Source organism: Micromonospora sp. NPDC048905 (genome assembly GCF_040649655.1).
Classification (GTDB): Bacteria; Actinomycetota; Actinomycetes; order Mycobacteriales; family Micromonosporaceae; genus Micromonospora.
Genome location: NZ_JBEZFV010000016.1, coordinates 1 through 57,671 on the forward strand (window position 1 = coordinate 1; position 57,671 = coordinate 57,671).

The 57,671-nt window shown below is 71.8% G+C and carries 50 protein-coding genes (1 of these 50 running past the window's edge); 26 read left to right on the forward strand and 24 right to left on the reverse strand.

All coding sequences use genetic code 11. The annotated features are described in order from the left end of the window. Positions 1 to 53: 53 nt before the first annotated feature. Positions 54 to 644: a TetR/AcrR family transcriptional regulator gene (locus tag AB0C01_RS29470; protein ID WP_357572691.1), complete on the reverse strand. Its 591-nt coding sequence runs from the start codon at positions 642 to 644 to the stop codon at positions 54 to 56. Positions 645 to 728: 84 nt separating this feature from the next. Between AB0C01_RS29470 and AB0C01_RS29475 the strand changes: the two genes are divergently transcribed. The 4 genes from AB0C01_RS29475 (at position 729) to AB0C01_RS29490 (ending at position 5,497) form a co-directional block, all read left to right on the forward strand. After that, on the forward strand, positions 729 to 1,175 hold the full coding sequence (locus tag AB0C01_RS29475; RefSeq protein WP_357241536.1) for a DoxX family membrane protein: 447 nt from the start codon (positions 729 to 731) through the stop codon (positions 1,173 to 1,175). Between the two features lie 25 nt (positions 1,176 to 1,200). Next, positions 1,201 to 1,683, forward strand: coding sequence for a MarR family winged helix-turn-helix transcriptional regulator (locus AB0C01_RS29480; protein WP_357241533.1), 483 nt, complete (start codon positions 1,201 to 1,203; stop codon positions 1,681 to 1,683). Beyond that, a complete protein-coding gene (locus tag AB0C01_RS29485) occupies positions 1,677 to 3,410 on the forward strand; it encodes an ABC transporter ATP-binding protein (RefSeq protein ID WP_357572692.1) in 1,734 nt (577 codons plus the stop codon). Before AB0C01_RS29480 ends, AB0C01_RS29485 begins: the two co-directional genes overlap by 7 nt. Before the next feature lie 164 nt (positions 3,411 to 3,574). Next, positions 3,575 to 5,497 (forward strand): ABC transporter ATP-binding protein, encoded by a 1,923-nt coding sequence (locus AB0C01_RS29490; RefSeq protein ID WP_357242379.1) that lies wholly within the window; start codon positions 3,575 to 3,577, stop codon positions 5,495 to 5,497. 64 nt (positions 5,498 to 5,561) lie between these two features. Here the strand turns inward: AB0C01_RS29490 and thrS are convergent, their stop codons facing one another. Next, the gene (gene thrS, locus AB0C01_RS29495) at positions 5,562 to 6,779 is read right to left on the reverse strand and encodes a threonine--tRNA ligase (RefSeq protein ID WP_357572693.1); all 1,218 of its coding nucleotides are present in this window, start codon (positions 6,777 to 6,779) and stop codon (positions 5,562 to 5,564) included. A gap of 520 nt (positions 6,780 to 7,299) precedes the next feature. Here thrS and AB0C01_RS29500 point away from each other — a divergent pair. Together AB0C01_RS29500 and AB0C01_RS29505 are read left to right on the forward strand one after the other, a co-directional pair. Then, a complete protein-coding gene (locus AB0C01_RS29500) occupies positions 7,300 to 7,917 on the forward strand; it encodes a DedA family protein (protein ID WP_357572694.1) in 618 nt (205 codons plus the stop codon). A 192-nt stretch (positions 7,918 to 8,109) separates the two neighbouring features. Further along, positions 8,110 to 8,748 (forward strand): DUF998 domain-containing protein, encoded by a 639-nt coding sequence (locus AB0C01_RS29505; protein ID WP_357572695.1) that lies wholly within the window; start codon positions 8,110 to 8,112, stop codon positions 8,746 to 8,748. On the opposite strand, the gene AB0C01_RS29510 is transcribed toward AB0C01_RS29505, so the two are convergent. Then, positions 8,705 to 10,108, reverse strand: a complete 1,404-nt coding sequence (locus tag AB0C01_RS29510; protein WP_357241518.1) for an NAD(P)H-quinone dehydrogenase — start codon at positions 10,106 to 10,108, stop codon at positions 8,705 to 8,707. The two genes, AB0C01_RS29505 and AB0C01_RS29510, sit on opposite strands and share 44 nt — an antisense overlap. Positions 10,109 to 10,214: 106 nt before the next feature. On the opposite strand from AB0C01_RS29510, the gene AB0C01_RS29515 reads away from it, so the two are divergent. Continuing rightward, entirely contained in the window at positions 10,215 to 10,670 is a 456-nt protein-coding gene (locus tag AB0C01_RS29515) for a gamma-glutamylcyclotransferase (RefSeq protein ID WP_357241515.1), read from the forward strand. A 75-nt stretch (positions 10,671 to 10,745) separates the two neighbouring features. Here AB0C01_RS29515 and AB0C01_RS29520 read toward each other — a convergent pair whose 3' ends face one another. The 3 genes from AB0C01_RS29520 to AB0C01_RS29530 form a co-directional block, all read right to left on the reverse strand. Beyond that, complete coding sequence (locus tag AB0C01_RS29520; protein ID WP_357241512.1) at positions 10,746 to 11,489, reverse strand: hypothetical protein; 744 nt, start codon at positions 11,487 to 11,489, stop codon at positions 10,746 to 10,748. 104 nt (positions 11,490 to 11,593) lie between these two features. Then, positions 11,594 to 12,571, reverse strand: a complete 978-nt coding sequence (locus tag AB0C01_RS29525; RefSeq protein WP_357572696.1) for a hypothetical protein — start codon at positions 12,569 to 12,571, stop codon at positions 11,594 to 11,596. Between the two features lie 4 nt (positions 12,572 to 12,575). Then, positions 12,576 to 13,208 (reverse strand): MBL fold metallo-hydrolase, encoded by a 633-nt coding sequence (locus AB0C01_RS29530; RefSeq protein WP_357241506.1) that lies wholly within the window; start codon positions 13,206 to 13,208, stop codon positions 12,576 to 12,578. A gap of 93 nt (positions 13,209 to 13,301) precedes the next feature. Between AB0C01_RS29530 and AB0C01_RS29535 the strand changes: the two genes are divergently transcribed. Further along, positions 13,302 to 14,300 carry a DUF4349 domain-containing protein gene (locus AB0C01_RS29535; protein ID WP_357242376.1) on the forward strand — a complete coding sequence of 333 codons (999 nt, stop codon included), beginning with the start codon at positions 13,302 to 13,304 and terminating at the stop codon, positions 14,298 to 14,300. On the opposite strand, the gene AB0C01_RS29540 is transcribed toward AB0C01_RS29535, so the two are convergent. Together AB0C01_RS29540 and AB0C01_RS29545 are read right to left on the reverse strand one after the other, a co-directional pair. Then, positions 14,257 to 15,516 (reverse strand): amidohydrolase, encoded by a 1,260-nt coding sequence (locus AB0C01_RS29540; protein ID WP_357241503.1) that lies wholly within the window; start codon positions 15,514 to 15,516, stop codon positions 14,257 to 14,259. The two genes, AB0C01_RS29535 and AB0C01_RS29540, sit on opposite strands and share 44 nt — an antisense overlap. A 438-nt stretch (positions 15,517 to 15,954) precedes the next feature. Further along, positions 15,955 to 17,538 (reverse strand): methylmalonyl-CoA mutase family protein, encoded by a 1,584-nt coding sequence (locus AB0C01_RS29545; RefSeq protein ID WP_357368557.1) that lies wholly within the window; start codon positions 17,536 to 17,538, stop codon positions 15,955 to 15,957. Positions 17,539 to 17,744: 206 nt separating this feature from the next. On the opposite strand from AB0C01_RS29545, the gene AB0C01_RS29550 reads away from it, so the two are divergent. Beyond that, the gene (locus AB0C01_RS29550) at positions 17,745 to 19,808 is read left to right on the forward strand and encodes a serine/threonine-protein kinase (RefSeq protein WP_357241497.1); all 2,064 of its coding nucleotides are present in this window, start codon (positions 17,745 to 17,747) and stop codon (positions 19,806 to 19,808) included. Positions 19,809 to 19,855: 47 nt separating this feature from the next. Beyond that, on the forward strand, positions 19,856 to 21,532 hold the full coding sequence (locus AB0C01_RS29555) for a phospho-sugar mutase (RefSeq protein WP_357572697.1): 1,677 nt from the start codon (positions 19,856 to 19,858) through the stop codon (positions 21,530 to 21,532). 9 nt (positions 21,533 to 21,541) lie between these two features. Here AB0C01_RS29555 and AB0C01_RS29560 read toward each other — a convergent pair whose 3' ends face one another. After that, on the reverse strand, positions 21,542 to 22,219 hold the full coding sequence (locus tag AB0C01_RS29560; protein ID WP_357241491.1) for a GPP34 family phosphoprotein: 678 nt from the start codon (positions 22,217 to 22,219) through the stop codon (positions 21,542 to 21,544). Between the two features lie 75 nt (positions 22,220 to 22,294). Further along, positions 22,295 to 22,927, reverse strand: coding sequence for a uracil phosphoribosyltransferase (upp, locus tag AB0C01_RS29565; protein ID WP_357241488.1), 633 nt, complete (start codon positions 22,925 to 22,927; stop codon positions 22,295 to 22,297). Positions 22,928 to 23,053: 126 nt separating this feature from the next. Here upp and deoC point away from each other — a divergent pair, with 126 nt between their 5' ends. From deoC to AB0C01_RS29615, 10 genes are all read left to right on the forward strand, one after another. Next, positions 23,054 to 24,082, forward strand: a complete 1,029-nt coding sequence (gene deoC / locus AB0C01_RS29570) for a deoxyribose-phosphate aldolase (protein ID WP_357572698.1) — start codon at positions 23,054 to 23,056, stop codon at positions 24,080 to 24,082. A 6-nt stretch (positions 24,083 to 24,088) separates the two neighbouring features. After that, positions 24,089 to 25,519, forward strand: coding sequence for an aldehyde dehydrogenase family protein (locus AB0C01_RS29575; RefSeq protein WP_357572699.1), 1,431 nt, complete (start codon positions 24,089 to 24,091; stop codon positions 25,517 to 25,519). After that, positions 25,512 to 26,336 carry an aldehyde dehydrogenase family protein gene (locus tag AB0C01_RS29580; protein WP_357241479.1) on the forward strand — a complete coding sequence of 275 codons (825 nt, stop codon included), beginning with the start codon at positions 25,512 to 25,514 and terminating at the stop codon, positions 26,334 to 26,336. The genes AB0C01_RS29575 and AB0C01_RS29580 overlap by 8 nt, the downstream gene beginning before the upstream one ends. Before the next feature lie 269 nt (positions 26,337 to 26,605). After that, positions 26,606 to 27,103, forward strand: a complete 498-nt coding sequence (locus AB0C01_RS29585; protein WP_357241476.1) for a BlaI/MecI/CopY family transcriptional regulator — start codon at positions 26,606 to 26,608, stop codon at positions 27,101 to 27,103. Positions 27,104 to 27,113: 10 nt separating this feature from the next. Continuing rightward, positions 27,114 to 28,019: a M56 family metallopeptidase gene (locus AB0C01_RS29590; RefSeq protein ID WP_357241473.1), complete on the forward strand. Its 906-nt coding sequence runs from the start codon at positions 27,114 to 27,116 to the stop codon at positions 28,017 to 28,019. A gap of 200 nt (positions 28,020 to 28,219) precedes the next feature. Continuing rightward, complete coding sequence (locus AB0C01_RS29595) at positions 28,220 to 29,473, forward strand: cytochrome ubiquinol oxidase subunit I (protein ID WP_357241470.1); 1,254 nt, start codon at positions 28,220 to 28,222, stop codon at positions 29,471 to 29,473. Positions 29,474 to 29,491: 18 nt separating this feature from the next. Continuing rightward, positions 29,492 to 30,499, forward strand: coding sequence for a cytochrome d ubiquinol oxidase subunit II (locus tag AB0C01_RS29600; protein ID WP_357241467.1), 1,008 nt, complete (start codon positions 29,492 to 29,494; stop codon positions 30,497 to 30,499). After that, positions 30,496 to 32,172, forward strand: a complete 1,677-nt coding sequence (cydD, locus tag AB0C01_RS29605) for a thiol reductant ABC exporter subunit CydD (RefSeq protein WP_357241464.1) — start codon at positions 30,496 to 30,498, stop codon at positions 32,170 to 32,172. Before AB0C01_RS29600 ends, cydD begins: the two co-directional genes overlap by 4 nt. Then, positions 32,169 to 34,064, forward strand: coding sequence for a thiol reductant ABC exporter subunit CydC (gene cydC, locus AB0C01_RS29610; RefSeq protein ID WP_357572700.1), 1,896 nt, complete (start codon positions 32,169 to 32,171; stop codon positions 34,062 to 34,064). Before cydD ends, cydC begins: the two co-directional genes overlap by 4 nt. 69 nt (positions 34,065 to 34,133) lie before the next feature. Beyond that, complete coding sequence (locus AB0C01_RS29615; RefSeq protein ID WP_357241458.1) at positions 34,134 to 34,808, forward strand: permease prefix domain 1-containing protein; 675 nt, start codon at positions 34,134 to 34,136, stop codon at positions 34,806 to 34,808. A 116-nt stretch (positions 34,809 to 34,924) separates the two neighbouring features. On the opposite strand, the gene AB0C01_RS29620 is transcribed toward AB0C01_RS29615, so the two are convergent. Then, positions 34,925 to 35,266, reverse strand: coding sequence for a helix-turn-helix transcriptional regulator (locus AB0C01_RS29620; protein ID WP_357241455.1), 342 nt, complete (start codon positions 35,264 to 35,266; stop codon positions 34,925 to 34,927). Between the two features lie 160 nt (positions 35,267 to 35,426). On the opposite strand from AB0C01_RS29620, the gene AB0C01_RS29625 reads away from it, so the two are divergent. Next, a complete protein-coding gene (locus AB0C01_RS29625) occupies positions 35,427 to 36,389 on the forward strand; it encodes a DNA primase (protein WP_357572701.1) in 963 nt (320 codons plus the stop codon). A 39-nt stretch (positions 36,390 to 36,428) separates the two neighbouring features. Continuing rightward, the gene (locus AB0C01_RS29630) at positions 36,429 to 38,906 is read left to right on the forward strand and encodes a transposase (protein ID WP_357572735.1); all 2,478 of its coding nucleotides are present in this window, start codon (positions 36,429 to 36,431) and stop codon (positions 38,904 to 38,906) included. A gap of 255 nt (positions 38,907 to 39,161) precedes the next feature. Here AB0C01_RS29630 and AB0C01_RS29635 read toward each other — a convergent pair whose 3' ends face one another. The 4 genes from AB0C01_RS29635 to AB0C01_RS29650 form a co-directional block, all read right to left on the reverse strand. Next, positions 39,162 to 39,755 carry an ATP/GTP-binding protein gene (locus AB0C01_RS29635; RefSeq protein ID WP_007455465.1) on the reverse strand — a complete coding sequence of 198 codons (594 nt, stop codon included), beginning with the start codon at positions 39,753 to 39,755 and terminating at the stop codon, positions 39,162 to 39,164. Between the two features lies 1 nt (position 39,756). After that, positions 39,757 to 40,131, reverse strand: coding sequence for a DUF742 domain-containing protein (locus AB0C01_RS29640; RefSeq protein WP_124820399.1), 375 nt, complete (start codon positions 40,129 to 40,131; stop codon positions 39,757 to 39,759). Between the two features lie 98 nt (positions 40,132 to 40,229). Continuing rightward, positions 40,230 to 40,634 (reverse strand): roadblock/LC7 domain-containing protein, encoded by a 405-nt coding sequence (locus AB0C01_RS29645; protein ID WP_030329023.1) that lies wholly within the window; start codon positions 40,632 to 40,634, stop codon positions 40,230 to 40,232. Beyond that, on the reverse strand, positions 40,631 to 44,236 hold the full coding sequence (locus tag AB0C01_RS29650; RefSeq protein WP_357241449.1) for a nitrate- and nitrite sensing domain-containing protein: 3,606 nt from the start codon (positions 44,234 to 44,236) through the stop codon (positions 40,631 to 40,633). The genes AB0C01_RS29645 and AB0C01_RS29650 overlap by 4 nt, the downstream gene beginning before the upstream one ends. A gap of 503 nt (positions 44,237 to 44,739) precedes the next feature. Between AB0C01_RS29650 and AB0C01_RS29655 the strand changes: the two genes are divergently transcribed. Beyond that, entirely contained in the window at positions 44,740 to 45,033 is a 294-nt protein-coding gene (locus tag AB0C01_RS29655; protein WP_357241446.1) for a hypothetical protein, read from the forward strand. Positions 45,034 to 45,039: 6 nt separating this feature from the next. Here AB0C01_RS29655 and AB0C01_RS29660 read toward each other — a convergent pair whose 3' ends face one another. Then, on the reverse strand, positions 45,040 to 46,113 hold the full coding sequence (locus AB0C01_RS29660; protein ID WP_357241443.1) for an adenosine deaminase: 1,074 nt from the start codon (positions 46,111 to 46,113) through the stop codon (positions 45,040 to 45,042). A gap of 148 nt (positions 46,114 to 46,261) precedes the next feature. Here AB0C01_RS29660 and AB0C01_RS29665 point away from each other — a divergent pair, with 148 nt between their 5' ends. Continuing rightward, complete coding sequence (locus tag AB0C01_RS29665) at positions 46,262 to 47,110, forward strand: putative RNA methyltransferase (protein ID WP_357241440.1); 849 nt, start codon at positions 46,262 to 46,264, stop codon at positions 47,108 to 47,110. A gap of 2 nt (positions 47,111 to 47,112) precedes the next feature. Here the strand turns inward: AB0C01_RS29665 and AB0C01_RS29670 are convergent, their stop codons facing one another. The 3 genes from AB0C01_RS29670 to AB0C01_RS29680 form a co-directional block, all read right to left on the reverse strand. Next, complete coding sequence (locus AB0C01_RS29670) at positions 47,113 to 47,793, reverse strand: DUF4272 domain-containing protein (protein WP_357241437.1); 681 nt, start codon at positions 47,791 to 47,793, stop codon at positions 47,113 to 47,115. 111 nt (positions 47,794 to 47,904) lie between these two features. After that, entirely contained in the window at positions 47,905 to 49,185 is a 1,281-nt protein-coding gene (locus tag AB0C01_RS29675; protein WP_357572702.1) for a thymidine phosphorylase, read from the reverse strand. A 149-nt stretch (positions 49,186 to 49,334) separates the two neighbouring features. Beyond that, positions 49,335 to 50,039: a cytidine deaminase gene (locus tag AB0C01_RS29680; RefSeq protein WP_357241432.1), complete on the reverse strand. Its 705-nt coding sequence runs from the start codon at positions 50,037 to 50,039 to the stop codon at positions 49,335 to 49,337. Between the two features lie 89 nt (positions 50,040 to 50,128). Here AB0C01_RS29680 and AB0C01_RS29685 point away from each other — a divergent pair, with 89 nt between their 5' ends. Both AB0C01_RS29685 and gap read left to right on the forward strand, forming a co-directional pair. Then, positions 50,129 to 50,722: a TetR/AcrR family transcriptional regulator gene (locus AB0C01_RS29685; RefSeq protein ID WP_357572704.1), complete on the forward strand. Its 594-nt coding sequence runs from the start codon at positions 50,129 to 50,131 to the stop codon at positions 50,720 to 50,722. 4 nt (positions 50,723 to 50,726) lie between these two features. Further along, the gene (gene gap / locus AB0C01_RS29690) at positions 50,727 to 51,737 is read left to right on the forward strand and encodes a type I glyceraldehyde-3-phosphate dehydrogenase (protein WP_357572705.1); all 1,011 of its coding nucleotides are present in this window, start codon (positions 50,727 to 50,729) and stop codon (positions 51,735 to 51,737) included. A gap of 89 nt (positions 51,738 to 51,826) precedes the next feature. On the opposite strand, the gene AB0C01_RS29695 is transcribed toward gap, so the two are convergent. The 5 genes from AB0C01_RS29695 to AB0C01_RS29715 form a co-directional block, all read right to left on the reverse strand. Continuing rightward, on the reverse strand, positions 51,827 to 53,107 hold the full coding sequence (locus AB0C01_RS29695) for an ABC transporter permease (protein ID WP_357572706.1): 1,281 nt from the start codon (positions 53,105 to 53,107) through the stop codon (positions 51,827 to 51,829). A gap of 3 nt (positions 53,108 to 53,110) precedes the next feature. Next, positions 53,111 to 54,475 carry an ABC transporter permease gene (locus AB0C01_RS29700; RefSeq protein WP_357572708.1) on the reverse strand — a complete coding sequence of 455 codons (1,365 nt, stop codon included), beginning with the start codon at positions 54,473 to 54,475 and terminating at the stop codon, positions 53,111 to 53,113. Then, positions 54,472 to 56,079 carry an ABC transporter ATP-binding protein gene (locus tag AB0C01_RS29705; RefSeq protein ID WP_357572736.1) on the reverse strand — a complete coding sequence of 536 codons (1,608 nt, stop codon included), beginning with the start codon at positions 56,077 to 56,079 and terminating at the stop codon, positions 54,472 to 54,474. Before AB0C01_RS29705 ends, AB0C01_RS29700 begins: the two co-directional genes overlap by 4 nt. A 187-nt stretch (positions 56,080 to 56,266) precedes the next feature. Continuing rightward, positions 56,267 to 57,334, reverse strand: a complete 1,068-nt coding sequence (locus AB0C01_RS29710; protein ID WP_357242367.1) for a BMP family ABC transporter substrate-binding protein — start codon at positions 57,332 to 57,334, stop codon at positions 56,267 to 56,269. Between the two features lie 276 nt (positions 57,335 to 57,610). After that, on the reverse strand, positions 57,611 to 57,671 hold the final stretch of the coding sequence (locus tag AB0C01_RS29715) for a hypothetical protein (RefSeq protein WP_357242364.1). 281 nt of this gene lie beyond the right edge of the window; only the last 61 of its 342 coding nucleotides appear in the window; the start codon falls outside the window, past its right edge — the gene reads right to left on this strand; its stop codon occupies positions 57,611 to 57,613.

Below are 57,671 nucleotides of genomic sequence, written 5' to 3' on the forward strand. Positions count from 1 at the left end.
CGCGATAGCGCATCCCACTCGACGTCAGACAACTCGTAGCGACGACCCACGCCCTACATCATCCGACACCATGATCCTTTGAAGACACTGCCTAGGCGGCTCAGGACTTCGCGGGCCGCGTCCCGGGGGTTGTCGCCCACCCGGGGCGGGAGCGCCCCGGCCAGCCAGAGGGTCGCGAAGCCGTGCGCGATCGACCAGGCGGCGAGCGCGTCCCGATCGGTGTCGGCGGGCGTGCCGTTGGTGGGCAACGAGGCCACCCCCGCCCGCAGAGCGGCCCTGGCCCGGCCCCGCGCGGCGACCAGTTCGGGGTCGTCGGCCCGATACAGCTCCGGCCGGAACATCAGCTCGAAGTGCGCGCGGTGTCGGACGGCGAAGTCGACGTACGCGACTCCGGCCGCCAGCAGGTCGTCCCCCGCCGCCGTCAACTCCTGGGCCAGCAGGTCGAAGCCCTGGGTGGCGAGCGCGGTGCGCAGGCCGGCCTTGTCGCCGAAGTGGTGCGCGGGTGCGGCGTGCGAGACGCCAGCCCGACGGGCCAGGTCACGCAGGCTCAGCGCGGCCTGCCCGTCCTCCTCGATCGCGTCGAGCGCGGCCGCGAGCAGCGCGCGACGGAGGTCGCCGTGGTGGTAGCCGCGCGTCTCAGTCATGACCGAATCCTAACTTGTCGTTGACAAGATGCTACCTCGTCACGCAATCTTGCCAGCGACAAGATTGTGCGAAGGAGGATTCCGATGGCACCCCTGATCGCTCTGCTCGCCGGCAGCGCGCTGGCCCGACTGGCCGGCCTGGCTGGCATCTCCGCGCTGGACGGTTGGCACCCCGCACTGCGGGTCGGGTTGGCCCTGCTGTTCGTGCTGACCGGCGTCGCGCACTTCGTCGGTCAGCGCCGCGCCGACCTGATCGCGATGGTCCCGCCCCGACTACCCCGCCCGGCTCTGCTGGTGACCGTCACCGGCGTCCTCGAACTGGCCGGCGCCGTCGGGCTACTGATCCCGGCGACCGCCCGCCCGGCCGCGGCCGGGCTCGCCCTGCTCATGCTCGCGATGTTCCCCGCCAACGTCTCGGCTGCCCACCGGAGGTTGACCCTCGCCGGGCGTCCGGTGACCCCGCTCCCACAGCGCACGGTCCTGCAGATCGTGTTCGTGGCCACTGCCGCGGTAATTTCGTTTGGCCCCTGACTATCAGGGAGCTAAGGTGCTCACCGTGGACATCGTGACCCTCCAGGACGTGCCGCTCGGCCGGCTGCTGCTGGTGGCCGGGCACCTCGTCGAGCAGCGCTGGAACCGCTACCTCGCCGAGGAGCACGGTCTCACCCACGCCGGCATGGTGACCCTGATGACGCTCGCCCGCCACGGCGAGCTACCCCACCGGGAGGTCGCCGAGATGGGCTTCGTCCGCCCGGCGACCCTGACCGGCATCGTGGACACGCTGGCCCGGGACGGGCTGGTCGAGCGGCAGCGCGACGACAGCGATCGTCGCAGCATCCGACTCGCGATCACCCCTGCCGGTCGGGAGCGGGTGGCGGCACTCACGGCCATGATCCACTCCGGACGCCCCATCACCTCGGTCGACGCCGACCCGGCGAAGGCCCAGGTGATCCGGGAGTTCCTGCTAGAGGTCATCGGCAGCGGGGACGACCCGCGGATGACCGGCCGCCCTACCGATCCGAAGGACCCGGCGTGCTGATCCGACTGTTGCGCAACCAACTGCGCACCTACCAACGACAGTTGCTGGCGGTGGTGCTGCTCCAGTTCGTGGGCACCATGGCCTCGCTCTACCTGCCCAGCCTCAACGCCGACATCATCGACAAGGGCGTGGCGCGGGGCGACACCGACTACATCGTGCACACCGGCGGGTGGATGCTGCTGGTCAGCCTGATCCAGATCGTCTGTTCGATCGCCGCGGTCTACCTGGGCGCACGGATCGCGATGGGCTTCGGCCGGGACGTACGGGCCACGCTGTTCGGGCACGTCAACCGCTTCTCCGCCCGGGAGGTGGCCCGGTTCGGGGCACCCTCGCTGATCACCCGCAACACCAACGACGTCCAACAGGTGCAGATGCTCGTCCTGATGAGCTGCACCATGCTGGTCGCCGCGCCGATCATGAGCGTCGGCGGCGTGGTGATGGCGCTGCGCGAGGACGTCGGGCTCTCCTGGCTGATGCTGGTGAGCGTGCCGGTCCTGGCCGTCACGCTCGGCGCGATCATCCGTCGGATGGTGCCGGGCTTCCGGCTGATGCAGACCCGCATCGACACGGTCAACCGGGTGCTGCGCGAGCAGATCACCGGCATCCGGGTCGTCCGCGCGTTCGTCCGCGAGCCGTACGAGACGGACCGTTTCGGCGTCGCCAACGCCGACCTGACCGCCACCGCGCTGCGGACCGGCCGGTTGCTGGCGTTGATCTTCCCGGTGGTCATGCTGGTGCTGAACGTGTCCAGCGTGGCGGTCCTCTGGTTCGGCGCGCAGCGGGTCGGCTCGGGCGCGATCGAGATCGGCGCGCTCACCGCGTTCCTGCAATACCTGATGCAGATCCTGATGGCCGTGATGATGGCCACCTTCATGCTGATGATGGTGCCCCGGGCCGCGGTCTGCGCCGAACGGATCGTCGAGGTGCTGGACACCGACTCCTCGGTGGTCCCCGCCGCCGAGCCGGTCAGCGAGTTGGCGACCCGGGCCGAGTTGGAGCTGCGCGGGGTGCGCTTCCAGTACCCCGGCGCGGTCGAACCGGTGCTGCGGGACATCTCCTTCCGGGCCACCCCGGGCACCACCACGGCGATCATCGGCAGCACCGGCGCGGGCAAGACGACCCTGCTGTCGTTGATCCCCCGCCTGGTCGACGTCACCGCCGGTGCGGTGCTCGTCGACGGGGTGGACGTGCGTGAGCTGGCGCCGGACGAGCTGTGGCGGCGGATCGGTCTGGTGCCGCAGCGGCCGTACCTGTTCACCGGGACGGTCGCCAGCAACCTGCGCTACGGCAACCCGGACGCCACCGACGAGGAGTTGTGGGCGGCACTGGAGATCGCCCAGGCCCGGGACTTCGTGGCCCAGATGCCCGGCGGCCTGGAGGCGCCGATCGCCCAGGGCGGCACCACCGTGTCCGGTGGGCAGCGGCAACGCCTGGCCATCGCGCGGGCGCTGGTCCGGCAACCGGAGATCTACCTCTTCGACGACTCGTTCTCGGCGCTCGACCTGGGCACCGACGCACGGCTCAGAGCCGCCCTGCGGCCGGTCACCGCGCAGTCGGCGGTGGTGATCGTGGCCCAGCGGGTGTCCACGATCATCGACGCCGACCAGATCATCGTTCTGGAGAACGGAGGGGTCGTCGGAGTGGGACGACACGCGGACCTGTTGGAGACCTGCCCGACGTACGCCGAGATCGTGGCGTCCCAGCAGACGACGGAGGTGGCGGCGTGAGCGAGCGCGACGAGCCGCGCACCGCGGCCGTACCCAGTCAGAAGCCGGCCGGCGACGAACGGACACCGGGAGGGGACGCGTCGGCGCCCGCCGGCGGCGCGGCGACGCCGAAGCGGCTGCCGCCCGGCCGTCCGGGCGGCGGTCCGCCGTGGATGAGTGCCGGGATGCCCGCCGAGAAGTCGATGAACTTCGGGCCGTCCGCCCGCCGGCTGCTCGGCCGGTTGCGCTCGCACCGGCTGCACCTGGCCGCGATCATCACGTTGGCCCTGGTGAGCGTGGGGTTCAGCGTGGCCGGCCCGAAGATCCTCGGCCACGCCACCGACCTGATCTTCACCGGGGTGATCGGCCGGGACCTGCCCGCCGGCACCACCGCCGAGCAGGCCGTCGCCGCGGCGCGGGCCAACGGCAACAACAGCTTCGCCGACATGCTGGCCCGGATGGACGTGGTGCCCGGAATGGGCATCGACTTCGCCGCCCTGAAGCGGGTGCTGCTGCTGGCCCTCGGGCTCTACCTGGCCGCGAGCGTGCTGTCCTGGTGGCAGGGTTGGCTGCTCAACGGGGTGGTCCAGCGCACCGTGCTGCGGCTGCGCGCCGAGGTGGAGGAGAAGCTCAACCGGCTGCCGCTGCCGTACTTCGACAGGCAGCCCCGCGGCGAACTGCTCAGCCGGGTCACCAACGACATCGACAACATCTCGACGAGCCTCCAGCAGACGCTGAGCCAGCTGCTCACCTCGCTGCTGACCGTCGTCGGCGTGCTGGCCGTGATGTTCTGGATCTCACCGCTGCTGGCCCTGGTGGCCCTGGTCGCGGTGCCCCTGTCGGTGCTCGTCACCCAGCGCATCGCCAAGCGTTCACAGAAGCAGTTCATCGCCCAGTGGACGCACACCGGCGAGTTGAACGGCCAGATCGAGGAGGCGTACACCGGTCATGAGCTGGTGAAGGTCTTCGGCCGGCAGCGTGAGGTGGAGGCCGCGTTCCACGCGAAGAACGAGGAGCTGTTCCGGGCGAGCTTCGGGGCGCAGTTCGTCTCCGGGATCATCATGCCGTCGATGATGTTCATCGGAAACCTGAGCTACGTGGCGATCGCCGTGGTCGGTGGGCTGCGGGTCGCCTCCGGCACGATGAGTCTGGGCGACGTGCAGGCGTTCATCCAGTACTCCCGGCAGTTCACCCAGCCGCTCACCCAGCTCGCCTCGATGGCCAACCTGCTCCAGTCCGGGGTGGCGTCGGCCGAGCGGGTCTTCGCGGTGCTCGACGCGGACGAGCAGACCCCCGACCCGGTCGAGCCGGCCCGGGTCGCCGACCCGCACGGGCGGGTCGAGTTCGAGCACGTCTCGTTCCGCTACGAGCCGGACAAGCCACTGATCGACGACCTGTCGCTGGTCGCCGAGCCGGGGCACACGGTGGCGATCGTCGGCCCGACCGGCGCCGGCAAGACCACGCTCGTCAACCTGGTCATGCGCTTCTACGAGCTGGACGCCGGCCGGATCACCCTCGACGGGGTGGACATCACCACGATGCGCCGCGACGACCTGCGCGGCCGGATCGGCATGGTGCTCCAGGACACCTGGCTGTTCGGCGGCACCATCCGGGACAACATCGCCTACGGGCGGCCGGACGCCACCGAGGAGGAGATCCTCGCCGCCGCTCGGGCCACGTTCGTGGACCGGTTCGTCCGCAGCCTGCCGGACGGCTACGACACGGTCATCGACGAGGAGGGCAGCAACGTCAGTGCCGGCGAGAAGCAGCTCATCACCATCGCCCGCGCGTTCCTCGCCGAGCCGTCGCTGCTGATCCTGGACGAGGCCACCAGCTCGGTGGACACCCGTACCGAGGTGCTGCTGCAACGGGCGATGGCCGCGCTGCGTTCGGACCGGACCAGCTTCGTCATCGCGCACCGCCTCTCCACCATCCGCGACGCCGACCTGATCCTGATGATGGAGGACGGCCGGATCGTCGAGCAGGGCACCCACGAGCAACTGCTCGCCGCCCACGGCGCGTACCACCGGCTCTACCGCTCCCAGTTCACCGGTGCCGTGGCCGACGAGGAACCGGCCGAGCCCGCCGCCCAGCCGGCGTCGGTCTGAGGGGCGGGTCGCCGCCGTGCGCGCCACGCGACCGACGGCGACCCACCCCGGCTCGGCGGGTGGGTCAGCCCCCCGGGAGCAGCTCGGCGGCGCGCGCGGCGACCTGCCCGCCGATGAGGGCCAACGCCGCGTCGGCGGGCATCGGGTCCAGGGCCCGGCCACCGCGCAGGCGCAGCGCGAGGCGTCCGTCGGCCGCCTCCCGGGCACCCAACACCCCGAGGTACGGGACGCGGCGGCGGGCCGCGTCCCGGATCCGGGCACCCAGCGAGCCGGCGCCGTCCACCTCGACCCGCAGGCCGGCGTCGACGGCCCGGCGGGCCAGGTCGGCCGCCGCGTCGGCCTGGCCGTCGCCGACCGGCAGCAACACCAGTTGCACCGGGGCGTACCAGGCCGGGAAGGCGCCCTCGTGCACCTCGATCAGGTACGCGAAGAGCCGCTCCATGCTGCCGACCAGGCTGCGGTGCACCATGACCGGGCGACGCCGGCTGCCGTCCGAGTCGGTGTACGACAGGTCGAACCGCTCGGGTTTGTCGAAGTCCAGCTGGATGGTGGAGATGGTCGACTCCCGGCCGGCCGCGTCGACGATCTGAATGTCGATCTTCGGGCCGTAGAAGGCAGCCTCGCCGGGCGCCTCGACGTACTCCACGCCGGCCAGCGCGCCCCGGAGCAACTCCTCCGCGTGGGCCCACTGCGCGTCGTCGCCGACGTACTTCTCCCCCGGCCCGCGCAACGAGAGCCGGAAGCCGGCCGGGCGGACGCCGAGCGCGGCGTGCGCGGCACGGATCAGCCGGAGGATCTCGACGACCTCCCCGCCCACCTGCTCGGGGGCGCAGAAGGTGTGCGCGTCGTTGAGCGAGATGGCCCGTACCCGGGCCAGCCCGCCGAGCACCCCGGAACGCTCCGAGCGGTACATCCCGCCCAACTCCGCGATCCGCAGCGGCAGCTCCCGGTAGGAACGGCCCCGCGCCCGGAAGACCAGCGCGTGGTGTGGGCAGAGCGCCGGGCGGAGCACGAACTCGTCGTCGGCGCTGAGCCGCATCGGCGGGAACATGTCGTCGGCGAAGTAGCCGAGATGGCCGGAGAGTTCGAAGAGTTCGCGCTTGCCCAGCGGCGGCGAGTAGACGTGCTGGTGGCCGGAGCGGCGCTCCAACTCCCGGACGTACTCCTCGACGGCGTGCCGGGCGGCGGCGCCGGCCGGCAGCCAGATCGGCAGGCCGGCGCCGGCCAGCGGATCGGAGACGAAGAGGTCCAGCTCACGGCCGAGCCTACGGTGGTCGATCATGTCGGGCTCCTGGATCGGGTACGACCCGGAGGCGACCTGGGCTCCGAACGGCGCGCGGCCCTCGGGGGCGGATCGCCCCGGGGCCTGGTCGACTGTGGTTACGTCAGAGCGGCGCGCCGGGGATTCCCGGCGTCGTGGTCACCACAACCGCGCTGCGCATACGGCGACCGTACTCGCGGGGCAACCGGGGACGCACCCGGATTTGCGGCGGCGAGCAGAGAGGTGGGCCGCCGGCGCGGGACCCGCCGGCGGCCCTGGCGGCCCGAATCGTCAGGAACGGGGGACCCGACGGGCGTGGGCCGCGCCCGTCAACGGTACGCCGACGTGCGCCGTTCTGCCGCCCGGTACCGGACGGGTGGGACGGGCGTCGCACCCGTCACCCGAGATCGGTTGACCTCGTTGTACCTGGGTGGCCCCCGTCGTGTCGACCGTCACGACGGACCGGGCCTGTCCTCCGTGACGCCGGACACGCCGTCAGGCTCAAGACACCCAATCGGCCGCATCCGGCGAGGTGGCAGGCGTGCCCGAACTACTGACTGACGTCGCATCGCCGACGTGGGCGTACCTGGTGCTGCTCGCCCTCCTGATCGCGGACGCCTTCGTCCCGGTGATCCCCACCCAGATCGTCATGATCACCAGTGGTGCGCTCACCGTCTACGGCGGGCTCAACCTGCCGGTCACCATCGCCGTCGGCGCACTCGGTGTCTTCGCCGGCGACCTGGCCTGCTACCTGCTCGGACGCAACGCACCGGACCGGCGGGCACCCCGGCACGCCGAGCTGAGCCGGGCCCGTCGGATGGCCAGTCGGGTCACCAGGGGGCTCCGCCAACCCGGGCCGATGGTCATCCTGCTCTGCCGGTTCGTGCCCGGCGGCCGGATGGCGGCCTGCTTCTCGGCCGGTCGCAGCCGTTACCCGTATCGGCTGTTCGTGCTCTACGAGGCCGTCGCCGCGCTGGGCTGGGCCACCTACGGCGCGCTGGTCGGGCACCTCGGCGGCACCGCGCTCACCGAGTCGGCGTGGCGCCTGGCCATCATCGCCACCGCCGCCGCGGTCGGCTTCGCCGCAGCGGGATGGGCGATGACGCTGGTCAGCGCCCGCCACGCCCGCGCCGCCGCAGTCGACGTCACCATCGACTAAGTGTCGCCCCGCCCCCGCCTGCCCCGCGATCTTGCACTTGGTGTCCCCGCATTTGGGGCGTGTCGCGCATAAGGGCGACCGAAAGTGCAAGATCGCGGAAGGTGGGCCGGGGGTCTCTAGGGGTGGTTCCTCGGGGCGATTTCGGTGGGCTTCCCGGATCCGGCTGGGGTGGTCGCGGCGACAGGCTGAGGCATGCCTGGAACCCGGAACACCGGTCTGCTGGCCCTGGGCGGGATCGCCGTGGCGGCGCTGCTCACCGTGATCGGTCACCTCGAAGTCAACGACGACCTCAGCCCCTGGGCGCTGACCATCAGCGACTTCGCGGTCTCCGACCGGGGCGGCGTCATCGACGTGGCCATGGTGGTGCTCGCCCTCGCCACGGTGGCGCTGCTGTACGGGCTGCGCCGCACCGGCCCACCCCGACCGCGCGCCGGGACGGCCGAGTTGCTGCTCGGCGCGTGGGTGGCCGGGCTGCTACTCGCCGCGGTGGTGCCGACCAACGAGCCGGGTACCGCCATGACCACCGAGGCCTACCTGCACCGGTACGCCTCGGTGGTCGCCTTCCTGGCGCTACCGGTCAGCGGTTGGCTGCTCGCCCGCCGGCCGGCCCTGGCCCCCGCGGCCCGGACGCTCCGCACCCTCGTCCTGCTCAGCCTCGCCCTGGCGGCGGCCATGATCTGGTCCGCCTACCCCGGCGACCGAATGCTCATCGGACTGGCCGAACGCCTGCTCATCCTCACCGAGGTAGCCGTCCTGGCCACGGTGGCGGTGATCCAGACCCGGAGGGTCACTCCAGCTCGTGGAGCATCAGCTGGCGTGCTGCTTCGGTGATCGAGCCGGACAGCGACGGGTAGATGGTGATGGTCTGGGCCAGCTCGTTGACCGTCAGGTTGTTCTCCACGGCCATCGTGATCGGCAGGATCAGCTCGCTGGCCTTCGGGGCGACCACCACACCGCCGATCACCTGGCCGCTGGCCGGACGGCAGAACAACTTCACGAAGCCGTCGGAGAGGTCGTCCATCTTCGCGCGGGCGTTGCCGGACAGCGGCAGCATCACCTGCCGGGCCGGGGTCTTGCCCGCGTCCACCTCGTCCTGCGAGACGCCCACGGTGGCCAGCTCCGGGTCGGTGAAGACGTTCGCCGCGACGGTACGCAGCCGCAACGGGCGGACCGCCTCGCCGAGGGCGTGCCACATGGCGATCCGACCCTGCATCGCGGCGACGCTGGCCAACAGCAGCACCCCGGTGCAGTCACCGGCGGCGTAGATGCCGGGCACGTTGGTCCGGGACGCCCGGTCGACGGTGACGTAGCCGCCCCGGCCCAGCTCGACGCCGTACTCGGTCAGGCCCAGGTTGGCCGTGTTCGGGATCGAACCGACGGTGATCAGCGCGTGCGAGCCGGTGACCCTGCGGCCGTCGGAGAGTTCCACCTCGACGCCGTCGGCGGTACGCCGGACCGCGTCGGCCCGGGAGTTGTTGAGGATCTCCATGCCCCGGTTGCGGAACACCCGCTCGATGGCGGAGGCGGCGTCGGCGTCCTCGTGCGGCATCACCCGGTCCCGGCTGGACACCAGGGTCACCTGGACCCCCATGGCCAGGTACGCGCTGGCGAACTCCGCGCCGGTGACACCGGAGCCGACCACGATCAGGTGCTCGGGCAGCTCCGGCAGGTCGTACACCTGGCGCCAGGTCAGGATGCGCTCACCGTCCGGTACGGCGGTGGGTAGCTGGCGGGGTGTCGAGCCGGTGGCCACCAGCACGGTGGTCGCCGCGATGGAGTATTCCTCCCCGCCGTCCGCGGGAGTCACGACGACCAGATGGGTGTGCCCGAGAGCGTCCTCGCCGAGCCGGGCGGTGCCGGCCACGAAGGTGACGCCGGCCTTGAGGAGCTTGGCGTGGATGTCGGCGGACTGCGCCAACGCCAGTCGCTTGACCCGCTCGTGCACGGCCCGGGCGTCGACGGTGACCGCCTCCAGGCCGTCCGAGTGCACCCCGAACTCCTCGGTGTCCCGGTAACCGGTGACCACCCCGGAGCTGGCGATGAAGGTCTTCGACGGCACACAGTCGGAGAGCACGCAGGCCCCGCCGGCACCATCGGCCTCCACCACGGTGACATCGGCGTCCAGCTGGGCGGCGACCAGCGCCGCCTCGTACCCGGCCGGCCCCCCACCGATGATCACGATCCGGCTCACAGCGTTCGCCCTTCGTCCAATTTCACAGTGACTTTGTTCTCCCGAGCGCATTCGACACGCACTGTCGTATTCTCCCCCACCCGTCCGCCGGGCTATCGTCATCGCCGTGCGTCATCACGCCGCCTACGGCTCAAATCTCGATCCCGCCCGAATGCGCGCCTACTGTCCGCATTCGCCGATGGTGGGCACCGGCTGGCTGGAAGGCTGGCGGCTGACCTTCGCCGGAGCGGACGTGATCGGCTGGGAGGGTGCGGTCAGCACCCTGGTCGAGTCGCCCGGTGACCGGGTCTTCGTCGCGCTCTACGACATCCACCCGTACGACGCGGGTCAGCTCGACCAGATCGAGGGGGTGACCGCCGGCACGTACCGCAAGCTGCACGTCCGGGTCTCCACCCTCGACGGCGACGTGACCGCGTGGATCTACGTCTTCAACGGCTACGAGGGCGGCCTGCCGACGTCGTGGTATCTGTCCGAGATCGCGAACGCCGCCGAGAAGGCGGGCGCCCCGGACGACTACGTCACCGAGTTGCGGTCCCGCCCCACCGGCACCGCGTCGGCCTAGCAGCGCGTATCGCACCTCCCCAGTCTGCTCCCGCCGTTGAGCGGAGCGCGGATCGGGTGCGACGAGGGTCGTCAATCACACACCGGCGGCGAGGTCGGCCCGGGTGCGGTGCAGCAACTCGACAAGCTCGGCGCCGGCAGCCGGACCGAGGGCCGTGAACGCCGGCGCGACGAGACGGTTGGTCACCGCCTCCGCCCAGAGTCGCCGGCGCACCAACGGCCCGATCGGCGGGTAGGGCGGCGACCAGCCGCAGGCCACCGCCCCGGCCTCCCCCTCCGGCCCGGCGAGCACGGCCTCCAGCGGGGTCATCCCGGCGGCGCGTACCGCCAGCAGGTAGGCACCGGTGAAGTGTTCCCGGAGCAGTCGCAGCCCGGCGGCGCTGCGGGCGCCGGCGGAGAGATCCGGCAGCGGCATGGCCCGCCACGCGGCGAAGAGCGGCATGGCGCTGGCGTCCGCCGCCACCACCGCACGCTCGACGAGGAACGCCAGGCGCTCGATGGCGGGCCGGGCGTCGAGCTGCTGCGCGCCCCAGCGGCAGCACTCGGCGAGGCTCGCCGTCGCCACCTCGATCGGCGGGACGATCCGGGCGGCGGCGTCCCACCCGTCGGCAACCGCGTCCGGGGCGATGAACCCGAGCGCCGCGGCGGCCGTCTCGGCCCGCACATCGCCAAGCGCGCCAGCCCGACCACTGATGTAGAACGCCCAGCCGGAGATGCCGAGCAGTCGGGCACGGCGCAACGTGGCCGGATCCCGGGTGAACGCGTCGCCGAGGTCGAGCACGACCGGCTTGCTGGCGGCAGCGACCTGCTCCGGTGTCATCCGAGCCGCCCTCTCGGGCAACCCGATCCATCGACCACGACGAGGCCCCGATCCGGGGTCACCCGCCCTGGACGGCCCGCACACTCGTCGTCGTCCATCGATGGTCAGTCTCCCGCGCCACCGCCCTCGTCCGCATCCCCCTCTTCGGCCGCCAACGCCTCGACCGCCGCCTCGACCTCGCCCGCGCGCCGCCGAGCCACGGTGACCGCTCGCTCGGCGGCTCGCCGAGCGAGCTTGGCCCGACTGAGATCCTGCTCGGCGACCGCCCGCCGCCGCTCCAGCTCGGCCAGTTCGGCCTCGATCCCATCGAGTACGGCAACATCGTCCCGCTCCTGTCCGGCCGCCTCGGTCAGCTCGGCCTCCGCGCGTTGCTGGTCGGTCCGGGCCTTGGCCAACTCCCGATCCAGGGCGCGGCGCTGCCGTGCCCGCTCCGCGCGGGCGGCCCGCTGCGCGGCCTGCTCGGCGCGCTCCGCGGCCCGATCCGGGCGGGGCACCGCCTCGGGACGCCCCCGCTGGGTACCCGGTCGGCGGGCGGGGCGTTCCTCCTCGGGCTCCTCCTCGTCGTCGCCGGTGACCAACCTCAGCTGCGGGCGGGGCACCTCGCCGAAGCCGGCGTAGCTGGCCGCCCGGAGCAGGCGGCCCGCCCGGACCTGCTCGGCGACGTCGACGTCGGAGAACGCCGCGTTCAGCGTCGACTCCACCTCGGCCAGTGGCAGCCGACCGGCCGGTGGCGCGTCCGACTCCGTCACCGCGAGCTTGCGAACCTCGGCGACCAGGGCGCCGACCACCGCCCGGCGCTGAGCGGACAACTCCCGCAGTCGAGGCCCGCGCAGCTCCCGCTGGGCCGTCCGCAGGGCATCGGCGAGCTGGACCAGGTCGGCGACCAGCTCCGGGCGTTGGATGGCGAGCAGGTTCACCAGCCAGGCCGCCACCGTCGGGCGACGTAGCCGGGCCAGTTGTCGGGCGGTGCCCGGGTCGCCGGCACGGCGGGCCTCGGCCACGGCGGCGTCCCGGGCGGCCACGAACCGGTCCGGTGGGATGCGGTAGAGCTGCTGCACCAGCTCCGCTGACGGGCCGGGCATCGGATCAGACGTCCACCCGGGTACCGGGCTCCAGCCGCTGGTACTCGGTGCCGGACAGCGCGGTGTACTGCCCGTTCAGCACGCGCAGACCGTTGTCGTTGAGCAGGCCGTCGTGCAGGGCGTACGCCCGCCGGGGCGCGACCGCGCGGATGAAGTCGAGCACCTCGGAGAACTTCGACCAGGGGGCGTGGATCGGCGCGAAGAGCGTGTCGACGGGTGTCTCGTCGGGCACCACCAGGGAGTCGCCCGGGTGGTAGACCACGTCGTTGATCAGGTAACCGAGGTTGTCCACCACGGGGATGTCGGGGTGGATCACCGCGTGTCGCCCCCCGTACGCCCGGACGGCGACCCCGGCGGCGGTGAACGACTCGCCGGGCGTGACCGGGTGCAACACCTCGGCGGTGTCGCCCAGGGTCTCGGCGAGTGAGGCCGGCCCGTGGATCGGGAACGGTCGCCGGTCGAGCTGCTGGCGCACCGCGGCCAGGTCGAGGTGATCGGAGTGCAGGTGGGTGATCAGCACCGCGTCCGCGCCATCCAACGCCGTCGCGGAGTCGCCGAACACCCCGGGGTCGACGACGAGCACTCCCCCGTCGTGTTCCACCCGGAGGCAGGAGTGGGCGTACTTGGTGAGCCGCATCGTGACTCCTCGATTATCGAATCGTGACGTCCTCAGCGCAGTCTGCCGGAACCAGCCGACGTGTGCGCCACGTCCGAGCTATCGCCACACCGGATCACGACGAGGGGAGCGGGGATGGACGGACAGGCGGTACGACGACGCGGCACACTGCTGGCGGTAACGGCGCTGGCGGCGGCGCTGGTGTTGACCGGGTGCGGGGCCGGCGACAGTGGAACGGCGGACACCGCGGCCGCCCCACCGGCGGTGGACCGCGACGCTGCGCGGGACAACGCGGCGGTAGCGCCCGAGGCGGCCAAGGCCGGGGACCGGCAGCAGGCCGGGGCCGGGGCGCCCCAGGAGGCCGGCGCCGGGGCACCGGACCTGCGGGTCGACCAGCGGGCCATCATCTACACCGGTTCGATGCGGGTGCAGGTGGACGATGTGGACGCCAAGGCCCGCGAGGTGAGCGCCCTGGTCGCTCGCGCCGGTGGCTTCATCGGCGGTGACCAGCGGCGCAGTGCCGGTGCCGACGCGGTGGCGGAGTTGCAGTTGCGGGTGCCGGCGGAGAAGTTCACCGAAGTGGTGGACGAGATCGCGAAGCGCGGGAGTCAGCAGAGCCGGGAGATCAGCACCGAGGACGCCACCGAGGCGATCGTCGACCTCGACGCGCGTATCACCAGTCAGCGGGCCAGGGTGGAGAGCGCCCGCCGGTTGCTGGCCCGCGCCAGCTCGATCACCGACCTGGTGTCGTTGGAGAACGAGTTGGGTCGCCGCGAGGCCGACCTGGCGTCGTTGGAGGCCAAGAAACGACGACTGGCCGACCTGACCGCGCTCTCCACGATCACCGTGACACTTGTCGGGCCGGCGGCCAAGGCCACCGAGGAGGAAGCCGAGACCGGCTTCCTGGTCGGGCTCAAGGGCGGCTGGAGGGCGTTCGTGGCCTCGTTGACCGTCCTGCTCACCGTGCTGGGGGCACTGCTGCCGTGGCTGCTGGCAATCGGCGTACCGGTGGCGGTGCTGCTGTTGGTGCTGCGTCGCCGGAAGAGGACCTCGATGCCGACCGCTCCGGTCAGCGCGCCGCCGCCAGTGCCCGCAGCGCGGTCTGCACCATGACGCGTACGCCGGCGGGGATGGCCCGCTCGTCCACGTCGAAGCTTGCCCGGTGCAGGTCGACGTTGGGACCCGAGCGACCCACCCCGAGCCGGGCGAGGGCGCCGGGGACGTACTCCAGATACCAGGAGAAGTCCTCGCCGCCCATGCTCTGCGGCGTCTCGGCGATCCCCTCCGGGCCGAGCGCGGCGGCGGTGGCTGCGGTCAGCACCTGGATGGCCCGCGCGTCGTTGGACACCGGCGGCCGGCCGCGCAGGTATTCCAGGTCGACAGTGGCGCCGGTCGGCGCGATCACGTCCCGGACCACCTGAGCGACGATCTTGGGGGCCAACTCCCACGTGTCGCGGTCCATCACCCGCAGGGTGCCGGAGGCGCTCGCCTCGGAGGGGATGACGTTGTAGCGGGTGCCGGCCGAGGCGTGGCCGAAGACCAGCAGTAGGCCACTGTTGGCCGGCACCCGGCGGCTGACCAGGGCGGGCACCTCGGTGACCAGCCGGCCGAGCGCGTCGACCAGGTCGACGGTCAGGTGCGGGCGGGCGGTGTGCCCGCCCGGGCCGGAGAGCCGGACGGTGACGTTGTCGGCGGCCGCGGTGATCGGGCCGACCCGCAGGCCGACCTTCCCCACCGGCAGGTTCGGGTCGCAGTGCAGCGCGAAGATCTGCACCACGTCGTCCAGGCCGCCGGCCTCGATGACCTCCAGCGAGCCGCAGGGCAGGATCTCCTCGGCCGGCTGGAAGATGAGCCGGACCCGTCCGTCCAGCTCACCCAGGTCGGCGAGCTGGGCCAGCAGCATGCCGACGCCGAGCAGGATCGTGGTGTGCACGTCGTGGCCGCAGGCGTGGCAGACGCCCGCCACGGTCGACCGGTAGGGCACGTCCTTGGAGTCGTCCAGGGGCAGGGCGTCGATGTCGGCGCGCAGCGCGACCACGGGGCCGTCCGGCCGACCGTTGATGTCGCAGATCACGCCGTTGCCCTTGGGCAGCAGGCGCGGGTTGAGCCCGGCCAGCGAGAGCTCGCGGGCGATCAGGGCGGCCGTCTCGAACTCGTTGCCGGACAGCTCTGGGTGCGAGTGGAGGTGACGGCGCGTAGCGATCAGCCCCGGTACGCGGAGGGCGAGGAGGTGGTCCAGTTCGCGGGGCAGCGGTTGGGAGCCTGGCGGCGTCTCCAGCCAGGACGACGCCAGCTGGCCACCTGTGGGCAGCGTCAACGCACTCGTCACGTCGAATTCTCGATCACTAGAAATGGATGGATCATCGGGGACAGCAGACAGCCTAGACCTCCGACGGTGACGCTGCGCAACCTCGTTACGGTAATGATCAGACCGCGCAGCGTCAGGTACGCCCTGTTCGGAGCGCTCGGAGATGTGTGGGACAGCAGGTAGATCGCTGTCGAACGCCGACATCCGCCCCTCACCTCCTACAACGCGTAACCAATCGCGGCGGCCCAGGATCTGGCGGAACACGCGCGGATCCAGGTGTAAATTGTCGCATTAGTCGGGGTGATGAACTGACACTCCGACAATTAGCCGACCACACCCGCAACCAGCCGGATAGGGACGCTCACATGTAGCCGCCCACCGCGGGCGCACACCGTGTGCGTCCGCGCTCCTCCGATCCGGTACCCGCCCAGCCCGACGGACACACCGCGACCGCGAGGGTCAGAAGCGATCGGTGGGCCGGTACAGCCCCCAGACCTCGCGCAGCGTCCCGCACACCTCACCCACGGTGGCCCGGGCCCGCAGCGCCTCCTTCATCGGGTAGAGCACGTTGTCCGAACCCTCCGCGGCGGCCCGCAGGTCGGCGAGTGCCCGCGTCACGGCCGCGCCGTCACGCTCGGAGCGCAGCCGCGCCAGCCGCTCGGCCTGACCCGCCTCGATCGTCGGGTCGACGCGCAGCGGCTCGTACGGCTCCTCCTCGTCCACGGCGAACCGGTTGAGCCCGACCACCACCCGCTCACCCGAGTCGATCTCCTGCGCGATCCGGTACGCGGACTGCTCGATCTCCCGCTTCTGGAAACCGGCCTCGATCGCGTCCACCGCCGAGCCGTGGTCGGCCACCCGCTCCATCAACTCGAGCGCGGCGGCCTCGATCTCGGCGGTCATCGCCTCCACCACGTACGACCCGGCGAACGGGTCGACGGTGGCGGTCAGGTCGGTCTCGTACGCCAGCACCTGCTGGGTACGCAACGCGAGCCGGGCCGCCTTCTCGGTGGGCAGCGCGATCGCCTCGTCGAAGCTGTTGGTGTGCAGCGACTGCGTGCCGCCGAGCACCGCGCCCAGCCCCTGCACCGCCACCCGGACCAGGTTCACCTCCGGCTGCTGCGCGGTGAGCTGCACGCCCGCGGTCTGCGTGTGGAAACGCAACATCATCGACTTCGGATCCTTCGCGCCGAAGTCGTCGTGCATCAGCCGGGCCCAGATCCGCCGGGCGGCGCGGAACTTCGCCACCTCCTCCAGCAGTGTGGTGCGGGCCACGAAGAAGAACGACAGCCGGGGCGCGAAATCGTCCACCGCGAGCCCGGCGGCCAGCGCCGCCCGCACGTACTCCACGCCGTTGGCCAGGGTGAACGCGATCTCCTGCGCGGGCGTCGCGCCGGCCTCGGCCATGTGGTAGCCGGAGATGGAGATGGTGTTCCACTTCGGCACCTCCTTGCGGCAGTACGCGAACGTGTCCGCGACCAGGCGCAGCGACGGCTTCGGCGGGAAGATGTACGTGCCCCGGGCGATGTACTCCTTGAGGATGTCGTTCTGGATCGTGCCGTTGAGCGCCGAGCCGGGCACCCCGTTCTCCTCGGCGACGAGCTGGTAGAGCAGCAGCAGCACCGAGCCGGGCGCGTTGATGGTCATCGAGGTGGAGACCTTGTCCAGCGGGATGTCGGCGAAGAGCAGCCGCATGTCCTCGATGGAGTCGATGGCGACACCCACCTTGCCGACCTCGCCGTGCGCGATCGACTCGTCGGAGTCGTAGCCCATCTGGGTCGGCAGGTCGAACGCGACCGAGAGGCCCATCGTGCCGGCCCGCAACAGTTGGTGGTAGCGCGCGTTGGACTCGGTGGCGGTGCCGAAGCCGGCGTACTGGCGCATGGTCCACGGACGGGAGGTGTACATGGTGGGGTAGACCCCCCGCGTGTACGGGAACTCGCCGGGGGCGCCCAGCCGGGAGTCCAGGTCCTCCGGAAGGTCCGCGCCCGTGTAGACGCCCTTGATCGGAAAACCGGACTCGCTTGACCGCCGTTCGTTCATCCCCGGATGGTAGGTCGTGCGGGCACGGCATCGGGTGAGGGATACCGCACAGCCCGTTCCGAGCCGTCGACAGCAGGTGAACCGCATGGCACTTTCTGTCGACTTCGACAAACGTCCGTCGCGTCGGCTTTCGCATCGGGCGTCGGAACCAGCAAGATAGGGGGGTTGTGTCCCAGCCCCCCTCGATTTCCCCCGGTGGCTTTTCTGTGACTCAGATCCCGACGTGGAGCGGCGGACCAGTCAGTCCCGCCAACGGCCGCGCAGCACCCGGCACCACCATCGGTGGCCGGTACTCGCTGCGGTCCTCGGTGGGCAACGGCGGCATGGGCACCGTGTGGCGTGCCACCGACACCCTGCTGCGCCGTGACGTGGCGGTGAAGGAGGTCGTCCTGCCTCCGGGGCTGGCCCCCAGCGACCGCGACGCCATGTACGAACGCACCCTGCGCGAGGCGCGGGCCGCCGCCGCCATCCAGCACCCGGCCGTGGTGCAGGTGTACGACGTGGTCACCGAGGCCGGCCGGCCGTGGATCGTGATGGAGCTGCTGGACGCCCGCAGCCTCGCCGACATGGTGATCGAGGACGGGCCGGTCGCGCCCCGCGCCGTCGCCAAGATCGGCATCGCGCTGCTCGGCGCGTTGGAGGTGGCGCACGCGATCGGCGTCCTGCACCGCGACGTCAAGCCGGCAAACGTGCTGATCTGCTCCGACGGGCGGTGCGTGCTCACCGACTTCGGGGTCGCTCGGATGCCCACCGACGTGCAGCTCACCACCCCCGGGATGGTGCTCGGCTCCCCGCACTTCATCTCGCCCGAGCGGGCCATGGGCCAGGAGTTCGGTCCGCCGAGCGATCTCTTCTCGCTGGGTGTGACGCTCTACACGGCGGTGGAGGGGCGACCCCCGTTCGACAAGGGTGACCCGATCGAGACCATGCACGCCGTGGTCGAGGACCCACCGGCCCCGCCGCAGCGCAGCGGCCCGCTGACCCGCGTGCTGATGGGCCTGCTGGAAAAGGACCCGGCCCGCCGACTGGATGTGCACACCTCCCGGGCCATGTTGCGCGAGCTGCTCGCCGGCCCGCTGGGCAGCACCGCGACCGCGGTGCACTCGGTCACCGACCCGTACGCGGTGGTGCCGGTGCAGCAGCGCCCTCCGGTGCCGGTCCTCCCGCCGCCCCCGGCGGAGCCGAAGTCGGACAAGCAGATCGGTGGCCCGGCGATGCTGGCCCCGGACGAGTCCCTGACCGATCGGCTCGCCGCGCTGCGCCGGGGCGAGCGCCCCCGGCCGGCCACCGCGGCCGGTGCCACCGGGTTCGACGAGACCAGCGCCGACGTGTTGGCCGGCCCACTGCACACGCCCACCGGCGCGATGCCCGGCCCCGGCCAGCCACCTCCCCGGCACACCTACGGTGGCAGCGCCGACACCACTCAGCGGGTGGACGCCGGCGGGCACCCGGACGCCACCCAGCGGGTCAACTACGGCAGCCCCGCCGATGCCACCCAGCAGGTCGGGTACGGCGGCGCACCGGAGGCCACCCAGCGCATCGGCGGCACCTACGGCGGCGGCAACCAGTGGTCGGTGCCCGGCACCGGCCAGCCCTGGGCCACCTCGCCCGCCCCTGCTGGCGGCGGCGCCCTCGGCAAGGCCCGTGCCACCGGTGGTCAGCTCGTCAGCACGGTCAAGGGCTGGCCCCGCAAGGTGCAGCTCGCCGCGGCCGGCGGGTTGGCCGTCGTGCTGCTGCTCACCGTGGTGGCCCTCACCAGTGGCGACGATTCCCCGCCGAACACCCCGGCGGCGCAGCCGACCGCGTCCGCCCCGGCGGCCTCCACGGTCGAGATGCAGGAGCACGTGGCCCGCGGCATCCAGGTCATGGTGCCGAAGGGCTGGAAGAAGGCCACCGGCCCCTCGTACACCGACTACACCGACCCGGAGGACAGCGGTCGCAAGGTCCGCATCATCACCGAGAAGTGGTCGAGCGACGCCAACCGCTGGGCGGAGACGGCAGCGAACGGTCTCATGACCCGGAGCACCTCCTGCGTCAAGCCGTACCAGCAGCTCAACGCCACCGAGACCCAACTGGACAGCAAGCCGGCCGCCGAATTCGAGTACACCTGCGGCGAGGGCGACGTCATGCGGCACGGCGTCTGGCGTGGCGTGGCCGAGGGCGGCAAGGCGTACTCGTTCTACCTCACCTCGACGAACGCCAAGTTCGCGGAGAGCAAGCCGATCTTCGACGAGATGGCCAGGACGTTCAAGCTCACCGGGGCAGGCTGAGCCGAGGGAACCGACAGCGGTGATCCGCCGCCGTGCTATCAAGAGGCATGGCGGCGGACACCACTGACATCGACGACATTCGCGAGCAAGCCCGGCGCTGGCTGGCCGACGACCCCGACCCGGCCAGCCGGGACGAGCTGACGGCGGTGCTCGACCGGCTGCCGGCGAGCGCCCCGGAGCTGGCCGACCGGTTCGCCGGTCCGCTGACCTTCGGCACGGCGGGCCTGCGCGGACCGCTGCGCGCCGGCCCGAACGGCATGAACCTCGCCGTGGTCACCCAGGCCGCTGCCGGCCTGGTCGGCTGGCTCGCGGCCCAGGGTGGCACCGGCCCTCTGGTGATCGGGTACGACGCCCGGCACGGCTCCCGGCAGTTCGCCGAACGCACCGCCCAGGTGGCCACCGGCGCGGGCCGGCCGGCTCTGCTGCTGCCCCGCCCACTGCCCACCCCGGTGCTGGCGTACGCGGTACGCCAGCTCGGCGGGGTCGCCGGAGTGATGGTCACGGCCAGCCACAACCCGCCCCAGGACAACGGCTACAAGGTCTACCTCGGCGCGGAACTGGGCGGTGAGCTGGGTGCCGGCGCGCAGATCGTGCCGCCCGCCGATGCCGGTATCGAGGCGGCCATCCGGGCGGTCGGCCCACTGACCCAGGTGCCGTTGGGTCCACCCGGGCAGGTGCTCGGTGACGACCTGGTCGCCTCGTACGTGGAACGGGCCACCGCGGTGATCGACCCGGACGGACCCCGGGACCTGACCGTGGCGTACACGCCGCTGCACGGGGTGGGCGCGGCGGTGCTCACCGCCGCCTTCGCCAGCGCCGGTTTCCCGGTGCCCGGTGTGGTGCCCGACCAGGCCGAGCCGGACCCGGCGTTTCCCACCGTGTCATTCCCCAACCCGGAGGAGCCGGGGGCGGTGGACCGGTTGATCGCGCTGGCCGACTCCACCGGCGCGGACCTCGCCATCGCGAACGACCCGGACGCGGACCGGTGCGCGGTGGTCGTCCGGGACAGCACGGGCGGCGGGCAGGGCTGGCGGATGCTGCGCGGCGACGAGGTGGGCGTGCTGCTCGCCGACCACCTGATGCGCCGTGGGGTGACCGGGCTCTACGCCACCACGATCGTGTCGTCGTCACTGTTGCGGGCGATGTGCGCGGCCCGGGGCCTGCCCTACGACGAGACGCTCACCGGCTTCAAGTGGATCGTGCGGGCCGGCGGCGGCAGCGCACCGCTGGTCTTCGGCTACGAGGAGGCGCTCGGTTACTGCGTCGCCCCGGAGCACGTACGGGACAAGGACGGCATAACCGCAGCGCTGACCGTGGCCGAACTGGCCGCCGGCCTGAAGACGCAGGGCCGCACGTTGACCGACCGGCTGGACGAGTTGGCCGCCGAGTTCGGCGTTCACCACACCGACCAGCTCTCCGCCCGGGTGGACGACCTGCAAGTCATCACCGACGCGATGGCCCGGATCCGGGCGGCCACCCCGACCACCCTGCTCGGGCAGCCGGTAGACAGCGTGCGGGACCTGCTACCCGAGTCGGACGTGGTGATCCTGCGGACCGCGGTGGCCCGGGTGGTGATCCGCCCATCCGGGACCGAGCCGAAGCTCAAGGCGTACCTCGAGGTGGTGGAGCCGGTGCCCGACCGCGACGTCGCCGCGGCCCGGGCCCGCGCGGAGTCGGCGATCGCGCAGCTGCGCACCGAGATCGCCGCGGCTCTGGGACTCTGACCGGCGGGGTCAGCGGCGGGGGCCGAGGGCCTGGTCGACGGCCCGGCCCAGGGCGGCGACGACCAGGCCGACCGAGGGGCGGACCACCGAGTCGTCGGTGCTCACCTCGCCGGAGAAGCCGGCGCCGGTGGCGATCTCCTCCAGCCGGCGGCGCGCGTCCGCGGCGGTCTCGCCGTCCACCCCGAGCGCGGACTCCATCCGCAGCACCACGACCAGGGTGGCCAGCGCGGCGGTCCGCTCGTCCGGGGCCGCCGCGCCGGTCAGCGCCTCGGCCAGCCGCTGCCGGGTCTCCGCCTCCACCGTGGCGTCCACGACCGGGTAGCGGTGCACGTGGATGAAGCCCAACTCGGTCTCGTCGACGTCGCGGACCACACCCTGGCTGCACAGGTCGCCGAGAATCCGGTCCCGCAGGCCGTGCCGCAGGCGCTGCACCCAGGAAGCCGGACTGTGCGGGGTGTCGGCCGCGACCCGGCCCAGCACCTCGTCCGCGACCGGCTCGCCGGTGGGCGTCGGGTCGATCACTGCCAACGAACCGTCGGCGTACGCGATCCGGCCGGCCAGGGCCAGCTCGACCAGCACCGCGGCGGCCATGCCCAGGTCCAGGCTGATTCGCGGCATGGTCGCCTTGCCGGTCGTGTCGTCGTAGGCGAGGAGCAGCAGCTCCTTGGCGAGAGCAACACCAGTCATGGCCGGAGACGGTAGCGGGTCCGTGCACACCGCGCACGGACCCGCCCGACCCGACACCGACCGGGTGTACCGCCCTCAGAACCGGGGCATGCCGCCGAACTGGCGGTCGCCCGCGTCCCCGAGCCCGGGGACGATGAACATGCGGTCGTTGAGCCCCTCGTCGATCGAGGCCGTGACCAGGCGCAACGGCAGGCCAGAACGTTCCAGCCGCTCGATGCCGACCGGCGCGGCGAGCACGCAGAGCACGGTGATGTCGGTGCAGCCGCGGTCGGCCAGCAGCCGACAGGAGTGCTCCAGCGAGCCACCGGTGGCCAGCATCGGGTCGAGCACCAGCACCGGCAGTCCGGCCAGGTCGCGGGGCAACGACTCCATGTACGCGCGTGGCTCGTAGGTCTCCTCGTCGCGGGCCAGGCCGACGAAGCCCATCGAGGACTCCGGCAGCAGGCCGAGCGCGGCGTCCGCCATGCCCAGGCCGGCCCGCAGCACCGGGACCAGCAGCGGCGGGTTGGCCAGCCGGGTGCCCTCGGTGCCGGTGACCGGCGTCTGCACCGGGTACCGCTCGACGGGGAAGGTGCGCGCCGCCTCGTACACCAGCATGGTGGTCAGTTCGTGCAGCGCCGCCCGGAACGTCGAGGAATCGGTGCGCGCGTCCCGCATGGCGGTCAGTCTCGACTGGGCCAGCGGGTGGTCAATGACGTGTACGTCCACGATCGCTCAACCTACCGGTCCGTACGTCCCGCCGGTGCGGGTGCGGTCGGACCAGCGACGCCGCTCACGTCCGGCGAGCCGCTGTGAGCAAGATCACGCGGCTTTCCGGTGCGTAGACTTCGGGGCATGACGGCGACAACGACGTCGGCCCGGTCGGAGCTCTCCGAGCTGGGACGATCCGAGACCGCTCTGCGGACCTTCCTCCACGGCCTACCGGGCGTGGACCAGGTCGGCGCGGAGCAGCGGGCGGCACAGCTCGGCACCCGATCCATCAAGACCACCGCCAAGGCCCAGGCCATCGACCTGGCGATCCGGATGGTCGACCTCACCACCCTGGAAGGGGCGGACACCCCGGGCAAGGTGCGGGCGCTCGCCGCGAAGGCGCTGCGACCCGACCCGGCCGACCCGTCCTGCCCGCACGTCGGCGCGGTCTGCGTCTACCCGGCAATGGTCCCGTACGTCGCCGAGGTGCTGCGCGGTTCTACTGCCGGGTCCGGGCGGGCATCCGGCGAGCCGGGACGTGCGGGCGGCGCCGCGCCGGCCGGACTTGGCATTGTGCACCTGGCCAGCGTGGCGACCGCTTTCCCGTCGGGCCAGGCGCCGCTGGAGATCAAGCTGGCCGACACCCGGGCCGCCGTCGCGGCCGGCGCCGACGAGATCGACATGGTGATCAACCGGGGCGCGTTCCTGTCCGGGCGCTACCAGGAGGTCTACGACGAGATCGTGGCCACCAAGGAGGCCTGCGGGGACGCCCACCTCAAGGTGATCCTGGAGACCGGCGAGCTGGCCACCTACGACAACGTGCGGCGGGCCTCCTGGCTGGCCATGCTGGCCGGCGGCGACTTCATCAAGACCTCCACCGGCAAGGTCCCGGTCGCGGCGACGATGCCGGTGACCCTGGTGATGCTGGAAGCGGTCCGCGACTTCCGCGAGGCGACCGGGCGTCAGGTGGGTGTGAAGCCCGCCGGTGGCATCAAGACCACCAAGGACGCGATCAAGTACCTGGTGATGGTCAACGAGACCGTCGGCCCGGACTGGCTCGACCCGGACTGGTTCCGCTTCGGCGCGTCCAGCCTGCTCAACGACCTGCTGATGCAGCGCACCAAGCTGACGACCGGCGTCTACTCCGGTCCCGACTACTTCACCCTGGACTGATAGCCGATGTTCGAATACGCCCCCGCCCCCGAGTCCCGCTCGGTGGTGGACCTCAAGCCCTCGTACGGGCTGTTCATCGACGGCGCGTTCGTCGATCCGACCGACGGTGGCAGCTTCAAGTCGATCAACCCCGCCTCCGAGGAGGTGCTGGCCGAGATCGCCGAGGCCGGCGCCCAGGACGTGGAACGCGCGGTGCGCGCGGCACGCAAGGCGTACGACAAGGTCTGGGGTCCGATGCCCGGCCGCGACCGGGCGAAGTACCTGTACCGGATCGCGCGGCTGATCCAGGAGCGGTCCCGTGAGCTGGCCGTCCTGGAGTCGCTGGACAACGGCAAGCCGATCCGGGAGTCCCGGGACGTCGACCTGCCGCTGGTCGCCGCGCACTTCTTCTACTACGCCGGCTGGGCCGACAAGCTCCCGCACGCCGGTTTCGGCGCCAACCCGCAGCCGATCGGCGTGGCCGCGCAGGTCATCCCGTGGAACTTCCCGCTGCTCATGCTGGCGTGGAAGATCGCCCCGGCGCTCGCCGCGGGCAACACGGTGGTGCTGAAGCCCGCCGAGACCACCCCGCTCACCGCGCTGCTGTTCGCTGAGATCTGCCAGCAGGCCGACCTGCCGGCCGGTGTGGTCAACATCATCACCGGCGCCGGCGACACCGGCCGCGCCCTGGTCGAGCACCCCGGCGTGGACAAGGTCGCCTTCACCGGCTCCACCGAGGTCGGCCGGGCCATCGCCCGGTCCGTCGCCGGCACCCGCAAGAAGCTCACCCTGGAACTGGGTGGCAAGGCCGCCAACATCGTCTTCGACGACGCGCCCATCGACCAGGCCGTCGAGGGCATCGTCAACGGCATCTTCTTCAACCAGGGGCACGTCTGCTGCGCCGGCTCCCGCCTCCTGGTGCAGGAGAACGTGGCCGACCGGGTCCTGGAGTCGCTGAAGCGGCGGATGGCCCAACTGCGGGTCGGCGACCCCCTGGACAAGAACACCGACGTCGGCGCGATCAACTCGGCCGCCCAGTTGGAGCGGATCCGCGAACTGTCCGACGCCGGTTCCGCCGAGGGCGCCGAGCGCTGGTCACCGCCGTGCGAGCTGCCCGACCGGGGCTTCTGGTTCGCGCCCACCATCTTCACCGGGGTCACCCAGGCCCACCGGATCGCCCGCGAGGAGATCTTCGGCCCGGTGCTGTCGGTGCTCACGTTCCGCACGCCGGCTGAGGCCGTCGAGAAGGCCAACAACACGCCGTACGGGCTGTCGGCCGGCATCTGGACCGACAAGGGCTCCCGCATCCTGTGGATGGCCGACCGGCTGCGCGCCGGCGTGGTCTGGGCCAACACGTTCAACAAGTTCGACCCCACCTCGCCGTTCGGTGGCTACAAGGAGTCGGGCTACGGTCGCGAGGGCGGCCGGCACGGGCTGGAGGGGTACCTCAATGTCTGAGCGGGTCGCCGTACGCAAGACGTACAAGCTCTTCATCGGCGGGAAGTTCCCGCGCAGCGAGTCGGGACGGTCGTATCTCGTGCAGTCCTCGAATGTGTCACTGGCCTCCCGCAAGGACGCCCGGGACGCGGTGGTCGCCGCCCGCGCCGCCGTGAAGGGCTGGGCCGGCGCGACCGCGTACAACCGGGGTCAGATCCTCTACCGGGCCGCGGAGATGCTGGAGGGCCGCCGCGAGCAGTTCGTCGCCCTGGGCATCCCCGGCGACGAGGTGGACGCCGCGGTGGACCGTTGGGTCTGGTACGCCGGCTGGGCCGACAAGCTCGCCCAGGTGTACGGCGGCGCCAACCCGGTCGCCGGCCCGTACTTCAACCTCTCCGCGCCCGAGCCGACCGGCGTGGTCGCGGTGGTCGCCCCGGAACGCCCGGCGCTGCTCGGCCTGGTCAGCGTGATCGCCCCGGCGATCGTCAGCGGCAACACGGTGGTGGTGGCGGCGTCCCCGTCGGAGCCACTGGCCGCGGTGACACTGGCCGAGGTGCTGGCCACCTCCGACCTGCCCGGCGGGGTGGTCAACATCCTCACCGGCGCGATCACCGAGACCGCGCCGGCGTTGGCCGCGCACATGGACGTCAACGCGATCGACCTGACCGGGGTCACCGACGCCGCGCTCGCCACCGACCTGGAGGTCAGGGCGGCAGAGAACCTCAAGCGGGTCCTCCGACCGGCGCCCGCCGACCACGACTGGTCGACCGACCCGGGTCTGGGCCGGATGACAGTCCTGCTGGAGACGAAGACGGTGTGGCACCCCAAGGGGGTGTGATGTCGTTCCCGGCCTTGTGGTTTTCCGGGGAGCCCCACCCGCTCCGGGCGGTCAGGCTTGATCCCTGCGCGGGTGGGGCTCCCCGGAAAACCTGACCTGGGCCGGGTTCGTCGGGTGGGTCAGCTCACGGGTTCTGCCTCGGATTGGGTTGCGGTGGCGATCATGGGGTTGACGGGGTTTTTGATCTCGCTCGGCCCGGTCAACCTCATGATCACCGTTGGCGAGAGGTGGGAGGGGTGGGGGTCTACTACCGGGGGTAGGATTACGGTGTGACTCGGTTGGGCGATCTTGAGCGTGCGGTGATGGACGTGTTGTGGGACGTGGTCCCCGGCACGTCGGATGGTGTGACCGTGCGCGAGGTCGCCGACGCGCTCGATGGCCGGGAGTTGGCGTACACGACGGTGATGACCGTGCTGGACCGGCTCGCCGGCAAGGGCATGGTGCAGCGCGAGCGCGAAGGTCGGGCCTGGCGGTACCGGCCAGCGGCCAGCCGCGAGGCGCACATCGCCCAACTCATGCTTGACGCCCTCGACCTGGGCGGCAGCCGGGACGCCGCGCTGGTGCGCTTCGCCCGTTCGGTCACCGGCACCGAGGCCGAGGTGCTGCGCGCGGCGCTGGGGAACGAGGCCGGGCTGGGCACCGCCGCCGGTGGCACGGGTGCCGCCGGACCGAACGCGCCGAGCCCGGCCGGGTCGGGTGCCGACCTGACCGACCGGGTGGACGGGCCGGCGGGCCGGCGACCTGCCGGCGAGGCAGCGGAGCGGTAGGGCGAGCGCCATGGCCTACGCCGTGCACTTCGCCGCCACCATGCTGGCCTGCTATCTGACGGCTCAGGTGCTGGCCCGCTCCACCTGGACGTGGCGCAGCCCCCGAGTCGCGATCATCTGCTGGCAGGCCGTCGGATTGGCGCTCGGCCTCTCCGCGATGGGCCTGCCGATGGCGCTCGGGCTGAGCACGTACGACCTGCCGACCGGAAGCGCACTGCTCGCCCTCGCCAACGACCTCGGACACGGCACCCTGCCAGCCGGGATGAGCACCTTCCACCTTGCCGGTGTCGGGGTGGGCTTCGGCATCGGCGCGGTGCTGGTCACCACGACCGCGCGCAGCATCCACGGCACCGTACGCGCCCAGCGTCGGCACCGGGACCTGCTCTCCCTGGTCGCCCGGGACGATCCAGCCGCGCCCGGCGCGCTGGTGCTGGACCATCCGAGTGCCGCCGCGTACTGCCTGCCCGGCGTCAAGCCGCAGGTGGTGGTCAGCGCCGGCACGCTGAACCTGCTGGATCGGGCCGAGTTGGCCGCGGTGCTCAGCCACGAGCGCGCGCACGCCCACGAGCGGCACGACCTGGTACTACTGCCGTTCACCGCGCTGTGCCGCGCGTTGCCGTGGTTCGCCTGGGTTCGCGACGCGCACGAGCGGGTCGCCCTCCTGGTCGAGATGCGGGCCGACGACAAGGCCCGCGAGCTGCACGCCGAGGCGCCGTTGGCGGGAGCGCTACGCCGGTTTGCCGCCGCCGGTCACCGGATCACCCCGACCGGCGCGCTGGGCCTGGGCGACCGCGATCTTGACGTACGCGTCCAGCGTCTCCTGGTCAGCGACCGGCCACCCCGGGTGCTCGGCGCCACCGCCCTCGCGGTCGCCACCACTCTGGCCGCCCTCCCGATCACTCTCTTCCTGAGCTGAAGATCGCGCTCGATCCAGGATCGAGTGGCATCCACGGCCGACGAGGCCACTACATCTTGGTTCGAGCGCGATCTTGCCGTTCGTACATCTACTACGTGATGTCGTAGACTGCATTACGACACCGCGTAGTAGTCAGACATGTAGAGAAACTACGTGTAGGGTGGCTACGACAAGGGAGCCAACAGTACGGAGAGCCGGCCATGGACACCCTGCTCCTCGCCCGCCTGCAGTTCGCCACCACCACTTCGATCCACTTCCTGTTCGTGGTCGTCACGCTCGGGCTGGTCACCCTGCTGGTCGGGATGCAGACCGCCTGGGTGCTCACCGGTAACCCGAAGTGGGAGCGGCTGACCCGTTACTGGGGCCAGCTCTACGTGATCAATTACGTGCTCGGCATCGCCACCGGCATCGTGATGGAGTTCCAGTTCGGGCTGAACTGGAGTGGCCTGTCGCGCTACGTCGGCAACGTCTTCGGCGCGCCGCTGGCCCTGGAGACGCTTGTGGCGTTCTTCCTGGAGTCCACGTTCCTCGGGATGTGGATCTTCGGCTGGCACCGGCTCCGCAAGGGTGTCCACCTCGCCCTGCTGTGGGGCGTGGCGATCACCGCGTACGCGTCGGCCTTCTGGATCATGGTGGCGAACTCCTGGTTGCAGAACCCGGTCGGCTACGAGGTCCGCGACGGGATCGCCCACCTCACCGACTTCGGCGCGCTCCTCACCAACCCCACCCTCGGCATGGCGTTCGGGCACGTGGTGTCGGCCGCGTTGCTGATCGGCGGGATGCTGATGGCGGCGGTCAGCGCGTGGCACCTGATCCGGCGTACCCCGGACTTCGCGCTCTTCCGCACGTCGCTGCGGATCGGCCTGGTCACCTCGGCGTTGGCGATCAGCCTGGTGCAGGGCTTCGGTTTCGCCCAGTTCGGTCCGGTCGGCAGCGTGCAGCCGACCAAGTTCGGCGGCAACGGGCCGGAGGCCCAGGCGCAGATCACCGAGTGGACCGCTCGGTTCGGCCCCGGCGACTACACCCCACCGGTGCTGGCCAGCGTCGGGCTGGGCTTCATGATCCTGACCGGACTCACGCTCGGCTGTCTCTGGTTGCTGCTGCCCCTGCTCTTCCGCGACTGGATCGTCCGGCTGCGCTTCCCGCTCTGGCTGATCCTGCTGGCCCTGCCGCTGCCGTTCGTCGCGGTGATCCTCGGCTGGATCTCCCGGGAGGTGGGCCGGCAGCCCTGGGTGGCGTACGGGCTGCTCCCCACCGAGCAGGCGGTCTCCCCGGTCGGCGCCCCGCTGATGCTGGCCTCGCTCGTCGGTTTCAGCCTGCTGCTGGGGGCCCTCGCCGTCACCAACTGGGTGTTGCTCGCCCGGTACGCGAAACGCGGCGCGGTCGACCCGGCGCTCGGCCGCCCGCCGCTGCCGCCCGGCGAGCCGGCCTGTCCCGAACCCGCACTCGTCTGAGGATCTGAGGAGAAGACCGTGGACCTCGCCTGGTACGCCCTGCTCGGCCTCTTCTTCGCCAGCTATCTGGTGCTCGCCGGCTACGACTACGGCGTCGGACTGCTGCTCGCGCGGGGCGGAAGCCCGGCCGGGCGGCGGGCCTCGCTCACCGCGCTCGGCCCGTTCTTCCTCGGCAACGAGGTGTGGCTGGTGGCCGCCGTCGGCATCCTGTTCGGCGCGTTTCCGGTACTGGAGGGTGAGCTGCTCGCCGGCTGCTATCCGGCCGTCGCCGGCGCTCTGGTCGGCGTCATCCTGGTCACCGCCGGGGTGCAACTGCGCAGCCGGCACGCCGACGAGCGGATCCGCGCCCGCTGGGACCGCATCGTGACGATCGGCAGCGCACTCGCCGCACTGGGCTGGGGTGTGGTGCTCGCCGCGCTGCTCCAGGGCGTACCCCGTCAGGCCGACGGGCACGTCGCCGGGGTCTCGCACCTCGCCACCCCGTTCGCGGCCGCCGCCGGGCTGGCGATGGTCGCCCTGGTCGCCGTGCACGGTGCGACCTTCCTCACCCTGCGACTGCCGGCCGCCGAGGCCGCCGTGGTCGACCGCACGGCCCGCCGGCTGGTGCCGGTGGCGCTCACCGCGGTCGCGCTGGCCACCGTCGTGGGCCTGCTCTCCGCCCGGGTACGCGACGCGGTCCAGCGGCCGACGCTGGCCGTACTCCTGCCGGTGCTCCTCGTGGCGGCGCTGCTGGCGGCCCGCGCGGCGCTGGCGCGGCGGCGGCCGGGGTGGGCTCTGGTCGCCACCGGCGCGGCCCTGGCGCTGCCGGTGGTGCTGGTAGGCGCGGCCCTCTGGCCCTACGTGCTGGTGTCCACAACCGACCCCGGGGCCTCGCTGACGGTGGCCGACGCGGCCGCCAGCGCACCGACACTGCGGCTGCTGGGCTGGGTGGCGCTGCCGCTACTTCCGGCTCTACTAGGCTTCCAGGCGATGTGCTGGTGGGTATTCCGAGGACGGACCGACGGTAGGGCACCGGTGTACTGGTGAGCCGCCGTCCGTTCGACCCGCGTCTGCTGCGCCGGGTCCCCGCGGCCCGGCGCGATCTTGCCGTGCTCGCGGTGCTGGGTGTGGTCGCCGCCGGGTTGATCGTGGCGCAGGCCACCGCGCTCGCGTCGGTGCTGGCCACCGCCATCGACGGTCGGCTGGATCGGCAGGCGTTGGCCGGCTTCGTGATCGCGGTCGCGGCCCGCTCGGCGCTGGTCTGGGCGCAGGGCACGGTCTCGGCGCGGGTCGCCGCCACGGTCAAGGCCGCGCTGCGGGCCGACCTGCTCGGCGCGGTGGGCCGGCACGGCCCCGGCTGGGTGGCCGGGCAGCGGGCCGGTGAGATCGCCACCCTGGCCGGACGCGGGTTGGACGCGCTGGACGCCTACTTCACCGGGTACCTGCCGCAGCTGGTGCTCAGTGTGACGGTGCCGCTGGCGGTGCTGGCCCGGGTCGTCTTCGCCGACTGGAGCTCGGCGGTGATCATCGCGCTGACCCTGCCGCTGATCCCGGTCTTCGGCGCACTGCTCGGCTGGCAGGCGCAGGCCGCCACCGAACGGCAGTGGCGGCGGCTGTCCCTGCTCGGTGGCCACTTCCTGGACATGGTCGCCGGGCTGCCCACGTTGCGCGCGTTCGGGCGCGCCCGGGCACAGACCGACATCGTGCGCCGGATGGCCGACGGGCACCGCGTCGCCACCATGAAGACGCTGCGGATCGCGTTCCTCTCCGCGCTGGTGCTGGAGCTGGTCGCCACCCTCTCGGTGGCACTTGTCGCGGTGCCGGTCGGCATCCGGTTGCTCGGCGGCGGGTTGGCCCTGCAGACCGCGCTGCTGGTGCTGCTGCTCACCCCGGAGGCGTACCTGCCGCTGCGGTCCGCCGGCAGCCGCTTCCACGCCAGCATGGAGGGGCTCGCCGCGCTGGACGAGGCGCTGACCATCTCGGCCGCGCCCGCCGCACCCCGCGCCGCCGAGGGCGCCACCACTCCCGACGCCCGGCGTGAGATCCGGTTCGAGGGCGTGACCGTGGCGTACGAGCGGACCACCGCGCTGCGGGACGTGACCCTGACCATCCGGCCCGGCGAACGGATCGCCATCATCGGACCCAGCGGCGCCGGCAAGAGCACCCTGCTCGGTCTGCTGCTCGGCTTCGTGACCCCGACCAGCGGTCGGGTCACCGTGGACGGGGTCGACCTCGCCACCGCCGACCCGGACGCCTGGCGTCGGCAGCTCGCCTGGGTACCGCAGCGGGCACATCTCTTCGCCGCCTCGCTGGCCGACAACATCCGGCTCGGCGCACCGGACACCCCACCCGACGTCCTGGCCGCGGCGGTGCGCGACGCCGCCCTGGACGACGTGGTGACCGGTCTACCAGACGGCCTGGACACCCTGCTCGGCGAACGCGGCCACGGGCTGTCCAGCGGGCAGCGGCAGCGGGTCGCGCTGGCGCGGGCCTTCCTGCGCGCCGCACCTGTGGTGCTGCTCGACGAACCCACCGCCCGGCTGGACACCGCCGCCGAGGCGGTGGTGCTCGACGCCACCCGCCGTCTGGTCGCCGGGCGGACCGCGCTGTTGGTCGCACACCGACCGGCGCTGCTCGCCGACGCCGACCGGATCCTGCGCGTCGAGGACGGCCAGGTCACCGAGTTGACACCCGAGCCGACCGGAAAGGTGTCCCGATGAGCGCGGCACCCGGGCCGGACCCGGCAGACACGACGCCGGCCGTCGACCCGACGCCGCTCGTGCCGGGCACCGCCGACACCGCGCCGCTCGTGCCGGGCACCGCCGACACCGTGCCGCTCGTGCCGGGCACCGCCGACACCGCGCCGCGCGGGCGGGTCGCCGCCGAGCGGGCCGTGTTGCGGTTGGCCCGGCCCTACCTGGGCCGCCTCGTCGGCGCCGGGCTGCTCGCGGCGGCCACCGAGTTCGCCGGGCTGGCCCTGATGGCCACGGCCACCTGGCTGTTGATGAGCGCTGCCGGTCAACCCCCGCTGGACCGGCTCACCGTGGCGATCGTCGCGGTCCGGGCGCTGGCGATCAGTCGGGGCGTGCTGCGTTACACCGAGCGGCTCGCCGGGCACGACGCGGTACTCCGCATGATCACCGACGTCCGGGCCCAGGTCTTCGCCACCCTCGCGGCCCGCCGCAGCGCCGTACACCGCTCGGGAGACGTGCTGAGCCGGCTCGTCTCCGACGTCGAGGCAGTCCAGGACCTGCTGCTGCGGGTGTTGGTCCCGGGCTCGGCGGCGGCCCTGGTCGGTGTGCTGGCGGTCGCCGGGGCCGCGTTGATCTCGCCCCCGGCCGCCGGAGCGCTCGCCGTCGGCCTGCTGATCGCCGGCGCGGCGCTGCCCGCACTGGCTACCGCGGTCACCCGCCGCAGCGCTGCCGAGGTCGCCCCGCTGCGCGGCGCACTGGCCACCGACGCGATCGACCTCACCCACGGCGCTGCCGACCTGGCCGCGTTCGGGGCCACCGACGGTGCGCTGCACGCCGCCGAGGAGCGCGCCGGTCGGCTGGCCCGACTGGAACGACGGCTGGCCGCCACCGGGTTCGCCGTGGACGCGGCCGGGGTGCTGACCGCCGGGTTGACCGCCGCGGCGGTGGTGCTGGCCGCGCTGGCCGCCGACGTGCCCGGGGTGCTGGTGGGCGTCCTCGCCGTCGGCGCGCTGGCCGCCGTCGAGGTGACCCTGGCGCTGGTCGCGGCGGCCCGACAGTGGACACAGCTGCGGCCCGCCCTGGCCCGGGTGGCCACTCTGCTCGACGCCGGCCCGCCGACTCGACCGGCCACCGACGGCAGCACCGACCTGACCGGTCCATTCGAGCTGCGGTTCGACGACGTGACCGTGCGGTACCGGGCCGGCGCGGCACCCGCCCTGGACGGCGTCAACCTGGACCTGCCGGCCGGGCGGAGGATCGCGGTGGTCGGCCCAAGTGGCGCCGGCAAGAGCACCCTGGCCGCCGTACTGACCGGCACCGTCCGGCCGGTGTCCGGCCGGGTCACGCTGAACGGTCGGGACCTGTCGGCGTACGCCGAGGAGGCCCTGCCCCGCGCGGTCGGCGGGCTGCTCGCCGAGGCGTACGTCTTCCATGCCACGGTGCGGGAGAACCTGCTGCTCGGGCGGGCCGGGGCCGGCGAGGAGGAGTTGACCGCGGCCACCGCGGCGGCCGGCCTGCTCGAGTGGGTACGCGCCCAGCCGGCAGGTTGGGACACGCTCGTCGGCGAGGAGGGCGGGCAGCTCTCCGGCGGCCAGCGGCAGCGGCTGGCGCTGGCTCGGGCGCTGCTCGCGGCGCCGCCGGTGCTGGTACTCGACGAACCCACCGAGGGGCTGGACCCGTCCGCCGCGGACACGGTGCTCGCGTCCGCACTCACCGCCACCCCCGCCGGGCACTCGGTGCTGCTGATCACCCACCGGCTCAGCGGGCTCGCCGAGCTGGACGAGATCGTCGTCCTCGACAGCGGTCGGGTGATCCAGCGCGGTCGGCACGCCGAGCTGGTCGCCACCGACGGCTGGTACCGGGACCAGTGGCTGCTCCAGGCGGCGGCCGAACGGGGTTATCTGGCGCTCACGCCCTGACCGGGGTTCGGGGACGGACCAGGGTTCTCCCCGACGTCGGGGCTCCGGAGTCCGTGGCAGGGTGGTGGCATGCCGCGCTGTGAGGATGTGTCTGTCGACGAGCACCTGCGGGATCTGGCCGCCCGGTTGCAGGGGCCGGCGCGACTCAAGTCCGACCTGCTGACCGAGGCCCGGCACGGGCTGTTGGACGCCGTCGAGGCGTACGAGGAGAGCGGTGTGCCGCCCACGGAGGCGCAGCGCCGCGCGGTGGTCGAGTTCGGCTCACCGGCGCAGCTGCTCCCCTCCTGGCAGGCCGAGCTGGCGGTGGGCGCGCTGCGGGGCCTCTCGCTGCGGATGCTGGCCGTTGCCGGGGTGGGGGTGGCCGCCGGCGATCTGACCTGGCGTGGGGCGAGCTGGAGCGACGGCCCTCGCCCGCCAGCCGGTTACCTGCTGCTCTCCAACTCGGTCGACTGGATCTGGATGAGCACGCTGCTGCTCTCGGTGGCCGGTCTGCTGGTGGTCGCGGCGAGCGCCCGCTCGACACGGCCGGGCCTGCTCGTGGCGCAACGCGCGGTGGGCGCCGGCCTGACCGGCCTGCTGGCGCTCGCCATGGTGGCCGGCTGCGCCCTCTTCACCTGGTCCCTCAGCCTCTGGGATGCGGCACTGAGCTGGCCACCCATGATCATCGGCGCGGTGTTGGTGGGCGCTGCGTACTTCTCGCTGACCCGCGCGACGCGCGGCTGGCTGCTGGCCGTCGCCCGCTGACCCGCGCCGCCTGCTCTACCCCGCACGCTGGCCATGCCCGCCCGGCCGGCGCCTGCCGCGCCTCTCGCCCGTGTCGGGCACGGCCCGGCCGGTCGACGCCAACTCGACGGACCGGGTCAGGCCGGGGTGACGGGTGGGCCGCCGGGATCGAGGAACCGGCCGACGGTCAGTTGGAACTCGTGCCAACCGGCGCGCTCTCCGGCCAGCGCGCGGCGGCCGGAGTCGGTGAGCTGGTACGTCCGCCGTTCCCGACCGTTGACCGTGCTCCAGGTGCTCGCCACGTGCCCCGCGCGTTCCAGGCGACGCAGCGCGGGATAGATCGTGCCGGTGGGCAGATCCAGGCTGCCATCACTGCGCTCACGCAGCGCCTCGATGATGGCGTAGCCGTGCTGCTCGCCCTGCTCCAGCACGGCGAGCAGCAGAGCGTCGAGATGGCCGTGCAACGACTGGGCCTTCATGCGTAGCTACGCTACTTGTCGATCGGCCCGTTCGCCAGCGCCAGCCGCCAGCAGGTCGAACCCGTGCGCCAGCCGGCCACCGGGGTGCGGGCATCGGTCACCCAGGGCCGCCGACTAGGGTATGTGCCCAGAGTCACTCGCCGGACAGAGACCCCGGCGGGTGGGCAACCCGAAGCACACGGAGGTCAGCGTGGCCCGCCAGTCGCCCCAACGGCCCGACGCCGACGAGCCCGAGCTCGACGACACCACCAGCGCGGCCGAGCCAGATGAGGCCGAGGAGACCGACCGCCCGTCGGCTTCGGTCGACCGGTCGCTCTGGGACGAGCTGCGCATCGATCCGGTGGAGATCGCCCTGCCCGCCGGCACCGGCTTCACGCTGCGGGCGTACCGGCCGGCCAGCTCGCTGACCCCGACCGACGTGACCGAACGCGACCAGGACGACCCGTTCCTGGCCCGCCGTCAGGTCGTCGAGGAGGAGGACGACGAGACCGTCGTCATCCTCGACGAGGACCTGGCCGACGAGTTCGCCGACAGCGACGAGGACGAGTCGACGCGCCGCCGCGACGCCACCACGGCCACGGCCGACGAGGACGAGGCGGAAGAGGCCGACGCGGACGAGGCCGACGACGAGGACGACGAGGAGGTGCCGGTCTTCCTCAGCAACCGGGGCAAGCTGCTGCTGTTCAAGACCCCCGAGTCGTTGGTCAGTTTCATCCGGTCCGGCGCTCCCAATGATCTGTCCCAACTGGACAGCTGGAATGAATTGGCCGAACGGGTGGAGCCGGCCGATATCGCTCCGCTCGACGAGGACACCTACGAACTCGACCTGGTCGTGGAGAACCTGCGCGGCGGTCACGACACCTGGGATTCGACCCTGCTGATCGAGGCCGGCGAGGTCGCACGTGACATCTCGTACGCATTGCGGCTGCCTGCGGTCCTGGACATGCTCTCCGCCGGTTCCAGCCTCGACGACCTGGACGAGGCGCTGCGGGCCACGGCCAACGGTGGGATCGGCGCCTTCATGGGTCGGCGGCGGCTGAAGAAGATCGGCGCGCAGACCGCGAGTTTGGGTTGGCGCACCATTGTCGGCAAGATCTCTGCGGTGGTGGACTGGCGCGACTGACCCGTACCGGGGAGCATCAGTTGCTGGCAGAGGAAAGACCTGTCCCGGGAGGAGGACGACGCCGTGGCGCTCGTGCGCGTTTACTGCGGTCTGGCCTCGGCGGATCCGGCTGACCGACCGGCCTCCGCCGGTTCGACGCTGACGTCCGCTGTGGTCGACGACGCAGGCCGTCTGCTGCATGTCTGCGAGATCAGCGACGACGCCGCTGGCTACGCCCAGCTCGTCGCGCTGCTCGTGGAGCGGTCAGGCGGGCCGAGCGGTGCGGCCATCGCCGCCGACAGCGACGACCACACGGTCACCTCGCTGCTGAGCGCGGCGGGTCGACCTTTGGCCATTGCCGACGACGACTCGGTGGACGACTTCGCCGAGCGGTTCGCCGACGACGACTCGTTGGAGGAGATGCAGTCGCCTCCGGCCGAACGACGGGCCGTCGGCCTGGCCCGCGCGTTGCAGGCGGGCGCGCTCTCCGCGGTCACCCTGCCGGCACCCCGGGACCTCGCCGGCTACAAGCAGGTGCTCGCCGCGCACGCCGCCCTGGCCAGCGGTCGACACTCCGCCGCCGTGGCGCTGCGTGAGGTGCTGCGTGAGCTCTACCCGGCGGCCCTGCGGGCGTACCCGGATCCGGCGGAGCCGGTCTCGCTGGCGGTGCTGGACGCGCTGCCCGAGCCGGGCATGCTCGGCGGCACCGTCGCCCGTGGCCGGGAGGTGTCGGTGGCGGCGGATGCGATCGCCGCGCACCTCGCCGCCGACGGGGTCGCCGACGCTGAGGAGATCAACGAGGCGGTCACCGCACTGCGGGTCGCCATCTCCGAGACGCCGCGCCGCGCCGCGGTCAACCGGGCGCTCACGTCCGCGGTGGCCGAGACGGTCCGCCAGGCCGTCGCCGCCGTGCGGGCCTGTGACGCGGGCTGTGAGGCGCTGGTGAGCGCGCTCGGCTCCCGGGTCAGCACGCCCGCCCAGGCGCCTGGTCGCCGTGCCGCTGCCCGTCGCGGCGAGTCGGTCGGCGAGTTGACCGGCCTGGCCGGCAACAACGCGGGGCTTACCGGCCTGGCCGGCACCGGCGCCGGTCTGCGGTCGGTCCGACCCACCCCGCCCGCGGTCGAGCCCGCGCCCGCCATCGGACGGCGCAGCCGACCCGAGCCGATTCCCGGTAACGCACCGCTGGCGTCCCCCCGTCCACTCGGGCCGCCGCCGGTCGCCCCACCGCCGGTCACGCCTCCGCCGGTGGCACCCGCACCGATGGCACCGGCAGCGATGGCCGGTCCGCCGACGCCCACGCTGCCCGGGCGCACCGAGCAGAGTTCCAACCGGATCGACGGTCCGACCAACCGACCGGTCTCGTCTCCGCCTCCCCCGCCGCCCGGGATCACTCCGATCGCACCCGCGCAGCGGGGCCTGGTGCCCCCGGCAGAGGCCGGTGAGCCGTTCCGGCCGACGCTGACCACCGCCGCGATCAACCACGCGCGCGCGGAACGGCAGCGTACGGTCATCCCACCCCGTCCGAAGACCAACGGCGAGCCCCGGCCGAGCCACCTGCAGCGCCCCGTCGACGAGCCGCCGACAGGCGGGTTCAGCGCCACCGATCTCAGCATTCCGGTGCCGACCCCCCGGCCTGGTCAGGAGTCGGCGCCGCCCGGCTCCCGCGCCAACTGGCCGCTCGTCAACAACCCGGAGGACCCGGCCGACAGTCCGCCGAAGAACCCGGCGGCCTACTCCTACGGCGGCGGCCGCGGCATCGACGCTGCCACCGACCCGGGTCGCGCCGACGGTCGGGTCACCCCGCCCTGGTTGGCGGACGACCTGCCCCAGGAGCCCCCCATGCTGCGGCTGGTGGAGCCACCGCCGCTCGCTGACCGGGCGCTGCGCGAGGGGCTCAACCCGCCCGCGGACCCGCACCTGGAGACGCCTCCACTGCGGTTGGTCGACCGGGAGCAGGCTGCCCGCAACAGCCGGGCAGCCGCACGGGCTGCCGAACACCGGCCACCGCCCCCGGTGGAGCACCGGCCTCCACCGCTGGAGCACCGGCCACCCCCGCTGGAGCACCGTCCGCCGCCGGTCGAGCACCGGCCCCCACCGGTCGCCGACGAGGGCGACGGCGACCTGCTGATCTTCGCGCAGGCCAAGTCGGCCTGGTTCGTGGGGCAGGCCGAGGAGACCGACCTGGACTGGTCGACAATGGCCGACACCGGGTGGCAGGCCGCCGAGCAGGCAGCTCGCCCCGCGGTGGGTGCCGAGACCAATGCCGGGCTGCCCAAGCGCGTGCCACAGGCCAACCTGGTCCCTGGTTCCCCGCTGCGCGAGGAGCGCCCATTGCGGATAGTGCGTGATGCGGCAAGCCTCGCGGAGAACACCACGGGCTACTTCCGCGGTTGGCGTCGAGGGCAGGAGATCGGCGGTTTCGCGGTAGGCGGTCGGCCGGGCCGCGAGGCAGCCGGCGGCTGGGACTTCAGCCGCGACCACGGCGACCGTGACGACGACCGGGAGTACGAGTACCGCTCCGCCGGCTACCAGTCCTGACCGTCAGCACTCTTCCACCACACGAATCGCGCCCCCAGTCGGTCGACTGGGGGCGCGGTCGCGTCAGCGTGACGGGCCGGTGGACACAAAGACGCCGCCCCTCGAAGACCGCGGCAGAGACACGCCCCGAAGCGAGGCGGACATCTTCCAGATCTCAGGAGGGCGGCGTGTGGTGCCCGCCGGCACGAGCAGCACGACGGGCAGGGCGAAACGCCCGGTGGCCGCCGGAGCCACCACCGGGCCTGCGGTGCCCGATCAGGCCGGGGCCACCGCGCGCGTACGGCGCATGGTGAGCACGTACTCGACGAGCGAGATGAGCACGTGCTTCGTCGACTCCCGGTTACGGGCGTCGCACGCCACCACCGGCACGTCGCTCGAGATCGCCAAGGCGTCCCGAACGTCCTGCGGGTCGTGGTACTGCATCCCGTCGAAGCAGTTGATCGCCACCAGGTACGGGAGGCGTCGGTGCTCGAAGAAGTCGATCGCCGCGAAGCAGTCGGCCAGCCGGCGAGTGTCCACCAGCACGACCGCACCGATGGCACCCCGGACCAGTTCGTCCCACATGAACCAGAACCGGGTCTGACCCGGCGTACCGAACAGGTACAGAATCAGGTCACGGTCGATCGAGATCCGGCCGAAGTCCATAGCCACCGTGGTCGTCGTCTTGCCCGGCACCTGCCGGGTGTCGTCGACGCCCACGCCGGCGGAGGTCATGATGGCCTCGGTGGTCAGCGGCGTGATCTCCGAGACCGAGCCGACCAGCGTCGTCTTGCCGACGCCGAATCCACCGGCGATAACGATCTTCGCCGACGTCACGCGCCCACTCGGGTTCGGTGGGCGGTGCGACATGTCAGAGCCTGCGAAGTCCACTCAGCACCCTCTCCAGCAGTTCAGTGCCCACCGCGTCGTCGGAGTCGTCCAAAATGGTCGGCTCGTGGACCGCGACCAGGCCGTCCGTCGCCATGTCGGCGATGAGCACCCGGGCCACACCGAGCGGGAGCTGCATCCGCGCCGCGATCTCCGCGAGCGATTGCACACGACCGTCACACAGCGCGGCGATGTACTGGTGTTCGCGACCACCACCGTTGCCATTGGCAGCGGTGCGGCCGCGCACCGTCGTCTCGACGAGCGCCTCCAGCGCGATGTCGAGCCGGGGACGGGTACGACCACGGGTCACGGCGTATGGACGGACCAACGCTCCGGTTGGTTCGTCACGATCGGCCATCTCGCCGCTCACCTCCTTCGTACCCGATTCCGGCTCCCACCGGTGAAACCCGTCGTTGTCGTCGTTGCAGTCGTGCCGACCTCACGATCGGCGAGGCGTCAGCCCAGCATGCCCGCAGCCGCACGCGGCTGCGGGGTCAGCGCGTCGCCCACCCGGTCGACGAGCAGCGCCATCTCGTAGCCGACCTGGCCCACGTCGGAGCTGCGGGCGGCCAGCACGGCGAAGGACGATCCGTCCGAGATGGACATCAGGAACAGGAAGCCATTGTCCATCTCCACGACGGTCTGCAACACCGCCCCTCCCTCGAAGCAGCGGGCTGCACCCTGGGTCAGGCTGACCAGACCCGATGAGATCGCGGCAAGCTGATCCGCCCGGTCGCGCGGCAGATCCCGTGACGACGCGAGGAGTAGGCCGTCCGCCGAGACGGCGACCGCATGCGCGACGCCGGGCACCCGGTCGGCGAAGTTGGCCAGTAGCCAACCAAGATCCTGCGTAGTTGTCATCCTTCTTGCTCCTTCTGCCCGCTCCCGGCCACCGGGCCTGAGCCAGACTGCGAGGATTGCCCTCCCGGAGTCGCCTCCGGGCTGGTCGGGTTGTCCGAGGTGCTACGCCCTCGCTGCACGCCCCGGTGGTAGGCGGAGAGCAGTCCACGGACCGCCTCCGGGGAACGGCGCTGGACCGAGGTGGCGGGCTTCTCCACCGCACCCGGCACGAGCTGCGCCATCGGCTTGCGCTTCGGCAGGCCGGTAGTGGTGGTCTCGCTCACCGGCACCGCGCCGGCCGCTGCCGAGGCGGCACGCCAGCCATCGTCAGCTGCGGTCTGCCAGCCGTTGCTCTGCGGTTGGGGCCGGCGGTTCGGCAGGCTCTCGGCGAGGCTGGGGCGGGTGCCCTCGCTCGCTGTCGAGCCGTTGTCCCGCGGCGCTCCTCCGGCCATCGGAGTGTCTGCCATCGGTGTGTTACCTGTCGTCCCGGGTGGTGTCTTGTGGACTGTCCGACCGGTGGCCTCGACCGTGGCGAACTGCTGGGTCGCGGTGTCGCCGTTCGTGCTGGGCTGGGCACCAGTCGCGGACTCCTCCGAGCCCGGACGACGGGTACGGAACCAGGCCGACTCCAGCTCCCGGAAGATCGGCAGCTCCATCGTCTCGTCCGCGTACCGCTGCCGGTTCTGCGCCTGCGGTTGCTGCGGCGCCGGCCGGGTCTGCGGTGCCGGTGCCGGAGCGGGCGCCGGTACCGGCGGCTGGGCTGCGGCGGCCGGCTGCTCGCCGGGTCGCGGCACTCGCGGCAGCTCCGTCGTCATGTCCAGAGCGGCGGCGAACCGCTCGGGCACCGGCGGGGTCACCGCGTCCCGGTCGCCGCCCGGAACCGGCGGCCAGGCCGGCGGTGCGGGGGCGTTGGGCGCCTGCGCCGGTGGCGCGGATCGGGGTGCGAACCCGCTGAACGACTGGCTGGAGGCGGGTGGCACCGAGAACGGCTGACCCGGGTACGGCTGACCGGAGGCCGGTGACGCCGACACCGGCGGACCGCCGTACGGCTGACCGGAGGCCGGGGCGGCGGACACCGGCGGACCGCCGTACGGCGCGCCCGAGTACGGCTGTCCGGAGTACGGCTGGCCCGAGGCCGGCGAGGCGGAGACCGGCGCGCCGGGGTAGGGCTGGGCCGAGACCGGCGGCGCCGAGTACGGGTGCGTCTCGGGGCTGCTCGGCAACTGCCGGGGAATTGACGGCTGCTGGCCGGTGGACGGGGTGTCGTCCCCGGAGCGGCGCTGCGGCAGTGGATCGATCGGCTGGCCGTTGGCCGGCCGCGGGGTGAAGCCGTCGCCGGCCGGCCGCGGGGTGAACCCGTCGCCGCCGTTGACACCGTTCGTCCCGGCCGCACCGGTCAGATCCGACCAGGCCGGCATCGAACCGTACGCACCGGTGTTCGCGGGGACGCCGGCACCGTTTCGCGACGCGGGCTCGAACGGTCGACCGCCGAGGGTGACCTGGTTGCCGGACTCGCTGGAGCGCGGGTGGTTGCCCAGTGCGGGCAGCGCGCCGAAGACCGGCGCCGGCCCACCGTGCTGGGGGCCGCCAGCCGCAGGCAGAGCCGGCGGCTGCTGCACCCGGCCGGAGAGCGCCCGGGGCACCAGCACCGAGGTGGGCAGGGTCACGTCGGCGACCGTGCCGCGGTCGGAGCCGGGGCGCAGTTCGACCCGGACACCGTGCCGGGACGCCAGCCGGGCGACCACGACGAGGCCCATCATCCGGGACACCGCCACGTCCACCTGCGGCGGCGTCGCGAGCCGCTCGTTGAGGTCCTGCAACTGCTCGGCGCTGATGCCGATGCCGCGGTCCTCGACGTAGAGGGAGGAACGGTCGCCGACCCGGCGGGCCTCGACCATCACCTGCGAGTCGGGCGGCGAGAACGCGGTGGCGTTGTCGAACAGCTCGGCGACGAGGTGCACCAGGTCGTTGACCGCGTGCGCGGCGACCTCGATGTCGCGGTCGATGACACCGAACTCGATGCGGGTGTAGTGCTCGACCTCGGACTGCGCGGCGCGCAGCACGTCGATGAGCGCGGCCGGCTCCCGCTGGACGCGGGTGGAGTCGGCGCCGGCGAGCACCAGCAGGTTTTCGTCGTTGCGGCGCATCCGGGTGGCGAGGTGGTCGAGCTGGAACAGCTCGGCCAGCCGGTCCGGGTCCTCCTCGCCGCGCTCCAGCCGGTCGAGGTGCCCGATGAGGCGGTCGACGAGGATCTGTGAACGGCGGGCCAGGTTGACGAACATGGTCGCGACGGAGGCGCGCAGCGCGGCCTGCTCGGCGGCCGTCCGGACGGCTTCCAGGTGGACCGCGTTGAACGCCTCGGTCACCTGGCCGAACTCGTCCTTGCTGCGGACCGGCAGCGGCTCGGCGATCTGGTTGGCCAACTGCACCGGGGAGAGTTGGCCGACGACCTGCGGGTCGCGCAGTCGGGCCACTGCCTGGGGCAGGCCGTACTGGGCGACGGACAGGGCACCCTGCCGCAGCTCACGCAGCGAACGGGCCATCGAGCGGGCGACCAGGTACGCGAAGAGGATGGCCAGCAGCAGCATGCTGAGCAGCAGGCCGGTCTCCACGAACACCTGGCGCTGGACGTCGGAGCGGAGGGTGTCGGCCCCGGTGACCACTTCGCCGTCGAGCTTGCTCTCGACGGTGCGGATCAGCTTGGCGTTGGCCGTCATGGCGGCCTCCCACTGGTCCGGTCCGAACGGCGCACCGCGCATGTCGCCGGTGGTGTTGCCGTCGATCCAGCCCGTGTAGTTCTGGGCCTCCCGACGGTCACCGCCCGCGACCGTCTGGTCGTGGAACTTCGCGTCCTCCGGGGTGGCGACGGCCTTGAAGCTCTGCAGCGCCTGCTGCTGGCCGGTGCCGCTGGCGATGTAGTCGGTGCGCAGCGCGGGGGTCAGGCGCTGACCACCCTTGACGCCCAGCGCGCGGTGCACCACGACCCGGCGTGCGGCGAGGAACTCCTTCTCCCGGGCGACCGCCGCGGCGGCGCGCATCCGGTCGCTCAGGTCGTTGTCGCCGGCGAGTTGCGTGGCCGAGTCCCGGATGGCGAGCAGGTCACTGATCAGACCCTCGTACGCCTGGACGGTCTCGGTGAGCGCGAGTTTGCCGTTGAACACCTGACTGCGGACGCCGGACAGGTCCTGGAGGTTCTGGTCGATGCCGTCGAGCAGCGTCTCGAGGCTGCCCGGCAGGTCCTCGACCTCGGCGCGTTGCTCCCGGTAGGGGCCAGCCTCCTGGTCCACCCGGGAGTTCACCCGGTTGTAGGCCTCCTGGTACTGCGCCGTCGGCTGCGTTCCGTCGGCAGCCAGCAGCAGCACGGCGGCGGTCCGCTCATCCTGCAAAGCGTCGACCAGGTCACCTGAATAACTCGACAGGTTGGCCAGGTCGCCAGCTCGGTTGGCATTGTTGAGCGTCTCCACGTGGTCGACAAGACCACTGGTGCCCACCACGACCGTGGCGATGGTCGGCACGATCATGATGAGACCGAGCTTGGACCAGATCGGCATGTCCCGGAGCCGGCTGGCCGGCCGGCGCAGCCGCGACAGGAAGGAGCCCGCCGTCTTTGGCCGTTTGCTCACGTCACCGCCCTCGCGATTACAGCTTGAACGCGTTGCCTCCGGGCAACGCCCAGCGACCGACCCGGCGGGTCGGACCCCCGAGATTCCATCACGCCCGTCGACAAGAAGAAAGCCCAGGTTGTCACCTACCGAAGGTGTGATGAGATGTTGATGCGATTTGATAGCAGTCCGTCTGGCCGGAGTAACTGAAGGTAATGAAACATCCGCACCGCGTTGTCCTGCTCGCCGGCCCTTCGGGGTCCGGGAAGTCGTACATAGCGCAGCAAACCGGCTTACCGGTGCTCTGCTTGGACGACTTCTACAAAGACGGCGATGACCCTACGTTGCCACGACGAAACGACCAGGTGGATTGGGAATCACCACAGTCCTGGGATGCCCCCAGTGCGGTGGAAATCATTGCTCGACTAGCTCGCGACGGTCGAGCCGATGTGCCGGTTTATGCGATCGGCGCAGATCGACGGGTGGCCACCCGGTCATTTGATCTCGCCGGATCGCCACTTTTCGTGGCCGAAGGGATCTTCGCGGCCGAGATTGTCGAGGAGTGCCGACGCCGAGGGCTGCTCGCCGGGGCGTACGCGCTGCGCCGGCCGCGCGGTGCGACCTTCCTGCGCCGGCTGGCCCGCGACCTGTCCGAGCAGCGAAAGGCGCCTGGGGTGCTGGTCCGACGCGGCGTGGCGCTGCTGCGGGCCGAGCCCGCGGTGCTGCGTCGGCAGACCGGGTTGGGTGCGGAGGCGGCCCGTGCCCGGGAGGTGCTGCGTCGGGTGGCCGGCCTGCTCGCTGGCCACCCGCACGGCTGAGCGGGATCAGGCCAGCAGTTCGGCGTACGCCGGCTTGATCACCTCATCGATGATCCGCAGTCGCTCGTCGAACGGGATGAACGCGCTCTTCATCGCGTTGATGGTGAACCACTGCAACTCCTTCCAGCCGTAGCCGAACGTCTCCACCAGCAGCGACATCTCCCGCGACATCGAGGTGCCGCTCATCAGCCGGTTGTCGGTGTTGACGGTGGCCCGGAACCGCAGGTCCCGCAGCAGGCCGATCGGGTGGTCGGCGATCGAGGCCACCGCACCGGTCTGCACGTTCGACGAGGGGCACAGCTCCAGCGGGATCCGCTTGTCCCGGACGTACGCGGCCAGCCGGCCGAGCGAGCCGTCGGGGGCGATGTCGTCGACGATCCGGACCCCGTGGCCGAGCCGGTCCGCCCCGCACCACTGGATCGCCTGCCAGATCGACGGCAGACCGAACGCCTCGCCGGCGTGGATGGTGAAGTGGAAATTCTCCCGTTGCAGGTATTCGAAGGCGTCGAGGTGCCGGGTGGGTGGGAAGCCCGCCTCGGCGCCGGCGATGTCGAAGCCGACCACCCCGGCGTCCCGGTGCCGCACGGCCAACTCCGCGATCTCCTGCGAGCGGGCCGCGTGGCGCATCGCGGTGAGCAGTGTGCCCACCCGGATGGTCAGGCCCGCCTCGACGGCCTGGGCGGTGCCCTCGGCGAACCCGGCGAGCACCGCCTCGACGACCTCGTCCAGGGTCAGATCCTGCTCCAGGTGCTGCTCGGGGGCGAAGCGCACCTCGGCGTAGACCACCCCGTCGGCGGCCAGGTCCAGTGCGCACTCGCGGGCGACCCGACGCAGCGCGGACGGGGTCTGCATGACCGCCACGGTGTGCGCGAACGTCTCGAGATAACGCTCCAGGGACCCGGAGTTGGCGGCGTCCGCGAACCATCGTCCGAGCGCCTCGGGATCGGTGGTGGGCAACTCGTGGCCCACCACCGCGGCCAGGTCGACGATCGTCGCCGGCCGTAGCCCGCCGTCCAGGTGGTCGTGCAGCAGCGCCTTCGGAACCTTGACAATGTCCTCGTACCGGATAGTTGCGACCATCCTCAGACCCTAGCCAGCGACGGCGGTGACCGGGGGTGGCAGGTCGCCTGAGGTCCCGACCCGGCCCGGATCGGCCCGAACTAGGCTGAACGGCATGGAAGCACCGCGGTGAGGGGCCGCCCGCGACACCGCTCGGCGGCGGCCTGACGTGGACCCACGCATCCTCGACCGGTTGCGCTGCCCGGTCTGCGGCGACCCACTGGGGCAGGCCACCGACACGAGGGCGTTGCGCTGCCCGCGCCGGCACAGCTTCGACATCGCGCGCCAGGGCTACGTCAACCTGCTCACCGGTCGGTCCCCGCACGTCGGTGACACCGCCGAGATGGTCGCCGCCCGTGCGGAATTCCAGGCCGCCGGGCACTACGACGTCATCTCGGCCGCCCTCGCCGCCGCCGCGAGTCGGGCCGCGCCCGACGTCGGGGCGTACCCCCTGGTGGTGGATGCCGGCGCCGGCACGGGCCGCTACCTCGGCGCGGTGCTGGCGGCGCTGCCGGACGCCGTGGGTCTGGCCCTGGACGTGTCCAAGCCGGCGCTGCGCCGCGCGGCCCGCGCGCACCCCCGGGCCGCCGCGGCGCTCGCCGACACCTGGCAGCGGCTGCCGCTCGCGGACGCCTCGACCGCCGTGCTGCTGAACGTCTTCGCCCCGCGTAACGGCCCGGAGTTCCACCGCGTGCTCGACCCGGCCGGCACCCTGCTGGTGGTCACACCCGACACCGACCACCTCAGCGAGTTGGTGGGTGCCCTGGGCCTGCTGCGGGTGGATCCGGACAAGGCCGACCGGGTGACCGGCAGTCTGGGCGGGCACTTCACCGCGGTCAGCTCGGCGGTGCACCGGGCGGAGCTGGCCCTGACCCGGCCGGAGGTCACCACCGTGGTCGGGATGGGCCCCAGCGCGTGGCACACCGATCCGGCCGCGCTCGCCACCCGGCTGGCCGCGCTGCCCGAACCGGTCCGGGTCACCGTGGCGGTGCGGGTGGACGCCTACCGACCCCGCTGAGCTCAGGTGGAGAGGTCGACCTCTTCCCAGCCGGGCGGCTCGTCGTGGTACGGCCCGCGCAGGATCACCGCCCACTCCAGCGCCCAGCGGCGCTGCCCGATCGCGTTCGCGTCGATCAGGCCCGGCGCCCGCAGGCCACCGCGCTCGGTCTCCAGGTACGCCCAGTCCAGGCAGTAGTGCAGGTCGAGCAGGGCGGCCGCGTCGGCCGGGTGCTGTGGCGCGGTGAGGATCCGGGACCGCCAGTGCGGGAACGTCTCTCCCTCGGCGATGTGCGGCAACCGCTCGACCAGGCGCTCGTCGACGGCGAGCGTCGGGTCGAGCTGCTTGCTCAACCCGAGCACCCAGGCCAGGGCGAAGAGCGCGTCGTGGTGCAGCACGAACGAGCGGTGGTCGCCCTTGCCGCCCATCACGAACTGCCACTCCGGCGGTGTGACCATCTCGACCAGGTGCGAGCCGAGCAGCCAGCTCATCGCCGCCTCCGGGGGCATCCCGAAGCAGCGCGCCAGGATCAGGTGCAGCACGGCGATCCGCGCCTCGATCTCCACAGTGGGGCGCAGGTCGATCTCGTCACCCGGCTCCCAGACCAGCGGGAACTGGGCCGGCGGCAACGGCAGACCGAGCCGGGACAGCTCGTCCAGGCTCGCCTCGCGCACCTCGCGTGGGTCGGGAGCAGCAACGGTCACGGCGGGTCTTCCTGTCTGCTCGCGCCGGCTCAAGGCCGGTTGTCCCCCCTTGGCCTGCGACAATAGCGCTACCAGGTGACCGGCACCATGGCACCCCGACCCCCGGTCCGGTCAGCCGATGCGCTCGATGACCAGCGGCGTCGCGGCCGCGGCGGTCGACGCGATCCGTACCGCGTCGGCGGCCTCGGCCAGCGCCGCCGGAATCCGCGCCGGGTCCTCGGCGCGCAGCTCGTAGAGGGGGTCACCGGCCCGTACCGGGTCACCCGGCCGCTTGTGCAACACCACACCGGCCGGCACGCTGACCGGGTCCTCCTTGCGCGCCCGACCCGCGCCGAGTCGCCACGCCGCAACCCCCATGGCGTACGCGTCGACGGCGGCGACGTGTCCGTCCCGCTCGGCGCGGACCACCTCGACCTCGTTGGCGGTCGGCATCGGCGCGTCCGGGTCGCCGCCCTGCGCACGGATCATCGCCCGCCAGGAGTCCATCGCCCGGCCGTCCCGCAACGCGGCCGCCGGGTCGGCGTCGGGCAGGCCGGCCGCGTCGAGCATCTCCCGGGCCAGGGCGAGGGTCAGTTCCACCACGTCGGCGGGTCCACCACCGGCCAGCACCTCGACCGACTCGGTCACCTCCACCGCGTTGCCGATGGCCAGACCGAGCGGAGTGGACATGTCGGTGAGCAGGGCGACGGTCCGTACGCCGTGCGCGCCACCCAACTCGACCATCGTGCGGGCCAGCTCGCGGGCCTGGTCGACGGACTTCATGAAGGCACCCGAGCCGACCTTGACGTCGAGGACCAACGCGCCGGTGCCCTCGGCGATCTTCTTGCTCATGATGGAGCTGGCGATCAGCGGGATCGCCTCCACGGTGCCGGTCACGTCGCGAAGCGCGTACAGCTTGCGGTCGGCGGGGGCGAGCCCCGCGCCGGCCGCGCAGATCACCGCGCCGACCTCGTCGAGCTGGGCGATGAACTCGTCGTTGCTCACCGTGGCCCGCCAGCCCGGGATGGACTCCAACTTGTCGAGCGTGCCGCCGGTGTGCCCGAGCCCTCGGCCGCTCAGCTGCGGCACGGCCGCGCCACACGCCGCCACCAACGGGGTGAGCGGCAGCGTGATCTTGTCGCCCACGCCGCCGGTGGAGTGCTTGTCGACAGTCGGCCGGCGTACCGCCGACAGGTCCAGCCGCTCACCGCTGGCGATCATCGCGGCGGTCCACCGGGCGATCTCCGGGGCGGTCATGCCGTTGAGCAGGATCGCCATGGCCAGCGCCGACATCTGCTCGTCGGCGACGACCCCCCGCGTGTACGCGTCGACCACCCAGTCGATCTGCGCGTCCGACAGCACCCCGCCATCCCGCTTGACCCGAATAACGTCAACAGCAGCAAAACCGCTCACTTTGTGGTTCCTTCTCACGTCGTCGTGCAGATCCAGACCGGCGGCCCGTGCCCAGGTCAGGGCGGGGGCCGACCGTGCCCGGCGGAGGGATCAAGCCTGACCGCCCGGAGCCGGGCACGGTCGGCCCCCGCCCCCAACCGCAACCACAATCAACCCCAGCGAACCGGGATCTCCAAAGGCGGCTCACCCTCGCCAGCCCAGAAGATCGTGCCGGTCGCGTCGACCACCACCACACGCGGTGTCCGGGCCAGACCCCAGGTGATCGCCTCGGCCGGGTCGTCCCAGCTCGGCGCCTCCTCCAGCACACCGGTCTCGGCACCGACGTCGTCGCCGGCCGACCGCTCCCAGTACGCCGTCCAGACCTGCTGCCCGGCGGACATGTCCGGATGCACGAAGACGGTGCCGCGCCCACGCCAGGCGGCCAGCCGCTCCGGGACCACCGGCACCGGCGTCTCCCCGGTGACGGCCTCCAGGTCCTCCACACCGAAGGCGTGCGGCAGCAGCTCGGCCATCCGCAGCGGGCGGGTCTTGCTCTCGATCAGGCACTCCGGCCCGCCGTGCTCCCAGAGCAGCTGCCGGCAGCGACCGCACGGCATCAGCGGCTCACCTGTCGCGTCGACGCAGGACAGCGCGACGAGTCGACCGCCACCGGTGGCGTGCAGGCTGGAGACCACCCCGCACTCGGCGCAGAGGGTCACCCCGTACGCGGCGTTCTCCACGTTGCAGCCGACCACCACGCGGCCGTCGTCGACAAGCGCGGCCGCGCCGACCGGGAACGTCGAGTACGGCGCGTACGCGTGCCGCATCGCGTCGGTGGCGGCGGCCCGCAAGCGCGCCCAGTCAATGTCGGTCATGCCACCATTCTGCCCAAGCAGCCCAGGTCAGGAGCGGGCAGGGCGGGCTCCGCAGGCGGACTGTACCTACTGGTATGTACAGTGACGCCATGGACTCGCGACAACTACTCGTCGACACGATGGGGCAGCTCATGTGGGAGCGCGGCTACGCCGACACCAGCCCGCGTGACGTTCGCGAACGGTCCGGCGTGGGCCAGGGCAGCATGTACCACCACTTCCCGACCAAGCGGGATCTCGCGCTCGCCGCACTTGAGCGCAACGTCGCCGACCTGCTGCCGGCCGCGTCCGAACTCGACGGTCCGGGCGACCCGATGGCTCGGATCGAGGCATACCTGATGCGTCCCCGCGACGCCCTCAAGGGCTGCAAGGTCGGCCGGATGACCCAGGACCCGCAGGTCCGCGAGGACCCGGTGCTGCTCGCCCCGGTGGCGCGCGCGTTCGCCCAGGCCCGCGGCCGCTGGGTCACGGTGCTGCGCGAGGCCGTCGCGGCGGGCGAACTGCGGGACGACCTCAACCCCGAGCAACTCGCCAACACCCTGATGGCCGTCCTACAGGGCGGCTACGTGCTCGCGATCGCCCAGCAGGACCCCGGCCCGTTCGACGATGCCCGCGAAGGCGCTCTCAGCCTCCTTCGGGCGGCAGCACCAGCCGGGCTCGCCCACGAGAACAACAGGAGGAACTGAAGCCATGACGGTACGCATCGGCATCAACGGGTTCGGACGGATCGGGCGCACCTACCTGCGCGCGGCCCTGGCCAACAACGCCGACGTCGAGGTGGTCGCGGTGAACGACCTCACCGATGCCCGCACGCTGGCCACCCTGCTCGAGTGGGACTCGGTCTCCGGACATCTGGACGGCGTCGCCTACGACGGCGACGCGATCGCCGTTCAGGGCACGCGCATGAGGGTCTTCGCGCAGTCCGACCCGGCCACCATCCCCTGGGGTGACGTCGGCGCCGACGTCGTGATCGAGTCCACCGGCCACTTCACCGACGGCGGCGCGGCGGCGGCCCACCTCAAGGGCGGCGCGAGGAAGGTCATCATCTCGGCGCCGGCCAAGGGGGACGTCCCCACGTTCGTTCTCGGAGTGAACGACGAGAGCCTCGACCCGGACGGCCACGACGTCTTCTCCAACGGCTCCTGCACCACGAACTCGCTGGCACCGCTCGCGAAGGTGCTCAACGACTCGTTCGGCATCGACTCGGGACTGATGACGACGATCCACGCCTACACGGGCGACCAGCGGCTCCACGACGCGCCACACTCCGACCTGCGCCGCGCCCGCGCGGCGGCCCTCTCGACGATCCCGACGTCGTCGGGCGCGGCGAAGGCGATCGGCAAGGTCATCCCGGAGCTCGACGGGCGCCTCACCGGCGCCGCACTGCGCGTACCTGTCGCGACGGGCTCCATCACCGACCTCACCGTGGTCCTCCGCCAGCGCGCCGACGTCCAGGACGTCAACGCGGCGTTCCGCGAGGCGGCCGCATCCCCGGGGCTGCGGCGCTACCTGCAGTACTCCGAGGCGCCCCTGGTCTCGGCGGACATCGTCGGCAACCCCTACTCGTCGATCTTCGACGCGCCGCTGACCGAGGCAGTCGGCAACCAGGTCAAGGTGTTCGGCTGGTACGACAACGAGTGGGGCTTCTCCAACCGCCTCGTGGAGTTCTCCGAGCGCATCGGAGCGACGGCGGCGGCCTGACGCACCACGGCGTACCCGGGACGTGTCCGGGTGGGCGAGCGCGCTGCGGCGTGCCCGGCGGGACGTCCCGCCGGGCACGCCTTCGCGCGTCAGCCCTTGATGTACGGCTTGCCGTCGGCGGCCGGTGCCCGAACCCGGCCGACCAGCCCGGCGACCGCCAGGATCGTCGCCAGGTAGGGCAGCATGGCCAGGAACTGGCTGGGGATCGAGCTGCTGATCGCGCCCAGGTAGGTGGCGAGCTGGTCGGCGAACCCGAAGAAGAGCGCGGCGAGCAGCGCGCCGGTCGGGTTCCACCGGCCGAAGATCAGCGCGGCCAGGGCGATGAAGCCCTTACCGCCGATCATGTTCTTGGTGAACGAGTAGAGCGCCAGCGTGTAGGAGGCGCCGCCGATGCCGGCGACCACCCCGGCCAGCAGCACGTTGCGGTAGCGCACCCGCAGCACCTTGACGCCGAGCGTGTCCGCGGCGATCGGGTGTTCGCCGACCGAGCGGGTCCGCAGACCCCACCGGGTCCGGAACAACCCGATGTGGATCACCAGCACCAGCAGCAGGCCCAGGTAGAGGAAGATGTTGCCGCGGAACAGCGCCGGCCCGAGCACCGGGATGTCCTTCAGCAACGGGATCTCCCAGTTGCTGAAGCGGGGCGCGCTGTTGTATCTCGCCGCGTCGGTCTGCATCAGCCGCTCGTAGAGGAACCCGGTGACGCCGACCGCCAGCAGGTTCAGCACGATGCCCATGACGACCTGGTCGACCAGGTAGCGGATCGCGAAGACGGCCAGCAGCAGCGAGATGAACGCGCCGCCGATGGCGGCGGCGACCAGTCCCACCCAGACGCTGCCGGAGATGCTGCCGAAGAGCGCGCCGCTGAAGGCGCCCATCAGCAACTGGCCCTCGATGGCCACGTTGACCACGCCGGAGCGTTCGCAGAGCACCCCGGCGAGCGCACCGAAGATCAGCGGTAGGGCCAGGATGAACGTGCCCCGGATGATGTTGACCAGCGGCATGAAGTTCTGCCCGGCCGGCGCCGCGGAGACCTGCCAGCAGAGGAACGAGAGCACGAAGCCGACCAGCCCGACGCCGAGCACCGGGAGGAACCACCGCTTCGGCACCCCGGCGAGCAGGGCCGCGCCGGCGGCGATCGCGATGATCCCGAACAGGATCGCCCCGATCGTGCCGTTGATCTCCAGTGCGGCGCCGGCCGCGTCGTCGCTGAGGGTGAATCGGGCCTGCTGGTCGGTGGCGAGCGCGCCGAAGAGCACCGCGGCCAGCAGGCCGAGCCCCAGCAGTGTGAGGCCGACCTTGCGGCTTCGCGTCCAGAAGCCCTCGTCGACCGGGGCGACCGCGATGTCGGGGACAGCCATGGTGGACATGAGTTACCAGCCCTTCGCCAGGCTCGTCTGCAACCGGGCGGCGCGCGCGGCCCGGAGCTGGAAGATCGCCTTCACCAGGGCCGGCGCGGCGATGAAGATGACGATCAGCGCCTGGAGCACGGTCACCAGCTCCAGCGAGATCCCGGAGTACGACTGCATCCGGTTGCCGCCGGCCTGCAACGCCCCGAACAGCAACGCGGCCAGCAGCACCCCCCAGGGCTTCACCCGCCCCAGCAACGCCACCAGGATGCCGTCGAAGCCGATCTGCGCGACCACCAGCGGGGTCAACGCGCTGGCGGTCGAGCCCAACACCATGTTCGAGCCACCGAGGCCCGCCAGGATGCCGGCGAAGACCATGATCAGGATGTACGTCCGCGTGACGCTGATGCCCGCGGTGCGGGCGGCGTCCGGGTTGGCGCCGACCGCCCGCAGCTCGAAGCCGAGCGTCGAACGGTTCAGCAGCCAGGCGACCCCCCAGGTGGCCAGCACGGCGATCAGGATGCCGGCGTGCACCCGCAGGTTGTCGCCGAGCAGTCGGGGCAGCTGGGCGGAGGTGTCCACCGCCTTGCTGATCGCGTCGGTACGGTTCGGGTCCTGCACGCCGTTCTGCACGATCAACCAGGTGAGGAAGTACGTGGCGACGTAGTTGAGCATGATCGTGTTGATCACCTCGTGCGCGCCGGCACGGGCCTTGAGGATGCCGGGGATGAAACCCCAGATCGCTCCGCCCAGAGCGCCGGCCAGCACCGCCACCAGCAGGTGCAGGCCGGGCGGCAGGGGCAGCAGGAAGCCGGCCAGGGCCGCCATGATCACACCGATGGTGGCCTGACCCTGGGCACCGATGTTGAACAGGCCGCCCCGGAAGGCCAGCGCCACCGACAGGCCGGTGAAGACGAGCGGCGCGGCGTAGGTGAGCGTCTCCGAGATCGGCGCGAGCACGGCCTGCCAGCTACCGGTGCCGTTCACCCAGCCGGAGAACGCCTCGGGGTCGAAGACCGAGCCCTTGAACAGGTTCGCGTACGCCTCGCTGACGAGCGTCCAGCTGGAGTTGATCGCGTCGGACGGTCGGGAGGTGATGTACGAGTACGTGGACAGCACGGTCGGATCAGAAATGATCATCAGCACCGCGCCGACCACGATCGCCAGCACCAGCGACAGCAGGGTCACCGTGAAGGTGTTGGCCGCCCAGAGGTTGTCCATGAACAACCGGCCCAGACTCGGCTTCTGCTCCGGCGTGGACGCCGAGCCGCCCGGCTCGGTCGCCACCTCGGCCCGTTCGGTGTTGCCGAGCGTGTTCTGCGCGGCCTGCGCCTCGCTCGCCGGCTCCTTGTCCGGCGAGCCGGGCTGCGGGGTTGGGGGGTTGGTCATGCCTCGTCCTCGCTCGCGGAGCCCGGGTCGCTCGCCGGGCTCCCGTCGGTGGCCGGCCCGTCGCTGGGCACGGCGTCCGGGTCGCGCTCGTGGGCCGCGTCCGGGCTGATGCCGGCCATCAGTAGGCCGATCTCCTCGCGCGGGGTGTCCGGGCCGACGATCCCGATGATCCGACCGCGGTACATGACGGCGATCCGGTCGGCCAGCCCGATCACCTCGTCGAGCTCGCTGGAGACCACCATGACGGCGGTGCCGATGTCCCGCTCGCGGATGATCTGGCTGTGGATGAACTCGATCGACCCCACGTCGACGCCACGGGTCGGCTGGGCGGCGATGAAGAGCTTCAGCGGCCGGGACAACTCCCGGGCCACGATCACCTTCTGCTGGTTGCCGCCGGAGAGGGTGCCGACCGCCGCGTCGGCCGATGAGGTACGGACGTCGAACTGCTCGATCCGCTCCTTCGCCGAGGCGGCGATCGCCTCCGGCTTCAGCGCGAGCCCGGCACCGAACGGCGGCCGGTCGTAGATGTCCAGCACCAGGTTCTCCGCGACGCTGAACTCCTTGACCAGGCCGTCCACGCTCCGGTCCTCGGGCACGTAGCCGACGCCCGCGCGGAGCACCTTCTTGGGCTTCCAGCCGTCGATCCGGTCCCCGACCAGGCTGACCGTGCCGGCGAGCACCGGGCGCAGGCCCATGATCGCCTCGATCAGCTCGGTCTGACCGTTGCCCTGTACGCCCGCCACGCCGAGCACCTCACCGGCGCGCACGGTCAGGTCGATGCCGTCGACCGCGCGGATCTGCCGGTCGTCGTCGACGACGAGCCCGGCCACCTCCAGCACCGGGTCGCCCGGCGTGGCCGGGGTCTTGTCCACGGTGAGCCGGACGTTGCGCCCGACCATCAGGGCCGCCAGCTCGTCCCGGCTGGCCTGCGGCGAGGCGGTGCCGACGGTCTTTCCGCGTCGGATCACCGTGATCCGGTCGGCGATGGCCTTGACCTCGCCCAGCTTGTGGGTGATGAAGACGATCGACTTGCCGGCCGCCTTGAGCGACCGCATGACCGTCAACAGTTCCTCGGTCTCCTGCGGCGTGAGCACGGCGGTCGGCTCGTCCAGGATGAGCAGGTCGACGTCGCGGGTGAGCGCCTTGACGATCTCGACACGCTGCTGGATGCCGACCGGCAGGTCCTCGATCACGGCGTCCGGGTCGACCCGCAGGTTGTAGCGCTCGGACACCTCGGTGACCTCGCGCCGGGCGCGACGGCGGTCCAGGAAGCCGGCGATGCCGCCCCGGGTCTGCTCGGCGCCGAGCATGATGTTTTCGGCGACGGTGAAGACCGGCACCAGCATGAAGTGCTGGTGCACCATGCCGATCCCGGCGCCGATCGCGTCGGACGGGCCCTTCAGCTTCAACGGCTTGCCGTCGACCAGGATCTCGCCCTCGTCGGGCTGGTAGAGCCCGTAGAGCACGTTCATCAGTGTCGACTTGCCCGCGCCGTTCTCGCCGAGCAGGGCGTGAATCTCTCCAGGCTCCACCGTCAGGTCGATGTGGTCGTTGGCGACCAGATCACCGAACCGCTTGGTGATGCCGCGCAGTTCGAGTCTCAGCGCAACCTCCTGGAGTGCGAGCGATGGTGCAGCCTAGCTGCCGTCGACCCGACCGGAGCGGCCGGTTGACGTGGTGCGCGATCGGCCGCTCCGACCCCACGGTCACCCGCGGGGCCAGAGCGGCCGGTCGGTCGTACCTGTCCCCCGCCGACCCCCCGATGATCTCATTGGAGGGGCCAGCCGGTCGTCACTTGGTCGGCTGGGCCTTCGAGGTGACGGTGATGGTGCCGGCGGCGATGTCCGCCTTGATCTTGTCGACCTCGGCCTTCAGCTCGGCCGGAACCTTGCTGTCGAAGTCGTGGTACGGGGCGATCGAGACACCACTGTTGGCCAGGGTGCCGACGAAGCCCGGCTTGGCCGGCAGCTTGTCACCGGCGGCGGCCTTCACCACAGCCTCCTTGACGGCGTCCGGGATGTTCTTCACCACGGTGGTGATGATCGCCGAGCAGTCCGGGGTGCTCTCGCAGCCGTCGACGTCCACCCAGATGGTGCTGTACTTGCCACCCGAGGCCTTGGCCGCGGCGGTGGTGCCGAGGCCGGAGCCGCCGGCGACCGGCATGATGATGTCCGCGCCCTGGGCGACCAGCGCGTCGGAGACCTTCTTGCCCTCGTCCTGCTTGGCGAAGTCGTTGGTGAAGGAGCCCTTCTGGGTCTCCTTGTTCCAACCCAGCGCCTGGACGTTCTTGCCCTTGGTGGTGTTGAAGTACTTCACACCGTCGACGAAGCCGTCCATGAAGATGGTGACCGGCGGGATCGGTAGACCACCGTAGGTGCCCACCTTGCCGGTCTTGGTCATTCCGGCGGCCAGGTAGCCGGCCTGGAACGCGGCCTGCGCGGTGTCGAACTGCATCGGGTAGACGTTCTCCAGCTCGGAGCCGGAGTCCACGATGCCGAACTCCTGGTTCGGGTTCGCCGTCGCGATCTTCTTGGTGGCGTTGGCCATCAGGCCACCGACCGCCAGGATGAAGTTGCACTTCTGGTTGACGTACTGCGTCAGGTTCGGCTCGTAGTCGGCCTCGGCCTTCGACGCGACGAACTTGATGTCGATGTTGTCGTTGGCGGCCTTGGCCTCCTGCAGACCCTTCCAGGCCGAGGTGTTGAACGACTTGTCGTCGATGCCGCCGACGTCGGTCACCATGCAGGCGCTGAACTTCTTGGCGCCACTGCCGGCGTTGTTGTCATCCTTGGGGGCCTCGCCACAAGCGGCGGCGGTGAGCGCGAGCCCACCCACCGCGAAGATCGAGGCGATCCGCATCCCACGCACCGAGCGCAAGACGTCTCCTTCCCATTGCTCACCGCGCCTAGTGCGGTGGCAGCCCATCAGCCGACCTGCGGTGTGCCGCCGGCTGTCCCACGTTACGGACGGGAGCGTACGCCCGCGCCCACCCACCGGCCGACAATCGTGCACGACTGTTGAGCGCCTGTTACCCGGGTGTAACCCTTGCGTGGGGCAAGTCACGCTTCGTGCTGGTAAGCGAGTCCCAGGGCGTCCGCAACGTCCGGATTTTCGGGGCCGGTCCCTCCTCGGACGTTACCGCCAAAAGACCGCGACCGCCGCGTTGACCAGGGTCAGACCGACGATCGCGAGGAAA

Coding starts and splice junctions, on each gene's coding strand:
- AB0C01_RS29470 (WP_357572691.1), bottom strand. CDS start 644: ATGACTGAGACGCGCGGCTACCACCACGGCGACCTCCGTCGCGCGCTG.
- AB0C01_RS29475 (WP_357241536.1), top strand. CDS start 729: ATGGCACCCCTGATCGCTCTGCTCGCCGGCAGCGCGCTGGCCCGACTG.
- AB0C01_RS29490 (WP_357242379.1), top strand. CDS start 3,575: ATGCCCGCCGAGAAGTCGATGAACTTCGGGCCGTCCGCCCGCCGGCTG.
- thrS (WP_357572693.1), bottom strand. CDS start 6,779: ATGATCGACCACCGTAGGCTCGGCCGTGAGCTGGACCTCTTCGTCTCC.
- AB0C01_RS29505 (WP_357572695.1), top strand. CDS start 8,110: ATGCCTGGAACCCGGAACACCGGTCTGCTGGCCCTGGGCGGGATCGCC.
- AB0C01_RS29520 (WP_357241512.1), bottom strand. CDS start 11,489: ATGACACCGGAGCAGGTCGCTGCCGCCAGCAAGCCGGTCGTGCTCGAC.
- AB0C01_RS29525 (WP_357572696.1), bottom strand. CDS start 12,571: ATGCCCGGCCCGTCAGCGGAGCTGGTGCAGCAGCTCTACCGCATCCCA.
- AB0C01_RS29530 (WP_357241506.1), bottom strand. CDS start 13,208: ATGCGGCTCACCAAGTACGCCCACTCCTGCCTCCGGGTGGAACACGAC.
- AB0C01_RS29545 (WP_357368557.1), bottom strand. CDS start 17,538: ATGAACGAACGGCGGTCAAGCGAGTCCGGTTTTCCGATCAAGGGCGTC.
- AB0C01_RS29555 (WP_357572697.1), top strand. CDS start 19,856: ATGGCGGCGGACACCACTGACATCGACGACATTCGCGAGCAAGCCCGG.
- AB0C01_RS29560 (WP_357241491.1), bottom strand. CDS start 22,219: ATGACTGGTGTTGCTCTCGCCAAGGAGCTGCTGCTCCTCGCCTACGAC.
- deoC (WP_357572698.1), top strand. CDS start 23,054: ATGACGGCGACAACGACGTCGGCCCGGTCGGAGCTCTCCGAGCTGGGA.
- AB0C01_RS29575 (WP_357572699.1), top strand. CDS start 24,089: ATGTTCGAATACGCCCCCGCCCCCGAGTCCCGCTCGGTGGTGGACCTC.
- AB0C01_RS29580 (WP_357241479.1), top strand. CDS start 25,512: ATGTCTGAGCGGGTCGCCGTACGCAAGACGTACAAGCTCTTCATCGGC.
- AB0C01_RS29590 (WP_357241473.1), top strand. CDS start 27,114: ATGGCCTACGCCGTGCACTTCGCCGCCACCATGCTGGCCTGCTATCTG.
- AB0C01_RS29595 (WP_357241470.1), top strand. CDS start 28,220: ATGGACACCCTGCTCCTCGCCCGCCTGCAGTTCGCCACCACCACTTCG.
- cydC (WP_357572700.1), top strand. CDS start 32,169: ATGAGCGCGGCACCCGGGCCGGACCCGGCAGACACGACGCCGGCCGTC.
- AB0C01_RS29615 (WP_357241458.1), top strand. CDS start 34,134: ATGCCGCGCTGTGAGGATGTGTCTGTCGACGAGCACCTGCGGGATCTG.
- AB0C01_RS29620 (WP_357241455.1), bottom strand. CDS start 35,266: ATGAAGGCCCAGTCGTTGCACGGCCATCTCGACGCTCTGCTGCTCGCC.
- AB0C01_RS29635 (WP_007455465.1), bottom strand. CDS start 39,755: ATGTCGCACCGCCCACCGAACCCGAGTGGGCGCGTGACGTCGGCGAAG.
- AB0C01_RS29640 (WP_124820399.1), bottom strand. CDS start 40,131: ATGGCCGATCGTGACGAACCAACCGGAGCGTTGGTCCGTCCATACGCC.
- AB0C01_RS29645 (WP_030329023.1), bottom strand. CDS start 40,634: ATGACAACTACGCAGGATCTTGGTTGGCTACTGGCCAACTTCGCCGAC.
- AB0C01_RS29660 (WP_357241443.1), bottom strand. CDS start 46,113: ATGGTCGCAACTATCCGGTACGAGGACATTGTCAAGGTTCCGAAGGCG.
- AB0C01_RS29680 (WP_357241432.1), bottom strand. CDS start 50,039: ATGACCGACATTGACTGGGCGCGCTTGCGGGCCGCCGCCACCGACGCG.
- AB0C01_RS29685 (WP_357572704.1), top strand. CDS start 50,129: ATGGACTCGCGACAACTACTCGTCGACACGATGGGGCAGCTCATGTGG.
- gap (WP_357572705.1), top strand. CDS start 50,727: ATGACGGTACGCATCGGCATCAACGGGTTCGGACGGATCGGGCGCACC.
- AB0C01_RS29695 (WP_357572706.1), bottom strand. CDS start 53,107: ATGTCCACCATGGCTGTCCCCGACATCGCGGTCGCCCCGGTCGACGAG.
- AB0C01_RS29700 (WP_357572708.1), bottom strand. CDS start 54,475: ATGACCAACCCCCCAACCCCGCAGCCCGGCTCGCCGGACAAGGAGCCG.
- AB0C01_RS29710 (WP_357242367.1), bottom strand. CDS start 57,334: ATGCGGATCGCCTCGATCTTCGCGGTGGGTGGGCTCGCGCTCACCGCC.